Raw genomic sequence first — 57671 nt, 5'->3', positions numbered from 1 at the left:
TAAATTGATTTGTCATTCTTGGTTAGATTATTTTATTTCCCACTCAAATCCGTCTTTCGTATCTTTTATTACAATACCCAGGGCTTGTAACTCATTACGAATTTTATCGGCCGTTGCCCAGTCTTTATTTGCCTTAGCATCCACACGAAGATTAAGAAGCAGATCCACAGTTTCGTTCAACAGGGCATCATTGCCTCCACCTTGTGCCTGACTTTCTTTCAAGCCAAGAATATCGAATACCATGGCATTCATTAACTGTTTTAAAGCTGAAAGATCTTCTTCTTTTAATGATGCTTTACCATCCAACAAAGTGTTAATCCATTTCACACCTTCAAACAAATGTGCAATTAAAATAGGTGTATTCAAATCATCACTGATGGCAGTATAACACTTAACACTGAGCTCAGCCACATCAAAATCGGATTGACTGCCGGCCTTGATTTTATCCATTTTCGCACATCCATCCAGCAAACGATCCATTCCTTTTTCGGCTGCCTGAAGAGCTTCATTAGAGAAATCCAGTGTACTTCGATAATGCGCCTGCATTATAAAGAAACGTATAGTCATTGGGCTGTATGCCTGATCCAAAAGATCGTGCTCTCCGGTAAAGAATTGCTCTAATGTTATAAAATTTCCCAACGACTTACCCATCTTCTGTCCGTTGATGGTAATCATGTTATTATGCATCCAGTAACGCGCCGGTGTATGACCGTGAGCAATGGTGCTTTGCGCAATTTCACACTCGTGATGAGGGAACAACAAATCCATTCCTCCTCCATGAATATCAAACTCTTCGCCCAGGTATTTAGCACTCATGGCAGAACACTCTAAATGCCACCCCGGAAATCCATCACTATACTGCGATGGCCAACGCATGATATGTTCTGGTGCAGCCTTCTTCCATAAAGCAAAATCGTATGACTTCCGCTTTTCCGACTGCCCATCCAAATCGCGAGTGGTACTAAGCATATCTTCTATATTACGCCCCGACAAACGACCGTATTTATACTCTTTGTTGTATCTGTCCACATCAAAATATACAGACCCATTGCTTTCGTAGGCGTATCCTTTGTCAAGAATATCTTCCACCATCTTCAGCTGCTCAATAATATGACCGGAAGCACGTGGCTCAATACTTGGCTTGCGAACATTTAGTTCATCCATATACTGATGATAGCGATCGGTATAAAACTGCACTATCTCCATGGGTTCCAATTCCTCCAAACGAGCTTTCTTGGCAATTTTATCTTCTCCTACATCAGCATCATTTTCCAGATGCCCAACATCAGTTATATTACGCACATAGCGAACTTTATAGCCAATATGAGTAAGGTAACGAAATAAAATATCGTAGGTAATTGCCGGGCGAGAATGCCCTAAATGAGGATCGCCGTACACTGTAGGTCCACAAACATATAAACCAACATGCCTGGGATTAATAGGAATGAACTCTTCTTTATTACGTGTAAGCGAATTATAAATGAATAATTTGTTCTCCATGCTTGTATTCAGATCTCTTCTTAAAATATCAAGCTGCTAAAATACAAATTATTGCTTAGTTATCCGGGATTTTTTACGGCCTCTGTTCGTTTTAATTCACCATTTTGATAATATTCGATATACAGCAGCTCCCCAGTTTCATTGTATTCAAATAATTCTCCGTTAAAAAGCTTTCCTCTAACAAAAAATCCTTTTTTCTCGGGCCTTCCCTCCATATTATAAATGGTATGCATGCCCGTTCCAATGAATTCTTCATGATGCTTTTCCGGTTCTTCCTTCACCACCTCTGGCTGATGTTCAACATTTGAAGCAAACTTACCATCCTCATCGTAAATTCGTTCACTTATTAACTGGCCGCTTTCACTAAACATCTTTAAAGTACCTCGGGTCTTGCCTTCATCCCAGTCACCTTCGTACTTTAACTCACCGTTTTCGTGATAATATTTTTGAGTACCGGTACGTCTGCCCAATGTATCATAATTCCAATCATAAGCCAACTGACCTGATTTATGGTAGAATTTATATTCTCCTTCCCAATGATCAACATCCCAATATCCTTCTTCAGATAGTGTGCCATCGGAATAGAAGAAACGAGCCTTACCAATGGCTTTCCCATTTTTATAAGTAATCTCATTTTTCTTTTTCCCATCAGGGTAATAACTAATCCAAATACCTTGTTTATGATTATTGGTATACTCACCTTGCTCAATAACATCATCATAGGTATCGTCGAACTTTAACCAAAGGCCCTGTTTCCGATTATAATTATCCAACCTGTTGATTGTATCACCCTTATATATCTTATAATCTTGCCCAAACACAGACAAAGTCATAAAAGTCAGAATAAGAATCGATATATATTTCATGGTCTCTTTTTTCAAAAAATGTTAGCGCTTGTTTAAGAGTATAATAAGCGATTACAGCTAATTAATACGGAATACACCACGAAAGGTTATCGAAATATTACATGAAGAAAGATTAAAAAAACTTTAATGTTCAAATATTTTCATACCGAATGCCAGAATTCAGAACAACAAAGCTTAAATTGCCGTTAATTTTAAAAAACACCCTTACAAAATACTTATATGGGTCAGAAGAAAAAAAAGAAAAAACCATCACGCAAAACGGATTTACGTCAGTTAATTCAAGGCTTATTTTTTAATCAGCCTAAGCGCACATTCAATTATAAGCAGGTTGCTGCACTATTAGAAGTTAAAAAGAAAACAGACAAGCAAAGAGTTCAGATTATACTTAATGAACTATTCGAGTCGGGATACCTTACAGAAACAGTACCAGGAAAATATAAACTATTAAGTCGCGGATCAACAGTGACGGGCATTGTTGATATGACAGCTTCCGGAGCAGCCTTTATCGTTCCGGATGATGGAAGCGAGGAAGATGTATTTATTCCGCGCAATGCTATGAACAAGGCACTGAATGGCGATCGCGTTAAAATATTTAAAAGTGCACGCCGTAAGCACAAACAACCAGAAGGCGAAGTGATTGAGATATTGGAACGTAAGCGCGATCATTTCGTGGGTGTAATGCAGATTGCCCGTGGGCTAGCCTTTTTGGTGGTGGATGACCGGGTAATGCAAAACGATATTTTTATACCTACCAAAGGATTAAAAGGAGTAAAAGACGGTCAAAAAGCGGTTGCTCGTATCATTGAATGGCCTGAAAGAGCTAAAAATCCAATTGGTGAAATCATTGATGTACTGGGAGATGTTGGCGACAATAATGCGGAGATGCATGCTATTTTAGCTGAATTCAATCTTCCATACAAATATCCGGAGGAAGTAAATGCCGAAGCCGAAACCATTGATGCAGGCATCACTCCCGAAGAAATCAAGAACAGAAGAGATTTCAGAGATATTACCACCTTTACCATTGACCCGGCAGATGCCAAAGACTTTGATGATGCCCTTTCGGTGCAAAAACTCAAGAACGGCAATTGGGAAGTAGGAGTTCACATTGCTGATGTTACACACTATGTGCAAGAAAAATCATTACTTGAGAAAGAAGCTTTCGAAAGAGCAACTTCTGTTTATTTAGTTGACAGGGTTGTACCCATGCTACCCGAGCACCTGAGCAATGGCATTTGTTCTCTTCGTCCGAATGAAGAAAAATTATGCTTTTCGGTTGTTTTTGAAATGGATGATAATGCCAACATGGTCAATAGCTGGGTAGGACGAACCGTTATTTATTCCGACAGAAGGTTTACATACGAAGAGGCTCAGAATGTAATAGAAACAGGTGAAGGTGATTTAAAAGATGAGATCTTAACTCTTGACCGACTGGCTAAAAAAATCAGAGATAACAGGTTTAAGGCAGGGGCTATTAGTTTTGATCGTGTAGAGGTTAAATTTAATATTGATGAAAATGGCAACCCTGAAAGTGTATACTTTAAAGAAGCCAAAGACGCTAATAAATTAATTGAAGAGTTTATGTTGCTTGCCAACAAAAGAGTGGCACAGCTGATAGGCAAAAACGAATTAAACCCTAAACGTAAATCAAAACCAAAAACCTTTGTTTATAGGATTCATGACGTTCCTAACCCGGATAAGTTCGAGGCCTTTGCTTCTTTTGTTCGACGTTTTGGATACGAGGCATTGCCCAAAGGTGCTGAAAGCATTAATAAGTCGTTGAATCGCGTTCTGCAGGAAGCGCATGGCAAAAAAGAGCAAAACATTGTTGAAACACTTGCTGTCAGAACAATGGCCAAGGCCATTTACTCAACACATAACATTGGTCACTACGGCTTATCGTTCAAACACTATACTCACTTTACTTCACCTATCAGACGTTATCCCGACATGATGGTTCACCGTTTGCTGCAACGTTACCTCGATGGTGGCAATTCTGTAAATGAAGAGAAATATGAAGACATGTGTGAACACAGTTCCGATATGGAGCAACGAGCTGCCGATGCTGAACGTGCATCCATAAAATACAAACAGGTTGAGTTCTTAAAAGACAAAGTGGGAGAAGAATTTGATGGCGTAATATCAGGGGTTACAGAATGGGGATTATATGTCGAAATAATTGAAAACAAGTGTGAAGGAATGATTCCTATTCGTGATTTAAATGATGATTATTATCGATTTGATGAGGAGGAATATTGTTTGATTGGGCAAAAGAATAACCGTCGTTACCAGTTAGGAGATCCTCTTCGCATAACCGTGGCAAGTGCCAATTTAGAGAAGAAACAGTTGGATTTTGCCTTAGCTGACGACTAATACTATTTTCGAACAAAAAAGTCGACCCATTATATCTAATTGATATTGAGGTGTTTTTTATAGTAATATTATTGAACTAGCATGAGTAAATTTTTACATTGCCAAAAACTATTGTTACATTTGTAGTACAGCAATTTAAATATTTCTATGATGAGTAATTTAGGCAGTAGTCCGTCCGGTGCCCAAAATGACAACATGCGTTCAAGTATAATTGAAGCAGCTAAAGAACTTTTTGCCAAGTTTGGTTATAAAAAAACCACAATGGAAGATATCGCCATTGCGCTTCGCAAAGGAAAAAGTTCTTTGTATTACTATTTTAAGAATAAGGAAGAGATATTTCAGGCCGTAATCGAATCGGAAGAAAAACATTTATTCTCTAAGCTTAATGAAATTGTTAATACCAAAATGGAGCCTCGCGAGAAATTTACACAGTATGTAATAACTCGTATGGAGACAATCCTTGAATTAGACAATTACATTAAAGCATTGAAAGATGAGATGCTTACGAATTATGAATTTTTGAGCCGTTTAAAAACAAGTACCGAAAAACAAGAGGCAGCTTTACTAACAAAAATTTTGGAAGAAGGTACAAGCAGCAACACTTTTCAGGTGAAGAATATTCCTATGGCTGCAGTTGCTATTGCCACTGCCCTAAAAGGAATGGAAGGTCCTTTATTAAGTTCATATTATAGTTTTGAGGATTTTAAAGTACAGATAGAAAACACCTTAAATATTTTGTTTTTCGGACTTATAAGAAGATAAGCAATACAAGAACATTACCATATAACCAACACAAAACAACCACATGCCAATAAAAATACCTGACGCACTTCCGGCCAGGGAGGTGCTCGAGAATGAGAATGTTTTTGTCATTGGTGAAACAAAGGCTTTGCATCAGGATATCAGACCACTAAAAATACTGATACTTAATCTAATGCCTTTAAAAATTGCCACGGAAACACATTTACTCAGATCATTATCCAACAGCCCGCTTCAAATAGAAGTTGACTTTTTAATGACCTCGAGTCACGTTTCCAAAAATACACCACGCGAACACCTGTTTTCTTTCTATAAAGTTTTCAGCGAGGTACAATCCGATAAATATGATGGCATGATAATTACCGGGGCACCTGTTGAATTACTGGAGTTTGAAGAAGTTAATTACTGGGAAGAGCTCACCGAGATTATGGAATGGAGTAAACACAATGTGACGAGTACTTTTCATATTTGCTGGGGAGCACAGGCCGGTTTATATTACCACCACGGCATTAAAAAATATAAGCTCGACAAAAAAATGTTTGGTGTATTTAAACATACGGTAAACAACATACATGAACCACTAATGCGTGGATTTAATGATATTTTTCATGCCCCACACTCAAGATACACCGAAGTAAAATTAGCTGAAATAGAAGCTAATAAAAATCTTTCATTGCTTTCTGCTTCAGATGAGGCTGGCGTTTATATAGTAATGTCAAAAGATCGACGTCAGATTTTTGTGACCGGACACTCAGAATATGACGCTCAAACGCTTAATGAAGAATACAAGAGAGATAAGGCCAAAGGATTAGACATGGCCATACCCAAAAACTATTTCCCTGATAATGATCCATCAAGCGAACCAATGGTATTATGGAGAAGTCATGCCAGCCTGTTGTATTCCAACTGGCTGAACTATTACGTATATCAGGCAACACCCTTTCAATTGGATCAAATTCAATAGCATGATCAGATTACTGGCTACTGATTTAGACGGCACCATTCACACCCAAGACAATGGCTATAACATTGAAGACATTGAAGCTTTGGGAGAGTTGGGAGAACAAGAGGTTTGTCGTGTAATTGCAACAGGCAGAACTTTTCAGTCGGCTCTATCGGTTATTCCTGAAAACTTCCCTATAGACTACCTGGTTTTTTCCTCAGGTGCCGGCATTTACGATTGGAAAAAGAAAGAATTACTAAAGACAGTTAATCTGGGCTATACAGATGCACATGAGGTTATTGACAGGCTAAATCAGTTTAATGTCGAATACACTGTCCATCATCCCATCCCCGATAACCATATTTTTTTCCATAAAGTAAGTTCTGATCCTCACCCCGATTTTGAACGTTACATCGATTTTAATCAGGCACATGCCATTCCTGAAGAAAAAAAATTACCGGATGAAGATTATTCGCAGGTAATTGCTTTCATTTCCGATTTGGATCTATTTGATGAGATCAAGGCTGAATTTAGTGGTATTAAAATAATTCGGGCCACCTCTCCTATTGATGGTCAAAGTATATGGATGGAGTTTTTCCATACTGATGTATCAAAAGCTAAAGGCATTTCATTCATTACTCAAAAACTACAGATTGATGATTCTGAAGTGGTTGTAATTGGCAACGACTACAACGATCTGGATATGCTCAATCACTTTCAATCAGCCTATATTGTCAACAACGCTCCGGATGAGCTCAAGCAACAATTCATTCTTCTGAACGATGTTCAACTTTCACCTTTAGCTGATTGGTATAGAAGATTTCGCTGGCAGCCTATTTAATTTCTGCTGTTATAGGATTTCGTAGTCCATCTGCATCAACAAAAACAGCCTTAACAGAGCCTATTAATATTTTTGCTTCAACTATAATGGGTATACGGTTTAAGTCATCGGTGACCCAGACTGTCATATCCTCACCACTTTTAAAAATGGTTCCTTCTACCAACAATGGTGAAAATTTTAAACAATTAAACTTTCGTCCATTGCGGGTTTTTATCTGCTCTTTACCCAGGTACCGAATATAAATATCATGAACTTCTCCATCAACTACCATGCTAATTGGAATTTTTTCATTTGTCTGATATCGTGAATAATCGATATTTCTTGCTTTATAAACCATGGTCAGTAAGTCAAAAGAACACTCCTTCCATGGAATAATTTTTGATTCCAAAGGATTTTCTTCTTTCTGTATGTCTGCTGAAATAGTCCGATTTTGCCTATTGAAAAGATATTTATAATTAGCATGATAACTACCTTCGTTTGTTACCCTCTTGTATTCAAATGGCTCCAGGTAGGCAGTATCTGTATATACTTCAAAAGTATCGCGCACCTTAAACAGAAAATCGTAATTGTTGTAAGTGGCTCCATGCGCTTTTATGTGATAAGCAGGCTTATTATTGTACTTAGCATCATCAACCATAAAATCAACCTTACCTGCATTTAGCCAGATAAAGCCCCAATTGTAATAAGCATGATAATTAACCACTTCACCACCCTGAAAACTAAAATTATAGTCGTTGCATTGTGCTTTAAGCCCAATCGACACAATTATTGCCAACAACAATACCGAAAGTCTTCTAGACAGATAGTTATTCATCATTTATTAATTGAAAAATCGGAAGTGAACAAGCAAGAATCAAACCACTATTTTTTAACCTCACCAATATGAGTTTCAATAGAGTTGATTTTACCCTTCATTCGATTATCCTTTCCTTTTCGGGCATCAATATTTATGGAACAATACACTCTATCAGAGAACTCCTCCAGTATATCATAGCTTTGTTGTACAATTGCCAATGCCTCTTGCATAGTAGCTGTTTCGATGGTGGTTCCCATGGGATTAAGCTTATATTCTACTCCACTGGCATCAATATTTTTTATCACTTTGCTAACATACTTACTAACGCTATCTCCCTTATCTGTAGGAAACATAGCAAAATTGAGCATTACTGACATAGTATTAATCTCTTTTCTTAGGTTTACGAAATTGTTGAGAAAAATGATCGACTTTAAAATTCAGCGGATCCCACGATTCTATCTCTGAGTCCCAGTTGGCTCTGATATTTATTTCATTTGGTAAATAAATTAACGTCTCAGGTTGTCTTCCTTCGTAATAATTTCCATCATCCCATTTATCATTACAATTTTCGTCAACCACAATGCGGAACATATATTTACCTGGCGAGAGATAACGAAAACCTAATTTACCTGATGCTGGAATTTTTGATTGTTTAACAATGCTCTCTTTTTTATCTAAGACCTGAAGCAACCAATTATCTTCTGGCTCAACCACATTTATATATATCTTCCCGTAATCTTCTTCAGTTTTAATATTGAAATTGATTTTTTCCGGGCCATTATGTATTCCATAAATATCAACAATTGAAGCCGAATCAACAGTTAACTCGTACTTTCCACCTGGAATCCATTTCTTATCAATAGTATACCTTCGAATATTAAGAGTATCCTGCACCAATTCAAAATCAACTGGTTCCGGAATAGTATCTTCGTAATAATAAAGCTTCATAGCCTCTCTGTTAAATTCAACTGCCGGAGCAGGCAATGAAAAACTGAATGTTCCTAAAATATTAACTTTCGACTTAATACCTCCAAGCTTTAACAATTTTATCGGTTCTGGTTCTTCATCCTTCTTCTTTCTCTTCTTCTTCTCCTTTTCAACTTCAAAAAAGTACATGGCAATGGTATCGAGCTTGGTATATTCAATATCCATTGAATCGCGCATAGTATAACTCAATTTCACCGATAGTGAATCCTGCTTATAATAAGTACTATCCTTTAACCAAAAAGTAACTGTATCGTTATTAAAAGATTTCTCTTTAATAAAAAGGTCGGTTAAGTCATCTTTACCTGTTAAAGATATTTCAACCTCATCTTCCTGTTTACGGTTGAAATAGAAAGTCATTTTTGCCTTTTCGTTTCGTTCTTCACTTAATAAATACTGTCTTTTATAATCATGCTGAAACAAAAACATCTGAATGCTATCAGGCGTATAAACCAACTCTTCATGATAAATCAATGAATCGGTTTCAAGTGAATCGATATGCAATGTATCCACAAACTCGCGATACTCAAAAGAAGGTTCTACAATTATATCTGACCAGGCCATACGCTCTCCGGGCTGATCAAATTTAAAATCACGATTTGAATCTTCTAAGGCATACAATCGGTATTTTCCGGGACGCACATTTAATATAGTAAACCTACCTTGGGCATTGGTTTTTGCCATACGAATAGGTACTAATTTATGTATTGCAGAATCTGCCAGATTCTGATGCAGAAAAACCAATGTTCCCGATGCGGGAGCTAAATCATCGGAGTCATACACATTACCCGAAATCTGCAACGAATCGATATACTCACCTGTTGAAAAGCTAAAACTGAAATTTTCTAACACATTGCCTTCATTATTATCAACAACTGCATCAGCAAAATCAAGCGAATAGGTTGTGTTGGGTTGTAAATCTTCATTAAAAACCACATGTAACTTATTAGCTCGCGCTTCAATGGTTGGCTGCTCATTCATAGGTGGCGAAATCACAAACTTCTGGCGAACATCTTTTAGCTGAATCAACTCATCAAACTCTATTTCAACTAACTTTTTATTATAATTCAGCGCATGATCGTCGGGAGTTGAACTAACTACCTTAGGAGGATCTTCATCTTTTAACCCACCCGTTGGCATGCCAATATTGGCACATGCCCATACAACAAATACTAGTACTAAACTGAAACTAATTGATCTAAGTCTGCTTTTCAAAATATAGTGATTTTAATGCTCACAAATTTAAGAAGAAAATTCATCGAACAGTTTAAATAATCTTAATTCGAACAATGATTTTCAAACATACTAAAATAAACCTAAAAGCGGCTAACCATAGAACTTTACAATTGTGAGCAAACTAAAAAATGATAACTTTGCGTTCTTAGTAATATACTTACTAATTAATTATGGAAAATAAAGCACCACAAGCATCAAATAAGAAACTAATTTATATAATTTCTGCTGTAGCAGTTGTTTTAATTGCAGTAGTTTTTGTAATGTATTTACAAAATCGCCAGGAATATAAGGCTGTAGTTGAGGAAATGACTGAAGAAAAAGACTTGCTGACAGAGGAATTTCAAACTTTAGCATTAGATTACGACTCGCTTCAGAGCAACAACGACACACTTAACCTGATGTTGGAGCAAGAGCGTGAAAAAATATCTCATCTGATAGAAGAAATAAAAACAATCAAAGCCACCAATGCTTCTAAAATAAGAGAATACAAAAAGGAGCTCACATCGTTGCGGAGCGTGATGAGGAATTTTGTGGTGCAGATCGACTCCTTAAATCAGCGAAATCAGGAGTTATCAGAAGAAAATCAACAATATAGAAAACAGGTAAACAAAATTCAGGATTCGTACAACGAACTTGAAAAACAAAAAGAAACGCTGGCTAAAAAAGTCGACATTGCATCTAAATTGGAAACGTATAATTACGAAGTTGAAGGCCTCAACAGTAAAGACAGAGAAACAAAAAAAGCCCGTAACGTTTCAAAAATTAGGGTTTGCTTTACCATACAAAAAAATATTACAGCTCCTATCGGCGAAAAAACAGTTTATTTAAGAGTTTTACGACCAGATGAAGCTTTGCTGGTTCGCTCGTTAGATGATAAATTCGAATACGAAGAAGAAGAAATAAACTATTCTGCCCGACGAGTAATCGAATATGGAGGCGAAGAACTGGATGTTTGCGTTTTCTATAAAGCTGACGAAGGCGAACTATTACCTGGCACATACACTGTAGACATTTTTGCCGATGGTTTTAACATTGGCACAACCACTTTTGAATTGAAATAATCAATAGATTGACTACTCAAATAGATAAAGATTGAATCTAGAACCATTCTGGTCGATTATTTATTATTAAATTAACATTGCATATACATCAAGAGGTTATTTTCGCAATCGGGAAGAACTTAACTTAGACATTATGCAAGCAGGAACTATGCGTCAACGTTTTACGTTACTAACGACGCTTCTTATTATTACTTTTATTGGAATTGGGCTTTATACGTACCGCGCACTCAATCGCATCAACGACAACAATATTACCGAAAATCAGCTTTACCAGCTTGAATCTTTGATGCTGCAACTTCGTCGCAACGAAAAAGATTTTTTAGCGCGTGAAAAAACAAATCCTGACTTTCATGAAACAGGTCGGAGCAAGTACCTGACTAAGTTTAAGAACAACTATCAGAAGTCGAAGGATATTATTGATGCCTTGAATCAATCAAAATCCATCAAAAGAAATGGTATGACGAAAAAGATTGATTCAGTATCTATATTTCTAACCAGTTATTACAACACATTCATCAACATTAAAGATGAACTTTTAATTCAGGGATTTAAGGATTATGGTATGGTTGGCCAAATGCGACAAGCCATACACGAGATTGAGAATAATTTAAAAAGCCATAATGATAATAAACTAATGGTGTACATGTTGATGTGCCGACGACATGAGAAGGATTTTCTAATTCGCGAAGACCTTAACTATAGAGACAAATTTGTGGCGCACAATATTAAATTCCGTCAGGCAATTAACAATTCAGGATATAGCTCAAGTGAAAAAGAACAAATGTTGGGTTTATTGAATAACTATGAGCAGACCTTTTTAGCAATGGTCAATAAAAAAATGGAGATTGGTCTGGATGAAAAATCCGGTCTCATGGGAACATTGCGCAATGATGTTCACAAAGTTGAGCCTATGCTTGATGAGTCAAAAAAACTATTGATGCAAGCCCTTGCTTCCAGCACGCACAACACCAATGTTATGACTTTAGTATTCATTACCTTGGGAGCTGGAATAGTTGTATTTTTTAGTATTTTCATTTTTAAGGGTGTAAGAAAATTACTAGGTGCCGAACCATATGTAGTTGCACAAATTGCGAATCAGGTTGCATCAGGAAACCTTGTTTTAGATGATGAATTTAAACACGATGCTAAGGGTGTTTTACATGCTTTTGTAGTGATGACCAACCAGCTGGAAGAATTAATCCGACAAATTGCATTGGTATCAACTCAGCTCAGCAAAACCATTCAGCTATTAAACAATTCTTCTAAAAAAATTGCTCAAGGAGCACAGGAACAAGCCGGATCTTTTGAAGAAATAGCAACTACCATGGAAGAAATCAGTGCCAATATTCAACAAAACTCAACCAATGCACAGCGCACCAATACAGCATCAAAACAAACGCAAACCGAATTACACGAAGTAAATAAAAAGGCCGGTGATTCATTTACAACTTCAAAAAGCATTAATGACAAAGTAAAAATGATAACCGAGATAGCCAATCAAACCAATATATTGGCCTTAAATGCTGCAGTAGAAGCATCCCGAGCCGGGGAACACGGACGAGGTTTTGCGGTAGTAGCTCAGGAAGTTCGCAAACTTGCTGAACGAAGCAAACTGGCATCCGATGAAATAATTACTCTTACTCACAACAGTCTAAATATTTCGGAAGTAACCAGCGAAAGCTTACTAAAGTTGGTTCCGGTTTTAAATGAAAACACAGACTTAATTGAAGATATTGCCAGTGCCAGCATTGAACAATCACACGGTGTTAGTCAGGTAAGCTCAGCCCTGCAACAAATAAACATGATTACTCAAGAAAATGCTGCGGCTTCTGAACGGCTTACTAGCAGCATAGACGAGTTAAGCAGTCAGGCCAACAGCCTTCTTGAAATAGTTAACCAGTTTAAAGTTAAATCGGCTGTTTAATTATTTATCAATGGGTGCATCAATAATTTCGTAGTTCCACTTCGTTAAGGCATGCATCCAATTTTTATTTACCTTTTGCACGGTTTCTGGATGATAATTATATGCTTTCTTTTTATGCTTCTTTTTCTTGTTTAAATAGGCCTGAATATCGGACGAAGACTTATCAAAACCATTCAACCCAAGTGTTTGATAAATTTCATACGTTTTATTAAAGGCATCCGCTTCAAAATCCTCAAATCGCAATTCGTATAAATTACCTTCCGGAATGAGTTTTTTATCTCTTTCGTATGCATTGGTAAGCTGGTTATAAACATCCAAAATATTCTTCTCCAACTGTTCGTCGGTAAAATCCTGAAGCTTCAATGGCTTAATAACGTTCGAAAAATAATCGCGGGTTGATTCAAACACGGTATATGGATTGCGAACCAGATATATAAATTTGGCATTAGGAAAAATTTCTAATAAATCCTTCACCCTTCCAGTATGCGGAGGATTCTTTGATAAAAACACTTCACCACCCGTGTTATAAAGCGATGTTTTAACCAACCTTACAAATTCTTTGTTAAAAGTTTCTTTTTCCTGCTTTGTAATATCATCAAACAACAAATATTTCCGACAGTACTCCATGGTTCGTTTCGGCAAGAACCAAAAATTATAGAAACTTACCGGCATTATATTACTTAATGCAAATTCTTCTTCCTGTGGTTGATCAGGTAACAGCTCCAAGTTATCAGTAGGCCTTTTGTCGGGCATTACCGCCTTCATTATAGGCTTAAAAAAGGGCTGTCCAAACACCATGGCATTGGAAAATATGGTTTGATAAGTAGTGTTATATCCAAACTGCTTATCCTGAGCTAACACATTGTGAAGAAAAGTTGTTCCGCTTCGCCAGTGCCCCAGAATAAAAACAGGATCCTGCTTCAGCTCCATCGGCTCCACTTTCTTTTTATACATATAATTTTCGATGGGATGAGTAGCACTCATTAAACCCGATAGAATTTTACTTAATCGGTACTTAAGTTTGTATCCTTTATCAACATCCACCGCACTACAAACAGCCTTAAAATTACTATATCTACTACCAAATAATGGTGTAACCGGAAGCTTGCTAAATTCTAATTTAATCATATAAAAGGTTAATCAATGAAACTTGGATAAAGCAAATGCCATACCAAAAAAAGTAATCAATCTATAAGTCGGACTAATCATATTTTAATCGGATGTTGTCAATCCATAATTTACTCTCTGGTGATCCTAAAAATGAACCACCTTGGTAACTCGCAGAAAAAACAATAATCATATGGGTAACCTCTTCTTTATTGTCAGTCCACCCCGACTCAGCGTACTTTTTCACTTCACCCTTACTATTTAAAGCATAATACGGATCACTCTCAGAAATAAGATTCATGTATGATTGATAGTTGGGTGATTTTGTTGCATCACCATAAATAATGGGCATTTGATATGCATTTACCCAAGACGACTGCGATTGATCAAATCGCTGCCAGGCAGTACCTACTCGCTTAACAATCAAGTTGCCAGTAGCATCTTCTGTTCTGTTTTGCAATAAAGCATAAGCTTCAGCCATATCAGGTCCGTCAACATCCCTTACCTTAAAACCTCCGGTGGCTTTTAACCTTTTCTTCCCTATTAATGACTTATAATCGAAAACCAATGCTGATGGAGCTCGGGTAAATTCAATCCCCATAAAAGTATTTAATCTGGCATTGTCAGCCTGTGTTACAGGATCTTCCATCTGACCCAAAAATATACTTCCCGAAGCAATTGCCTTCACATTCACCACTCCCAGAACTACCACTTTTTTCAAACGAGTCTCCAGGCGAGCACAATATCCATCACCTCGTCTTTCGCGAAAAACAGACTGATTAGCGGCACTGACTCCTATTTCGGCATATACATTTGATGACGACCAGGGCGTTAAAGCTGGCAACTGCTTATCTATATTAGAATAATCACCGGGACCCGGTTCGTAATAAACTACTTCATTTCCACCTATCAACACCGACTCCTTTACTTTTCGGGAATACCAGGAGTCCATATCGCTATAAATGATTTGTCCATCCTGAATAAAAGAAGCCTCCTTCTGTTGAGCACTACTCGAAAAAACACAAGCAAGCAAAAATGTAATGACAGCAAGATATTTCATCAGATCTGTTTTATTGAAAAAAGTTACTGAATTGCAATTATCTTGCCAATTCAGGTAGAAGAAAATTACATAAAAAAAGCCGAAACTTATTTTAAAGTCTCGGCTCATTCATCAATATCGTATATTTCTTATTACCTATAGCTTAATGGTCTTAACGCGTCCAACCTGACCAGTTTTTAATTTACACTCAATTCCTTTCAAATGAAAATCTTCACTGCTTAAAACTTCTTTCACTACTCCATGTGTTAGATTTCCTGTACGAATATCCTGATGTGCAAGAATTGCTACTTTAGTTCCTACTTTAATGTTTCTACGTTCTCTTCCGTCCATTCTATGTCTAAATTATATTTTTATACTTCTAATACCATAGTTATTTCACCAACTATCGTGCAAAAAGTCCCCTTTTTAAAAACATTAACATTTATGATTAAAGCTTGGTATAAAAAAAGCGAATGCTCTTAATTTCTTAAAAGCATTCGCCAAACTGAGGTTCCTGGCGGATTCGAACCGCCGTACACGGTTTTGCAGACCGTTGCCTAGCCACTCGGCCAAGGAACCCTTACAAAACGAAAATCAGATTCAATTAGTGAACCATTATTTTCGGAGTGCAAATTAAAGGAATATTTTAATTCCCGACAAATTTTATTTCTTCTTTTTAGCATATAAACTCAAACAATCAGGACAAAGACAATTGTTGTAATTCTCTGCCAGCAACTTAAGATTTTCAGCACTCACAAAATAATTATCACACCAACATTTCTTATCAGAAGAACTATAACACAAAAACTCTGCGTTACATTTCGGACACTTCTTCTTAACCGCTCCATCTTCTCTCATTACTCCTCCAGTGTTAAGCTTACACATTTCATTTGCCCTCCCATTGGTGGATTCATCTTTGATACCTTCACTTTTAATTTAATTATTTGTGGAAAGCTTGATTTAATACTTTGAATAATCCGTTTGGTTAAATGTTCTAACAAATGCGAATTTTGCATAACCTGCTCCTTCGTCAACTCATATACCGTTACATAATTCAATGCATCATTAATACTGTCTGTTTCGGCTGCCACACTGCAATTTGTATGTATTGCAATGTTTACCAAAAAACGATTTCCAACCACCTGCTCTTGCTCGTAACAGCCATGATATGCATAAAATTCCATCTCCTCTAATTCAATCAAACCAATGGTGTTGCCAGTCTCCATAATAATTTTTTTCGCGAAATTAATCTTTTATAACCATAACAGCAGAAATTTAAGTGTAAAAACAATTACTTTTGCACTTACCGCCAGATTGGCGCTATCTTAGATTGAACATTCTTGAACACATTGCGATGGAGTCAAACGAAAAAATAAAAACAAATTTTATCCATCAGGAGATTGATAAGGACTTAAGCGAAAACAAAAACGACGGTGCCGTATTAACTCGCTTTCCTCCTGAGCCCAATGGTTACCTTCATATTGGGCATGCCAAATCAATTTGTCTGAACTTCGGACTGGGTAAATATTATAAAGGAGGTACCAACCTTCGTTTTGATGATACTAACCCGACTAAAGAAGAAACGGAATACGTTGAATCAATTAAGGAAGATGTTAATTGGCTTGGTTTCGAATGGAACAATGAGCCTAAGTTTACTTCCGATTATTTTGAGCAACTGTATGAATGGGCCGTTCTTCTTATTAAAAATGGCAAAGCATATGTGGATGACCAGAGCGCTGATGAAATTGCAGCTCAAAAAGGTACTCCAACTGTTCCTGGTACAGAAAGCCCGAACAGAAATCGCAGCGTTGAAGAAAACCTTGAGCTTTTTGAAAGAATGCGCAAAGGTGAATTCAAGAATGGAGAACGCGTTCTACGTGCTAAAATTGATATGGCTTCGCCCAACATGCATATGCGCGATCCTTTGATGTATCGTATTATCCATGCTAATCATCATCGTACAGGCGACAAATGGTGTATTTATCCAATGTATGATTTTGCACATGGGCAGGGTGATTTTATCGAAGGTATATCTCACAGTATTTGTACGCTCGAATTTGAGGTTCACCGACCATTATACGAGTGGTTCTTAAAATCTATTGTTGAAGCAATGCCTGAAAAACCGGCAGTTGTGCCACGCCAGATTGAATTTGCCCGTTTGAATCTCAATTACACAGTGATGAGTAAGCGCAAGCTACTTCAACTGGTAAATGAAAAATATGTTGCTGGATGGGATGATCCGCGCATGCCAACTATATCAGGCTTACGCCGAAGAGGTTATACACCAGAATCAATTCGCAGATTTGCCGATGAAATTGGCGTTGCCAAACGCGAGAATGTTATTGACGTTGCTCTTCTTGAACACTGTATTCGTGAGGATCTCAACAAACGTGCTCCTCGTGTGTATGCGGTTCTTGATCCGGTTAAAGTTGTCATCACCAACTATCCTGAAGGAGAAGTTGAATGGATGGAAGCAATTAACAATCCAGAAGACGAATCTACCGGATCGCGCAAACTACCATTTAGTCGTGAAATTTATATTGAACGTGGCGACTTTATGGAAAATGCGCCTCGTAAATTCTTCCGCATGGATGTAGGACGAGAAGTGCGTTTGAAAAATGCTTATATCGTCAAATGCGAAGGCATCACAAAAGATGAGAATGGCAATATAACAGAAATCCAGTGTACCTACGACCCTGACACAAAAAGTGGCATGGAAGGAAGTAAACGCAAGGTAAAAGGAACGTTGCACTGGGTAAGCATTAAGCATGCAAAAGAGGTAACTGTAAAACAATACGACCGTCTGTTTATGGATGAAGCTCCTGACGGTCATAAGGATAAGGATTTTCTTGAATTCTTAAACCCAAATTCATTGTCGGTTATCAACAACTGTTATATTGAACCTAATTACCAGGATGCCGAAGCTAAATTTGATGACGGCATTGAGCGTTACCAGTTCCAGCGTTTAGGATACTTCTGTATAGATAAAGATTCTTCAGACTCTGAGATTGTGTTTAATCGCACTGTTACATTGAAAGACTCATGGAGCAAAGGAAAAAAATAGTTTCTCAACTATATACACTTAGAAAATCCCGCCATTGAGCGGGATTTTTATTTTATAAGCACATATTTCTCAAATTCAGCATGAATTTATTTTGTGATAATTGATTCCTACCGACTTCAATTATACCTATAAAAAAAAGCTGCTTGCAGCACACCTAAAAATGCACCAACAAACAGCTTCCATATCGTAAAAATATCCTATGCTATATTTTCAACCGCGGCTTTTACACGCTGAATAGTTTCTTCCTGACCAAGCATTTCTGCAATAGTCATCAAATCAGGTCCGAATCCTCCACCTACTAATGCCAAGCGAAAAGCATTCATCACCAAACCAAAACCAAGTCCTTTTTCTTCAATTTTAGCCGAAATAACAGCTTTAATATCATCAGCCTGCCAATTGCTAACTTTTTCCAATTCCGGAGCCAATTCGGCCATAAAAGCTGGCACATCGCCTTTCCATCGTTTCTTCACAACTTTGGCTTCATACTCTGCTGGAGCTTCAAAAAAGAAGAACGACTGATCCCAAAGTTCACTCACAAAGTTTACACGCTCTCTTACCAAACCCGTAATTTTTTCAATGAAGCTAATATCGGCTGCAATTTCTCTTTCATTCAAATCATCACTAAAAAGCAAAGCCAACTCTTCAACAGGTTTGCGCATCAGATGCTGTTGATTAAACCACTTTGCCTTTTCTGGATCAAAGCGAGCACCCGACTTATTTACCCTTTCAATAGAAAATAATGATATTAACTCATCAATATCGAATAATTCTTGCTCCGTACCAGGATTCCAACCCAGCAAAGCCAAAAGGTTATTAACGGCCTCAGGAAAGTATCCACTCTCGCGATATCCCGGTGCAACTCCATCTTCCATCTCCCAGTCCAATGGAAATACAGGAAAACCACCTTTATCTCCATCACGTTTCGAGAGTTTGCCTTTTCCGGTTGGCTTCAAAATTAATGGAAGGTGAGCAAACAGCGGCATGGTTTCTTCCCACCCCAATGCTTTATAAAGCATAATGTGCAATGGAACTGATGGCAACCATTCTTCGCCACGAATAACATGACTGATTTCCATCAAATGATCATCAACAATGTTAGCTAAATGATAGGTTGGTAGTTTATCTGCACTTTTATAAAGCACCTTATCATCCAATGTATTAGTATTGAATTTCACTTCTCCCCTCACCATATCTTTCGTTTCAACAAGAGTATCCTCAGGCATTTTAAAACGAATTACCCAAGGCTCACCGGCATCTATTCTTTGCTTTACCTCATCATCAGAAAGTACTAACGAATTTTTCATTTGCATGCGAGAATGCATATCGTAAGCAAATGTTTTTTTCTCAGCTTCAGCCTCTGCTCTTAATTGGTCTAACTCTTCTGAAGTATCAAAAGCATAATACGCCCAACCTGTTTCAATCAATTGATCGGCATATTTCTTATAAATCTCACGACGCTCACTCTGACGATATGGGCCAAACTCTCCTCCTTGCTTCACTCCTTCATCAATGGTTAAACCCAACCATTCCATACTTTCATTAATATACTCCTCGGCTCCTTCAACAAAACGTGTTGAATCCGTATCTTCAATACGAAGAATAAAATCACCTCCATGCTTCTTTGCAAAAAGGTAATTAAAAAGGGCTGTTCTAACTCCACCAATATGTAACGGTCCGGTTGGACTGGGTGCAAATCGCACTCTTACTTTCTGAGCTGTCATATCTTGTCGATCTATATTTTTTTTTGCAAAGATAGCAATTGACTTTTTAGCACTTAAATAAAATCAATTGTAAAAATTTAATTGTTATAAAATAAAACAAAAAAAAGAGGTGCCGTAATGGCACCTCTTTATTATTGTAATTAAATATTTGGCAGATATTTATCCACATTTTGATGAGCCACAGCTCTTACAAATTAAGCAGCCTTCCTGATAAATCAAGTCATCTGCACCACAGCTCTCACAATGGCCTTTACGCGCTTTGGTTCCGTTTGGAATATATTTCTTAAGAGCACGCTCTACACCATTCTTCCAGGTATTAATTGTATCACTATCTAACTGAAGCCCAGCAACCAAATCAAGGATATCTTCAATTGGCATACTATGACGCAATACACCTGATATTAATTTGGCATAGTTCCAGTATTCCTTATCAAACTTATATGATAAACCTTCAATGGTTGTTTTATATCCACGCTTATTGGTAAACTGGAAATCGTAGCGTGATGCTCCATCTTCTTCGCGGTTCTTAATAATTTTACCTGTTTGTACTGATTTAGGCAATAAAATTCCGTCTTCATCATCAGCCAAACCAGTAAAAACTTCATATGGTTTACCATCAATCAATCCCACAAATGCAATCCACTTTTCCTTGTTATTCTGAAAACGAACAACATCTGCATCTAATTCCTGAGGGCGCTTCTTAGGAAATTTACCAACTACTTCTTCTTTCTTCTCTGTATTTGAAATCAAAACTCCAGCACGGCTACCATCGCGATAAACAGTTACGCCTTTACACCCGCTCTTCCAAGCTTCAACATAAAGATTTCCAACCAGTTCTTCAGAAGCATCAGCAGGTAAGTTAATCGTAACACTAATTGAGTGATCAACCCACTTTTGAACCTGCCCTTGCATACTCACTTTTTTCATCCAATCCACATCATTGGAAGTAGCTTTGTAATATGGTGACTGAGCAACCAATGCATCCAATTCTTCTTGAGAATAGTTTTTAGTCACATCATGCCCTTTGGCTTCCATCCAGGTAACAAATTTATGATGAAATACAGTGTATTCTTCCCAGCTATCACCTACCTCGTCAACAAAATCTACTCTGGTCTCTGTATCATTCGGATTTACTTTACGACGACGCTTATATACTGGCAAGAATACAGGCTCAATACCTGATGTTGTTTGAGTCATCAAACTGGTTGTTCCAGTTGGAGCAATCGTAAGTGCAGCAATATTTCTACGACCGTACTTTTTCATGTCTTCTTTTAAAGTACTGTCTTCTGCAAACAATCTATTAATAAACGGATTATTAATTTCTTTATCAGAATTATAAATAGGGAATGCACCTCTATCTTTCGCCATATCAACTGATGAACGATAGGCTGCCAAAGCCAATGTTTTATGAACCTCAACAGAGAAGTCTATCGCATCATCGCTTCCATACTGCAAACCTAAACCAGCTAACATATCTCCTTCGGCTGTAATACCCACACCTGTGCGACGACCTTCGTTGGCTTTCTTGCGGATATTCTCCCACAACTCACGTTCTACACGCTTTACGGTATCACTCTCAGGATCCGCTCCTATTTTTGCTAATATTCCATCAATCTTTTCTAATTCCAAATCAATTATATCATCCATCATGCGTTGTGCATACCCCACATGCTTTTTAAATAACTCAAAATTGAATTTTGCTTTATCTGTAAATGGATTCTCAACATATGAATACAAATTCAATGCAATCAAACGACATGAATCGTATGGACACAAAGGAATCTCTCCACATGGATTGGTAGATACAGTGCGATATCCTAAATCGGCATAACAATCCGGAACAGACTCTCGAATGATTGTATCCCAGAATAAGATTCCTGGCTCAGCCGATTTCCAGGCGTTATGCACAATCTTTTGCCATAAGTCGACTGCCTTAATATCTTTTTTGTAAGCTGGTTTATTGGATCCAACCGGATACTGTTGTGTGTATTCTTTTTCTTCTACAACAGACTGCATGAAATCATCGTCAATTTTTACCGAAACGTTAGCTCCGGTAACTTTGCCTTGCTCCATTTTTGCATCAATAAACGACTCTGAATCGGGATGCTGGATTGACACACTTAACATCAATGCTCCACGACGACCATCTTGAGCGACCTCACGAGTAGAGTTGCTAAAACGCTCCATAAAGGGCACAATTCCGGTTGATGTTAAGGCCGAGTTTTTAACAGGCGATCCTTTGGGGCGAATATGAGACAGGTCATGTCCTACTCCACCACGACGTTTCATTAATTGCACCTGCTCCTGATCAACCTTCATAATCCCTCCGTAAGAGTCAGAAGGTCCATCATCACCAATGACAAAACAATTAGATAAGGATGCTATTTGATGTGTATTTCCAATGCCTGACATTGGACCTCCCTGTGGAACAATGTATTGGAAGTTCTTCATTAATCCATATAATTCTTCAACCGACATGGGGTTAGGATACTTCTCCTCAATTCGGGCTATTTCTCTAGCTAAACGCCAATGCATTTCATCAGGGTTCAATTCATAAATATTACTATCTGAATCTTTCAGTGCATATTTATTTACCCACACACGAGCAGCCAGCTCATCGCCATTGAAATATTCAAGCGATGATTGAAAAGCTTCTTCATAGGTATAATTCTGTCTCACGGATTCGGTCTTAGGGTCGATTTCTTTAACTGCCATGTCGCCTCAAAAATTTTAATACGTTGATAAAATGGAATTTAATGTTTTTCCTTTGCGTTTTTTACGTGAATGCAAGTTATAAAAGGTGATCATTTAAGACAAACAATACTTTTCAACACCTAACAAAAGTTGTCCACTTTTTGTTCTTAAATTACTGTTCTATTGATATTTAAATTTTATCAAAACACCTAAAAGTTGTCCAAAACGAAAATCTTATCAACACATACATAAACTTAAAATGATTTTTACCATTAGTTTAAAGATGCTTATTAACCTTGCCTTTTAACATCTTTTCACACACTTTTACATCCCCACAACTAACAGTGCCTACATAATAGATTCCACAAATTGGAAATCAATATTCTAGCGATTTATTGAAATAAAAAAGCCGGACCTATTTCAAGTCCGGCTGTAACTATTTTTAATATTCATTAAAATACCTCATCCATAATTTTGCGTGTAGCCCCACACATTTTATTCACATATTGCCCTGCCTTCAACGAAGCATCCTTTAAATATTCTTCATCGGCCCATAATTGCCCCATTCCTATTTGAAATTCACTTCCATTTTGTATTGAAAATCCTCCTCCCACTTCAATTAAATCTCGCGCTTCTCTAAACTTTTTATAGTTCGGACCGAAAAATACAGGCATACTATAAGTAGCCGCCTCCAATGTATTATGTATTCCAACACCAAAACCACCTCCAATGTATGCCACCTGACCATATTTATATATACTCGACAGCATACCAATAGTATCTATAATCAATACCCTGCAATCAGTAATATTTTCAACCTGTTTCGTATATCTGAAATAAGGCACAGATAATTTACTTTCAATCTGCTTAATATGACTTTCATGAATCTCATGGGGTGCAATAACTAACTTAACATCCTGTCCTTCTTTCTCTAAATATTCTAAAAGAATATCTTCATCAGGTGCCCAGGTACTTCCTGCCACAATTACCTTATTGCAATCTCCAACAAATCGATCAACCAGATCTATCTCCGCAGATGCCTTAGCAATATCTCTTACCCTGTCGAAACGAGTATCTCCAGCCACTGAGTAATTTTCAACACCTATACCCGACAATAATTGACCAGATGTTTCATCCTGCACATAAAACTTAGCAAAACAATTCAGCATCTTTTTAAACCAACCTCCATACCATTGAAAGAATGATTGCTTTTCTCTAAATATCATTGACACTCCGTAAACAGGTATATTTTTTCTTTTCAATGCATTTAAATAATGATACCAGAATTCATACTTGATAAAGAAAACCTTTTCAGAATTGATAGCATCAATTAATTTCTTTGCGTTTCGTTTAGTATCAGCTGGAAGATAAAATACATAATCCGCCAAATCATAATTTTTGCGGACCTCATAGCCAGAAGGTGAAAAGAATGTAAGCACAACTTTATATTGTGGGTAATCTTTTTTTAATGCTTCAATAATGGGTCTTCCTTGCTCAAACTCTCCTAAACTGGCGGCATGAATCCAAACCACCGGACCTTGCAATGAAATTGATTTTAATAACTTAAGGCTTTCTTTTCTTCCATTTTTTAAAAGCTTTGCTTTTTGGTTGAAAGGAGAAACCAAACCTATTAAAAACGAATAAAGGGCAATTCCGATATTATAAATTAATGTCATTGTTCGCTGTTTTAGAAACGCAAAGATACGAGTAGGTTTTAAAAAAGTATCAAGTGCCAAGACATAAGTATCAAGATTTGTGATAGTAAAATTTAATGAGATCAACTTCTCCAACAAAATGCCATAAAAAAAGCCTGCTGCACAATGCAACAGGCTTTGATCCAACAAATGTTGGTTATTTTATTTATCCGCGGATTGCTTTTACTCCTGGTAATTCTTTTCCTTCCAAGAACTCAAGTGAAGCACCACCACCAGTTGAGATATGACTCATTTTATCAGCCAAACCACTTTGGTTAACAGCAGCAACAGAGTCTCCACCACCGATGATAGAAACAGCTGAAGAATCAGCTACAGCCTGGCATACTCCGAAAGTACCTTTTGAGAAGTTAGGCATCTCGAAACATCCCATAGGACCATTCCAAACAACTGTTTTAGCTGAAGCGATTTCAGCAGCATAAGCTTTAGTTGTTTCAGGACCAACATCTAGTGCCATACGTCCTTCAGGAATATCGTTTCCTACAGTTTGAATATCTGCGTCGTTATCAAATTTATCAGCAGCCAAGTTATCAACTGGCAACATAAAGTTAACACCATTAGTTTTAGCATCAGCCAAAATTTGCTTGGCAGTATCAACCAAATCTTCTTCAACTAATGAGTTACCTACGTTATGCCCTTGTGCTTTTAAGAAAGTATAAGCCATACCACCACCAATCAGAATAGTATCTACTTTAGTGATTAAGCTTTTTAGTACTTCTAATTTACCTGATACTTTAGCACCACCAACGATAGCTACAAATGGCTTTTCAGCGTTTTCAACAGTATCACCCAAGAACTTGATTTCTTTGTCTAACAAGTAACCAGCCATCTTCTCATCCATAAACTTAGCGATGATAGTTGTAGAAGCATGAGCACGGTGAGCTGTACCAAAAGCATCGTTCACATAAACATCAGCTAACTCAGACAATTGCTTAGCAAAACCTTCGTCACCTTTAGTTTCTTCGTTATGGAAACGTAAGTTTTCTAACAATAGTACCTCACCACCTTTAAGGTCTGAAGCCATAGCTTTTACTTCGTCACCGATACAATCAGAAGCCATTTTAACATCAACACCTAAAGTAGATGATAAATGAGCAACGATGTGTTTCAATGAGAATTCTGGTTTAGCCTCTCCTTTTGGACGACCCAAATGAGACATTAAAATAACAGCTCCTCCATCAGCCAATACCTTTTTGATTGTAGGTACAGCGGCACGAATACGAGTGTCATCAGTAATTTCAAATTTATCATTCAAAGGCACATTAAAATCCACACGGATAATCGCCTTCTTTCCTGCGAAATTAAAACTGTCTATTGCAGCCATTTGATAAGCGTTTTTATAATTCAACAATTGAGGTGCAAAGATACAAAATAAATGACGAAGCGAAAGTCATTTCAATCGCTTAAATATCATTTTAAAAGGAATATTAAAATAAAGTTTACATTTCCTAAGACAAAATGAAGCTAAAAACAAGAATTTCTATTGTCCTTTATTCTTTTTATCAAGCCAATAGTGTTTAGGATCAATACCTGAGCCCGCAACTAAAAACCAACCGTTTAATAAATCAGGTCGGTTATATTTCATTGGCTCTTTGGTTTTCCAATCCAGCAAATGACCACCTGCCGCTTCAACAATGGCATGCCCTGCACAAGTGTCCCATTCCATTGTTGGACCTAAACGAGGGTATAATTGAGCTTTACCTTCAGCTACCAAACACATTTTCAACGAACTTCCGATTGACAAACTATTTATTGATGAATGAACCGCATCCAGCTTATCCATATATTCTTTGGTTTCCGCACTGAAATGACTTAAACTTCGAACCACAGTAAAATCAATTGTTTTTTCATGTGGCAATTTCTCAGGGGATAAATCAGTGATTACTTCCATCGGAGTTTGTTTTTCCCACTTTTTGGGCAACTCAGAACGATATGCTCCATCCTTGTCGCCCCAATAAACAAGATTTAATGCTGGTGCAACAATAACACCTAATACTGGCTTATGATCTTCAACCAGTGCAACATTTACTGTAAATTCATCACTCCGCTTAACAAATTCCTTCGTTCCATCAATTGGATCTACTACCCACAGCTTCTTCCATTCTTTTCTGTCCTCATATGCAATACTCTTCCCTTCTTCACTCAATACGGGTATATGTGATGTCTTCAATAAATTGTCTATTGCAAAATGACTATTTATATCAGCCTCTGTTAAAGGAGAATGATCACTTTTAAGCTGCACATCAAAGTCCTCTTTATTATAAACCTTCATTGTAGCCTGACTACCTGCAACGGCAGCCCTTAAAGCCAACATTGTTAATTGATGCATAATAAAATATTTATTCAACCAAGACTTTAAGATCAGTATTGGATGTTATTGTGAATTCTTTTAAATCTATTCCTTTTAGGAGTAATAAACCAGGATTGGCACCTTCTTTTATTACTCCCCACTCATCATCTAATGAAAACTGCTGTGCTATTTTTTGAGTTTGATTCATTATAGCTGAAGCTAAATCAAGTCCCTCGATAACTTCTGATTTAATTAAAGTCCATGGGCTATCTGCCGAACCAGTATTAAAACCACTTTTTACAATAGATCTAACTCTATTTGGAAATGACATTTCTTTATCAATAATAAATCGCCTTGCGCCTTCAATAATTGCCCGATTTATATTCGCTTTATCAAAATCATCAGTGTGTATTCTCATCAGAAAAGTGGGTACAAGAACTCCTGGAAAATATTCCAAATTAGGTTCTTCAACAAAATCATCTCCCATTTCTCTAACTTCAATAATTACACCTGCATCATTGAGTTTTATTATTGGCCTCTTCGCCCAGCTACCATCTGGTTTTAGACAATAATGTGAAGTTAATTTTCTCATCTTTCGAGTAATTCAGCTGCCCCGAGCTTTGGCAACAACACCATCTTCACATCTTCTATTTCAACATTTGAAACTTTAGCAGTATCATGTTCAAAAAGTAATCCTTCAATTGAAACAAGCGTTTTACCATCCGGAATAATTTGCGATACATTTCCAATTTGCTTCTTGAAGGTTTTATTTATTAAATACCTCACCGTGTCTGCAGTACTATCGGCATAGCATAACCACATTTTAAGCATTGCGCTATCCAACTCATTTCCTTTAATAAAAGTAAAACCAGCATTAAGACGAACAATCCCGGATTTAATAGAATCTGCTTTTATTTTAAATGGTAAGAGAACATCTGTTGAGTCCTGTTCTTCTAATGGTAATTTATAATTGCTTTCTCCAACCCAGATACTTTTTTTATCAGGTATTTGTTCAATTACATCTTTTCTCTCCTTGCTTTGTTCCGCCAGCTCTTTTTTAACTACAGCATCTCTTTTACTCAGAATAGAAATGACATCATCATAAACATCTGAAAACAAGTCTGGATGTGACGAATACCAACTTATTGCAGAATCAAATTCCACTTTCGTCAGATGATACTCATCCAATATACTTTTGTAATACCCAGCGTTTTTCTCATCATCCTTAACAATGCGCCGGCCACTTTGAGACATCACAGATTCAACCTGATAGATATCAGCCAATAATAATGACATCTGCTCCTGATCAGGAACAAAATTAGGTCTTTTAGGCTTTGGAGTACATGCACAAACCCCAATTAGAACAAAAATATAGAATATTACTTTCTTCATTAAACTAACCTGATTAGTAGTGTCTTTTTAATTACATTTTGCTTATGCAAAGTAAAAGTTCAACCAACTACAGACAAAGTAATGAATTTAGAAGTGAAATATGAGTTAAAAAAGGTAATTATTTTCCATCAGCCCTAAACATGGTTCGAATCGTTTTTAGGATAATAACAAAATCGAGTTTTAACGACCAGTTATCTATATACTCTAAATCCATTCTCATCCAATCTTCGAATGAGATATCATTTCTTGATGATGAAACCTGCCATATACAAGTAATTCCGGGTTTCATCGACAATCGCCTTAATTGCCAGCGTTCGTATTCTTTTACTTCGTCAGGCACAGGTGGTCTTGGTCCAACAATCGACATATCTCCTAACAAAACATTAAAAAACTGTGGCAATTCATCCAGACTTGTTTTTCTTAAAAAATGTCCAATCCCTGTAATCCTTGGATCTCTAGTCATTTTAAATGTAGGCCCATCCATCTCGTTTTGCTCCATAAGGTCTTTCTTTAATGCTTCAGCATTAGTAACCATGGTACGAAATTTATAAACCCAAAATTTCCTCCCCCTAATCCCAACTCTTTTTTGCTTAAAGAAAATAGGGCCTTTTGATGTCAATTTTATCCCTATAGCAATGGCTATATAAACCGGTGAAAAAATGGTAACAACAGAGAAAGACACTAAGAAATCATAAATCGCTTTAAATTTAAGCGAAAGATAATCCATTGGTGTATTTGAGATAGTTAAAACAGGTGTTGTATCGAAGTAATGTAGATGAGTTTTATTCGATAGCATATTAAAAAAAGGTGACGACATTCTAAATACCACACCAACCTCATGACAGCTCGTCATTAATGACATAATCTCATCCATTCGAGCTTTCTCCTGGCAATAGATTACTTCATCAATTGTTTTACTTTCTAATATTTCATCAACACTTGTATCTAATGGGAGATATGGTGCTGCATCCTCTTGCTTTTTACGAAGCTCTTCAGTTCCAATAATGCCAATAATACGATATCCCCATTCTGGATTTTCCTTAATTTGATTAATAAAATTACTGGCTGATGAATCTCCAACGATTAATATATTTCTGTAGTTCAGCCCTCTTCGGCGGGCACTTTTCATATAATGATAGATAAGTACCTTTTCTACAAACATTAAAACAGCCACGGTACCACCAAAATATAAAATTGGAATAAGACCAATGTAAAATAAATTAAATACAAAGACTGATAATGCCAGTATTCCCGCTCCCAAAGCAGACATTACTATAACATTAAAAAGCAAAATAGAATAAGGTCTTGATCGATACAGTTCATTTAACCGAAGTGCTTTTGAAAGCACTAGCCATATTCCTAATATTAATAGGTGTAGAATTATCGAATCTTTATTTCGAATAAACGTTAATTGCTCGAAATGAATCAATAAAGAAATCTCAAACGATATCCAAGCAATTAAAACATCAAATGCGGCTAAAGCATTATAAACTACCTTTTCTTTCTCTCTTAGCATCTAGCTGATTTTAGGATGGACAAATTTAGGAATTCGTTTATTGATCACAAAACATTAAATTTTACAATTTGAATGAGTTTACACCTTCAATCTATTTTAATCTATTAATAAAAAGGACAATAGACAACACCTACCCTACCACCAATAGAATGATATAGCTGACCAAAATCATATGCAAATGTTCCATTTAGTTGTAATCCTTTTACATAAGGCATTCTCCAGGATGCCTCGATCATAGTATACATTTGCTTTTTCCCTCCTTCGTAAAAATAGTTTTCAGTTCTATTCCAACTATATCTTGCTTCAAATTCTTCAGAATAACTACCATAGTTCTTTGTAAAGGTTGATTTAACCCTAAAATCAAGGGTATTTGTAATTCTACCATCAAGCCCCAGATGAAAACCTGTCACTCTATTATTGATGAAACGAAGATGATGATTAAAGACTCCTCCATTATATTTTTGAGCCATTTCAATAGTATGAAATAAAGGTGTTCCCATTGATGCTCCATGGTATGTCCAACCATTATAATAGGTGCCATTGTTCATATAATCATCTCTGCCACCATATTCATACCCGTGGTTGTATTCTTTAACGAGAAATGCTTGTACATCATGTTCGGTCCATCCTGAAACATCACCGGTATAATGCGGAAAATTAGCTCGCATAAATTCTTCAGTCGATGCATATTCATCTATATGCTCCATCCATACAATACCACTCTTTTCGGACTCCGGAGGATAGAGTGGATCTGGTATTCCATAATCAGACTGCACATCAGTCTTAATAAACTCCAAAGAAACTCCCTTTAACCAGCCTATATTTTTTGGATACACCAATAATCCAATGACGTAGTCTTTATTCCTCCTATTCCAAATTTTCATACCTGAGCCATCGGCAAAGGGTTTTTGATAGTAGAATTGCAAGTCATATTTCTCGGTTCCGAAATAGAGACCAAAATCCCACAAACCCATGTGTGCACCAGCGGCATTAGTTTCTTCTCCACCTCCTAATTTAGCAGATCCTTTTGCAAAAAAAGTTGGCCAAAAATCTATATCTAACTTTGTTCCATCGGGACGGGTACCACCAAACAAAGCAGAATGAACAAAACCAACATACGGTTGAATTTTAGTATTCCCAAGTCTTCCATAAACCCATTTTTCATGTAATAACAGGTTATCAGCACTTCTGCTATGATCACCCCGATCATCATTTAAAACACCTTGTGTTATACCACCTTTTATTTCCAACCAATTGTTCAAAAAGCCAACCTTTCGATAATCTTCAAAACCTAATGTAACTTTGGGTATTGGTCTGGCATTCTGACTCATTAAAAAATGCCCAGATGATAACCTGTCGTTATACGCCACCCATGAATTAGCCTCTTTCCCAATTGTATAATCAACTATCCAAAAATGACCATTTACATATGCTTCGTATAAAAAAGAAGTATTAAAATCAGTGTTCAAAACAAATCCCGTTCCCACACTTAGCGAGAATAGATCTTTATTTAGCAAATCATATTCACCGTTCGCATAAAGCATTCCATTTATGCCTCCTTCATTGGTATACTTTCCCCATTCATTGGCACTCAGCCACATTGGCGAGATATCATCAGATGCCAATGACACAGTGCTCTCCAAATTAAGTTTTAACTGCTCTTGAGCAATTATTTTGACACTGCCTAATAAAAAAAGTACGGCTATTATTATACTATTACGCTGAATCATATGTTTGCATTATTATGCGGCAAAATAACAACAATTGTACCGAAACATCAAAAAGATGAAAATTCTTAATTTTTATTATTTTCGCCAAAAATACGACTTACCATTGAAAATACTTCTGCTCTTAAATATAGCCCTAATCGCATCTTGTTTTTGCTGTTATGCGCAAACTCCTAATCCTGATAATACAACCAGTAAAGTTGATCACACCTATATCACAGCAAGATATATGGGAGGACTTGTAATACCTCATCATAAAACCATGTTGTATTTCATTGATGATTTTGCGAGTGGTTTTGAAATTAATTATGGTCTCAGAAAGTTTGATAGAAATAGCTGGCAGGCATTTTTCAATTATCCTGAAATAGGAATTGGATTTTATCATGGCACTTTTGGCAATAAGGAGATATATGGTACGGGTTATGCCATTTTCCCGTACATTCAATACAATGTATTCAGGACTCAGAGGCTATCAATCAACAATAAAGTTTCAATGGGATTAGGCTATGCATCCAAACCATTTGATCTTCAAGACAATTCATATAATATGATATTCAGCACCCACCTAAACATTTATATTGGATTAGGTTTGAGTGTCGACTATAGAATTTCGGACAGAATATCGGCAAGCATGTCTGGTGATTTAACTCATATGTCAAACGGAGCAGCTAAAAAACCTAATCATGGTGTAAATGTGGTATCTGTAGGTTTAGGAACCAAATATCATTTTAATAAAAACTTAACACCTACTATTAATAAAACACAGCCTAATAAGCTAAAAGAAAGAGAGCTTTTAATTGTTGGTAGCATAGGACGAAGCCAATCCTCTATATATAATCCAAATAAATTTTGGAATTCATCAATTAATGTCAACTATATATGGCATTTAAATGAAAAAAGGGGTATTGGAATTGGATTAGACCAAATCTATTCCGAGGCAATTCCTTACGCTTGGGAAGAAGTGGAAAACATAAATGAGTTACAAAGCTTTTCAACAAAAGATTGTTTTGTCACCGGTGTTTTTGCATCTTATAATGTGTATTTAGGAAAGATGAATTTATTTACCAATCTTGGATTGTATATCAAACACAATGTATCGCCACCTCAACCCATTTACCCAAGATTAGGAGTTCGATACCCTATTTTACCTAATTTAATTGGCAACTTTAGCGTTAAGGCAAGTTTTTTCCGATCTGAGTTCATCGAATTTGGCTTAGGATACCGTTTAAAATATTCAAAACAGAAAAAATCATGAGAATAATATATTGCTTCATCATACTTTTAATATTCAATTCTTGTGAATATATCAACAACCTGACTACCTCAAGTGATGTTATTTCAAAAACGATTGAAACGGATGTAATTAATGCATTAACTATTGAGACTCCATGTAATGTTCATTTAATAAATAATGATTCAAATGAAATTCTTATTAGTGGCCAGGAGCACCTTTTATATGGATTGATTCTTGAAAACACGAACAATCAGCTATTAATTAATCACGAGAAAAGTGATTATTTACAAAAAAGCAAATTGATTGATATTCAAATACCTGCTAATAAACTAGAAAATATTACGGTTAATTCGGTAATGACACTCATATCAGAAGAGGCTTTAAAAAGCTCTGGATTAAAAATAGTTGTTAATGGAACAGCTAAATTCACCGAAATGAATCTACACTTAGAAAATAAATCAACTTCGTTATTTGTATACGGTTTTAATAATAGTGGAAATTACACTATTTATGGAACAACAGAAAACTTCAACTCTAATATTGAAGGAACTGTTAATGTTTATGCAGATGACTTTCAATCAAAAAAAATTAATTTAAGACATAAATCCATTGGCAGGTGTAATGTATTCGCATTAGATTACCTTTCTGTGGAAACTTATTCAAGTGGAAATACATATTATCGAGGTGAACCAAATGAAATTTCTCACGAACATATTCAGGTATCCAATATCAAACCAACTGGTCAACTAATAAAATTTTAATGAAACCATTTCCACAAACAAGCTTATTTTTAACAACCTATAACTGGCCAGAAGCTCTTGAGTTATGCCTTCAAAGCATATCGAAACAAACTGTTTTACCAAATGAAGTTATAATTGCTGATGATGGATCTGGCGAACCTACAAAAAAAGTAATTGAAAATCTAAAGCATAACTTTCCTATTCCAATCAAGCATATTTGGCAGGAAGATAACGGCTATCGTATTAATGCTATTAGAAATAAAGCAATAAGTAATGCTTCCTTTCCATATATTATACAAATTGATGGAGATATAATATTAGAAAAACATTTTATAGAAGATCACCTTTGTTTTTCAAGAAAAGGAAGATTACTGGCCGGCAGAAGGATAAGGATTGATCAAATCAATACAGATGATTTTTGCAAGAATGGGCACTATTCGGAACTAAAACACACCAGAAATAAACTTATGGCAATACTGCATCATCGCTTACTCTATAGCTCAAAGTCCGTTCGTGGGATACGTGGATGCAATATGTCGTATTGGAAAGAGGATGCCTATCTGATCAACGGATATGATGAAGACATGAACAGCAAAGGTCCAAATGATAAAGAATTCAGTGCCCGCCTGGTAAATATAGGAGTAAAGGTTTATAACCTAAAATTCTTTGCAAATCAATTTCATCTTGAACATGGAGAAGAAGGTCGACGGACAAATTATGAATTTGTGAAAGGTTTATTACAAGAGGCTATTAAATCTGGGAAGACAGAATGTAAAAATGGATTATCCCAAAAATAAAAGCATAAAAAAATCCCGCCATTAGCGGGATTTACAAATTGGGGTACATTGTTTTACTTATGATCTATTACAACAGACCTAAACTCTTTAATTCGCTGTTCGTCTTCTTTTTTACAAACCATAAACACACCATTAGCCTCGGTTACAATACAATCATCCAAGCCTTGCAACACAACTGGTCTGTTATTGGGCACTGTAACAATAGTATCTTTGCATTCAAACAGATGAACCTGATCACCAACAACTGAATTGCCATTTTCGTCTTTTGATCGCTTTTCCCACAGGCTTCCCCAGGTACCTAAATCAGACCAACCAAAATCTGCTGGCATCACATAAATATTATCGGCTCTTTCCATAATTCCATAGTCTACCGAAATATTTTCACAGCTTGGAAAATTCTCATCAATAAAAACCTGTTCATTTTCGGTATCATATTTTTCCTCTCCTTTAGCAAATAAAGCGGCTACTTTAGGTAAATGAGACACAAATGAAGTAATAATACTTTTAGCAGACCATAGGAATATTCCGGCATTCCAAAAGAAATTACCTTCTGCCAAATACCCATTAGCTGTTTCTAAATCAGGTTTTTCCTTGAAAGCTGCTACTTTGTTTATACCTGATACAGCCTCTGAATCTGCTTGGATATAACCATAGCCAGTTTCTGGTCGATGAGGATGAATTCCTAATGTCAACAAAACATCATCTTTTGATGTAAACTCAAGACCTTTTGAAACAACATCTCTAAAGCCGCTTTCATCAGTTATTAAATGATCCGAAGGTGCCACCACAATATTTGCCTCGGGGTTCCGCTTATATATTTTATAAGCAGCATAAGCAATACAAGGGGCTGTATTTCTCATACAAGGCTCTAATAGAACCTGTGAATCTGAGATATCAGGTAACTGATCCTGAATAATAGCTTGATAATTTTTACTGGTTACAATAAAAATATTCTCAATTGGAACCAAATCACCAAACCTGCTAACAGTTTGTTGAATCATTGTCTTTCCGGTTCCAAGAATATCTAAAAATTGTTTTGGTGTTTCAGCTGTACTCATTGGCCAAAATCGGGAGCCGATTCCACCAGCCATGATTATAAGGTAGTTATTGGGATTCATAAGAAATTCAGTTATTTATATTATTAAAATCAATTAACTATCTATTTGACAAAGCCTTTCCCCATTGAGAGATCTTAATTCCCCTAAAAGCACTTAATACTCCAATTGCTCCATAATGATGAACCCAATATGCGTAATTTATGGTAGATAGTATTGGCAAACTCACTTTAAAAACCCTTGTAACCAATACACTAATAAATATAATTAACCACATCAAGAGTAAATAATAAGTCATCATAGAAATACTTTGTGATATAAAATCAAGTATTAGGCTACAAAGAGTTGCAAATAAAAAAATGGGGATCGCTAACCATCTTATTATTTTATGGAACAATAGCTGTACTTTAGTTACAAAAGAAAAATTCTTCCATGCTAGTAAAATAGCATTCATCTGACGATTGGCCATCCTATTTTTTCGTTTTAACTCTTCTTTTTCATCTTGTATAGCTTTCTCAATTCCAACAGAATTCGAAGCAAATAATGTTTTATTATTACTAACTAATGAAATTGGTATATAGAAATCATTTGGGACATAGCAAGGTAGTTTTTTAAAATATTTCGCCACCATTGCCATATTGCCACCATTCATAGCAATGGTTCTACCAAAACGAGATTCATTTCGTCTAATCCATTCTTCATATTTCCAGTATAATCCCTCTGATTTAGCTGAATTAGTATATTGATCGATATATTTCATACTACCACCAACAACCACAGCCCCCTCTTTTATTCTTTCGAATAATTTCATGAAGCTATCTTCTTCGTAGAAGGTATTTGCATCTGTAAAAAAGAGTATATCCTCATCAAATGGTTTTATTTCTTCGTAAAAATAATTAATTGAATCATTCTTGCCACTTCTATATCCTTTATCTAGTATTATTAAATTAGGATATTCATTTGTCAATTGATGAGCAATCTCACTTGTTCTATCTTCAGATTTATCTATAATCACATATACATAGCATTCTCTCGGAAAATCAATTTTAAAAGAGTTTCGGATTTTATCTTCAATAACTGCTTCTTCATTATAGCAGGTAATTATCAGATGCACTTTTATATCATCCTGAATAATACATTTAAGACCTCTCTTTTTTTTCTTAATTAAACTTATTGCAAATGGATATCCTATATAACTTATTAATAAACTAGTTATTAATATCCAGAATGTGACGTTCACAATTAATTCCACCATATTCAAATATTCCCCTTTAAATGAGTTCCCCCTTTAAATGTTGTTGATTAGTTTTCAATTATTAATATATCATATCCTTCTCACAAATGATTTTATCAACACCTTCTACCATTTTATCAATTGTAAATAAATCACCCATTCTTTTATTAGCATTATATCCAAACTCTTGAATTTTACTTTTATTACTGAAAAAATACATTAAAGCAGTTGATACATCATTTTCATTTGAATTAACTAATAATCCTGTTTCACCATCTGATATTACTTCACGGGGTCCAGCATTATTACCACCTATAGACGGCTTATAATAGTAACCCGCCTCAGCAAATACTAACCCAAAACCCTCAAAATCTAGATCATCGTCCATAGTATTAACCATTACAAATACGTCTGTGGCTGAGTAATAATAATCTAATAATTTGCTACTCACAAACCCTTTAAACTCCACATAATCCTTAAGGTTCATGTCTATTACTAATTGCTCAAGATAATTTTTATTTGGTCCGTTACCAATAATCACATATAAAAATTCAGTGTCCTCTTTGATAATTTTAGGTATTGAACGGATTACTAATTCATGCCCTTTTCTTGAATCAATACGGGAGATTGTGGTAATAATAAACTTCTCTTGTGGTAGCAATAACTCATTTCGTGCTTCTTTTAAGGAATAACGTTTTAAACTACCAATATCGATCCCATTGTAAACCACTTTAACCTTTTCATTAATTTCATCTGAATATTCATGTACTATAGATTTAGTAAACTCACTAACTGTGATAATTTTATCAGAGATAGAAAAAGTTTTTTTCATTAACCACATTAACATTCTGGATTTCTTATGTCTTGTAATCTCTGCTCCATGACAAGTGATAAAAAGTCTATATCCAAACAACCTTTTAATCAATACTGCGGGCAAGGCTACCTTCCAAGTTGTTGCATATACTATATCTATTTTTTTTCCTAACAATCTACATAACAAATAAAAGAATAAGCCAATTCCTTTTAATAGTTCAGATACCTGGCGTCCAAATTTAATTCTCTTAACCGTAACATGATCTATAAAGGTATTTTCATTATTTTTCCCCTCAAAGGTAATAACTTGTACCTTATGTCTTTTTCCTAATCCCTCAGCTAAATAATAGGAATAATTCTCTACACCTCCAATAGTTGGTGGATAATCCTTTGCTAACACTATTATATTCATACTTTCTCCAGCCTACTTATACTCCCTAAGTTTCTTATTCATCAATAAAATCTAATATTTTTTTCAACCTAGATTCCCAAGTATTATGACTCGCAATTCGAATTCTTACTTCTTTCATATGTTCAGTATCTGAAATCGGAACGTTATGAAGCATATCTTTAAGATGAGAAATACTTTGAAAAAAATTGACATACTCTTTATATTCTTGAATGCTTCTCAAATTTGTAGAAATTACAGGTTTCCCCGAAGCTAAATACTCAAAAATCTTAAGTGGAAATACCCTGTCGGTATGAGAACTTTTTAAATATGGTAACCAAAGTAAATCTGCATGATAAAGGTAAATTGGAACTAATTCATAATTACGGTAACCTAGCAATGAAACATTTTCCATATTCCTAAGCCTTCGTTCCAATTCTTTATCCCTAATTCTATTTGGACCTACAAGTATATAAATATGTGATTCTTTAGTTAACTCTGCTATTTGTATAATTAGCTCAATATCTGTCTTGTAATTATCAAGAACTCCTGTATATAACACTTTTAATCTATTATCCTTGATCCATTCCTCATTAATACTAATATTTAGATTTGGATTTGAAAAATGTTTAAAATCTCCAACATTATGAATATATTTAATACCACTATTTATCTTCTTTTTATCTTCATATAAAGCATAAGAAGTTGTTGTAACGTAGTCTACTAATTTTGTTAATTTAGGTTCAATTACTCTTAATTCCCTTCTACGCTTTGGATGATTTTTATATGTTGGCTGTGTTATAAATTCATCAACACAATCATAGAGAGTTTTTCCATATAGAAAATTTGAGTACTTTAAAAAATAATAGCCCTGTGGTTGATAAATCCAGATTATTACTTGTTTCTTATTAAATCTTAAGGATATCGCTTTACTTAGGATATACCATGAAATTCTCTTAATCAAACTATTACCCAATAAAAGAAGGAAATAAGGAGAAATTACACATATATTGTTTCCTGACTTTTTGAAAGGCCACAAAAAGTAGAGGTAATCTTTTTCTAGAATCTTCTTCTTAATATATTTTAACGAAAATCCTTGATCAATATAAATAATTCTATATCTATTTAACTTATCCAAACACCTTGTTATATGCTGTTTATTCGTTTGTATTTCTGCATCATATGTAGATGTAGATAGAATTATGATTATTTTCTTTTTCATTTCGAATAATAAATACTAATCATAGCCTTATTTTTACCTTATAAATACCAGCAAACATGAAGCCAAAAAATAAATTTAATATCCCATTCTCAAGAGCAGTACCTATTAATCCAATACCTAAAAAACAAATTAAAAGTATCGCTACTAAAAGGGCCTCCTTATTTTCTGATAATTGAAGAAAGAAAATCTTTAATGCTATGTATATAAAAATTACAAACGAGAACATGCCTGATAATCCAAAAAGATATACAAATACGTTGTCCCCTGGATGATACAATAGTGGCTCATAAATAATTTGCGATGCCCCCATACCACTAATACCTCTTCCAAATAAAAGGCTACCATGATTCCTTACCAATTCTAATCCCCGTGGCCACATATCTTCTATTCTTATCTTAAATGAAGCAAAAAGAATCTTTGTAATTAAAGACTTATTCTCAAAATTAATCGCACTACCCCAACTTAATATTGGAAATAAAACCGTAATTACTAGAATAAGAAATATTGATGACTTTAAAATAATATTTGGAAGAAACTTAGTACCCCAAAAAAAAAGAGTTATTAATAAGAAGCTTCCTATTGCACCTTTATTCGTTGTAATAAGAATTCCACTAGAAAATATAATAATTAGTAATACATCAGAGATTTTCCATTTTTCAATATACGCATAATTTAATCCAGTCGCCATTAAAGCAAAATAAGCTGGATTAGACCAGTTCCGGCCAAACCCCGCTACACGTTTAAATCCTCCAACAGCATATCCAGCTCTAGCAGTATCCAATTCAACCCCATCAATTATCATAGATGCGCCTTCCCATGGAAAAGTAATGAACAAGTTAATAAATATACCTAAACAACTAAGAAAAGCTAACCAATTTATTGTCTTTCTAATTTTTAGATTAAACTCAGGCAAAAACCTAAAAACTTGCATTCCTACAAACAATATCAGATATATTTTATAGGAAAAAAGTACCTGTTTCAGAGAAATACCATTTAAAGTAGCAACAAGACCAAAAAAAATTAATATTGCGAAAAATACAATAGCTAACTTACTTATAATTATTTGATTTTCTTTATACTCAAACAGAAATAATAGAGAAAGAAATAATAGAACTAAATCTTTAGTATATATAAATACCCCTAACCCGACTCTACCTGAGTAAAACCTTACTGGTGCTTCAAAAGCATATAAAAACAACACATACACAATACTCCAAAATGCAATATTAATTAGTTTTATTCTATTGTCAATATTGAATATAATATGCATATGATCTATAGTTCTGTATTCTTAAGTTAATTAATTTCCTATTAATTGTATTTCAAAGTAAAATGCCTTTTTGCCAATTAAAACCTAGCCTATTTGAACTTTACAGAATTTACTGACAGAACCCATTTAAAGTTTTCTTTACTAACACACTACTGAAACCATAATCCTCAGTTCCGACAATCTCATTATAGTATTTCGTATTGTCAAACACATTTGGTTTATTATTTTTATATTGAAACAGAAGGCTTTTTAACTCTTCGTTATTTGATACACTAACTGCAATATTGTTCTTCAAAAAACCATAATAATCGTACTTCCCTTTTACTATTGGTTTAAAATACAATGGTAAGACATTTAACAAGGCTGCTTCAAGAATAATTGAAGAATTCCCAACGATTATACAATCTACCTGTTGTAAAAACTCAAATGAATTGACTCTTTTTGAGTCACATACATCAATTTTATACTTTATATTAACACTACGTGAATCTGCAGGATGAGGTCTTAATTTTATTTTAATACCCTCATTTAGTGACTGTAACATGTCTATTAATTTTGAAACCTCTTCAATACTATCCCCAATATTATAGCAAATACCAATCGATTCGATTTTATTATTTCTGTTAATTACTCCTGAATACTTATCGAATTTTGGCATACCAACTAATTGTATTTTAGATTCTATTTTCCCAACTGCCTTATATTTTTCATATGCATCTTTACCCTCTAATAGTGCGACATCAAATTTTAAAGGCGGGAAATATTGTGAGACTGAAGCGTGTTGAATATATGCAGTTTTAATTCCAAGTGATTTCGCAGCCATTAACAAACTTCTTGAAGCCATGCTGTGATCGTTTGAAAAAACAAGCAAGCCTGGAGAAGCCTTTTTTAGACTTATTCTAAAAATTTGAAACAAACCAATAACCTGAAAATAAACATCAAAACAATCCCAATAAGCTTTCCGTTTATCATTAAAAATCAGCATTATTATCAAATAAAGTGGAAACAACATATCAAAAACTAATTTCCACCTAGGTAGGAAATAAGCAACATTCTGATCTTTAATACTATCCTTAATATCATACTTAATCTTTACAAAGGAATAATTTTCATTCTCTTTCAAAAATTTCAAAGCAGAATAATTATTTAATGTTTCAAGTATTAACCAATTATTTGAGTATAAATGTGATTTTCTTTTATAAAAAATCATTCTAAAATCTTTTACCAATAGTTTTCCTACTCTAAAAAAACGGTTTAATACTTTTATCCTAGATATGTGATCTCTTTGCGAAAAAGATAGACTTTCGAGGTAACCCGAAAACCACAAATACATTATATCATCATGCAGATCTATTAATTTTTGAAGTTGGTTCATACAGTCAATAGAAACAAATTATTTGTCTAAATATTCTTTTTAGTTAAAATACTCTTACCAAATAACCCTAATACCATAATTAGAAAACAAACAAATCTATATCCGAATACTTCAACCAACTGAAAACTAACCAAGGATACAGCAATAACAACATATAATGATGAGACACCAAAGACTCTCAGAGGAATTACTCCCTTTAACCTAACTCCATATATTACATTACTATAATGTATCAAAACTAATAATAAATAAGATAATACAGTCGTCCATGCAGCTGCTATATACCCCCATTTAGGTATTAAAAGATAATTCATTACGATATTAAATATTCCAACTAATATTGTAAATATAGCTAAGAAAATATTTTTTTTATGATACAATAGATATCCTGAATAAACACTATATATAAAAAATAAAAAATAACCCATCACAACATACGGTATAACCTTGTATGCCTCATAATATACTTTTGTAGAAAATATAAGTAGTAATTCTTTCGAGAAGAAAATTAAAAATATCGCTGAAAGGGAAATTATCTTTGCATATTTTTTAATGAGGCTATGAATGTCCGAGAAAGATTTTTCATTCATTTTTTGATAAAATAGAGGAGACCATGCCCCCATAAATGCCCCAACAAAAATATTCTGAATCATTCCAACCTTATAGCCAACAGAGTATAATCCTGTGGATTCAGGTCCAACTAGACTATTTATAATTAATTGATCGAATGATGTTAAAACATTCTGAGATAATAAATGAAATACAATAGGTATAGAAAATTTTACAACATACGCTAGGTGTCTCCTATCTGCTTGCCAAACAGCTATCTTATTAAATTGAATCAAACAATAAACAAGTACCAAACTTCCCATTAATACCTTTGCTATAGCATAACTTAGATAGTTTTGCAATGGTAGAATGAGTATAAATATAATAGCAAGACTAATAAACCCGACAGTATTAACGACATTTATCTTAGCATATTTTTTACTCCTTTTGGAAGCTTGTAAAAATGCTTTATAAATATCAAATATACTAATGAATGCGCCCCCTAACAATCCCATATACACAATTGATGTCGGTATATTTAAATATGTTTCTAAATCCTTCTCAAATAAAAAACTTAGTGAAAATAAAGAAGTAAAAATGAAAAGTAAGAAAATTAAAGTTGTACCTAGAAATGAACTAAAATCCCTATTTTTTTCATGGTAATATCTTACTATCGCCCCCCGAGTACCAAACCCAAAAAAGATTGCAACTAACGAAACAAATGAATTATAAACAGATAATACACCATAATCATTTGGCGTCATAATTCTCGTAAAAAGAGGTAATGTTATAAAAACAAGCCCTTTAGATAGAAAATCCCCTGATAAATAATTAAATGAATGTTTTAACAACTCAGATAAGTCCTTCCCTCCAAACCACTTAATTAAAATATTTTTCAACTATTTACGAGATTTTTTTAATAAACTTACCAACATTAACAATGTTATTATTGCTGTAAGTTCTTCTTTTCTTTATATAAACTATACAGAGAATTTTCATTCATCCCAGATTTATTTAAAATCCATTCCACAAATTCTCTAAACGCACCTTCTCCCCCAGCCTTTTCAGTTACATAGTCAACTTTTTTTTTGACGAGTGGGATAGCATTCGAAGGTGCTCCCGAATAACCAACCTTATTTAATAATGCTATGTCATTTATATCATCTCCAATATATGCAACTTCCTCAAACTGAATCTCTAGATCTCTAAGTAATTCTTTTACAACTTTCACTTTATCTGATACCCCTTGCAAAAGATAATCAATATCAAGCTTCTCTGCTCTTCTTTTAACTATTTGTGTCTTCTCTCCTGTCACAATTCCAACTGGAATATTAAGTAAATGAGCATACAAAACCCCTGCGCTATCTCCTGTATGAAATTTTTTCAATTCATTGCCATCCTGGGCATAATACATACCTCCATCTGTCCACACCCCATCTATATCCGTTAAAATTAGTTTCGGGAAAATCATTTACTTTAAATTACTTAAATAGATAATTTCATCTTTTCTTATTCCTTTCTTAAGTCGCTTACCTATCAGTAAAGAGCGATCAACCCATTTTATGCCATCTCCTGGGCTTAATAAATGAAGATCTTCCTCCTTTATAATATCTCCTTCATTCATGTCTCTTATTGTTGCTAACGACCGTTCTAATTTCTTCTTGGCTGAATTAACTGAATCTGGAACGATAATATCTTCAACACCAATCGACATTTCTAAATTCCTTATATCCCTTACCATCCTGTTAATTCCATCAACAGCTAACGAACCAGCTTGATCAGTTCCTTTCATTTGTCTATCTAAGGTGATATGTTTTTCGATAAGTTTGGCTCCTTTTGCTACTGCTGCAATTGGAGTCGCAATACCAATTGTATGATCGGAATACCCAATAGCAAATTCTTTATAATTCCTTTTTAAAAAGTCAATTGTTTTGAGATTAACATTCGAATATTTTGTTGGATATTCAGATACACAATGTAAAATACTCAAATTATTGTGATATTTTGTAACAACTTCGATTGCATCATCCAACTCCCTCTTACCAGCCATTCCGGTTGAAATAATTATTGGTATTTTTGTCTCAGCTAATGCTTCAAGTAACGGCAAATTGGTAACATCTCTTGAAGCAACTTTTAATCTATCAGGAGTAAATAACTTTAAAATGCTTAGACAACCAATTGCACAAAGTGTTTCGACAAAATCAAGCCCATTATTTTTTGCATAATTATAGCACTCAAAATGTTCTTCATCACTTAGCTCAAGGAATCTTCTATGTTCTCCATAGGTTTTACCAAATGAGTGCTTATTATCATAAAGCTTAGACATTTGAGTCACAGACAACTCATGATCAAGATCTCTCTTTGTCATTTTCACTGCATTCATCCCTTTTAGATTATTATCAAAAAGTTCATCAACAACAGGACGAGAGACAACGTCTATTAATAATTTAGCAATATCAACGGATCCATTATGATTTTGCCCTATTTCACCAATGATATATACATTTTCCATTTTCACTTTTGATTTAAATTTATTAACTCCTTCATTTTTATCAAATAATCCTCATTTTTATTAATATAACTTAATAAATCCCCAATTGTAGGTTGCTTAAGGGTTATAAAATATTTATAAATACTCTTAGCCATCTGAAAATCTGCTAAGGTATCAACTGTAAGTCTAATAGTACTATCTTCAATAAACTTTGGTACTGTCATCCAAAACAAATCAAACTCACTTTCATTCATATAAATAAAATTAGTGACATGTTCATGATAATATTTATCATCAGTTAATCTTTGCACTTTTTTTAGAGCTGCTAATGATATTCCTTCAGCCCAAAATCCATAGTGACTTAAAATAACAGGTTTGGAATTACTTAGGCGGTATGATGCATAATCAACTTTCCTAATTTTGAGTTCATTTATTAGCACTTTAAGGCTACTAATATCTATAAAAGGATTATCCGCACATATTCTAATTAATTTTGTAAATGAATATCTTTCAGCGCAGAGAATAAACCTCCTTAAAACATCATCTTCACTACCTCGATAACATTCAATATTCATCCTTTCTGCTAACAAAGTTATTTCGTCATCTTCTTTTTTGTGAGTTGTGGCAATTACGATTGGTATTTCTGATAAATCATTTTTTAATCTATCAACTAAACATTCTAGTATACCTTTTCCATTATAAAATGACTTCATCATTTTATTGGGTAGTCTATGAGATCCCATACGAGCTTGAATAATTATACCTATCATAAAATCCTCTTCAAATATCTATATTCCGTAAACTAAACTACATAAACTAATTTACCCCAAAATAAATTATTAGATAATACTTTATTATTTCTTAAGTGACATAGGTAACTATACAAAGTACATAGACTTCAATTCCCTAAACAGTATAATTCGATCATTCCTGTCGCAAACCTCTTCTGACGTTCATTACAAAAATTTTTACAAAAATTAATGTGACACCAAGAAAAAAACCAAGAAATATACTAACAACTAGTATTATCTTTCTTTTAGGGCCGCTTCTTTCAACAGGAACTTTTGCTGGCTCTAAAATTGAAAAAGCAGGAGTTTGTTCTTTTACTGCAATCTTTGCTTTTTCCAACTGCATTGCCAATTCATTATAAATTGAAGAAACTAAATCATATTCATCACTTAACCTTTGGAATTCTATATTTATCCTTTCAGACACCAAGTTCCTATGTCTGTCTCGATAATTAAAAATTTCCTTTTGTAATAACTCATATTGTTCTTTTTTCTCTTCATAACCACTTTCAACAAAACTCAAACTTTCACGTGCTTGTTTAGTCTTGTATTCAATTATATAATCTTGCAGAAGCTCACCCCCTTTCTGCACTAATTGGGCTGTAACAACCGGATCTTCATATTCAACAGATAATAAAACTAACCCAGTATTTTTATCTACTTCTATATCTATTAACCCTCTTACTTTCTCATAAAGTTCTTTCTCTTTTTTGGAAATAAGAAGAACTCCAATATTCCTATTATTTTTCACACCTTCCTCTTTTGAAGAAATAGCATCTTTAATTGTCCAAGGAAGTCGAAGCGTATATTTTAAAATAAGATCTGAAGTAGATTCTATTGTATCACTTAGAAGATAATCATAAATCGATATTGGTTCATCAAACTGCTCGAAACTGAACTTTTTATTAATGAGCTCATTTAAAAAGGGATATGACCTAACAACTTGAGGATATATTTCTGCAGGGATACCATTTGATTCCCCCATCATGGAACCTAAATTTACACCTGCCATACCTGCTAAGGCACTTAATCCTCCTATACCATTAGACCTTCTTTCGGCAGAAGGGAGTAGAGTCGCCGACGCAGAATACATAACTGGACTTAAGAACGCAATCATAATACCAATAAAAAGTATAGTCGCAACAGAATAATAAATTGTTTTTCGACCTTGCCAGATTATTTTTAATAAGACTGATAAATCAACCTCATCCTTATTTATTATTTGATATTTATCCTTATTATTATCGTTAACCATTTTTAGTAAGAATTTGTAAGCATATTAAATAAATTACCGGTCTAAACTTACAGCTTATCCATAATAGTAACTACAGTCAATGACAATGAGGCCAAAGCACTTGCCATTGCAATCCAAGCTGTTGCAGGCATTGGCTCTCTTTCTGGTCGCTGCGGAACAACAACTTCCGTTCCGGGCATTACTCTTGGATAATTCCTAAAAAACAAAAAGTTCTTAGTCGATGCTGCTGCTCCATTAGGATAGATAACATATACCTTACCTTTCATTGCTCTTGGGGCAAATCCACCACCAGCACTAATATATTTCCGTAAACCCAATCCTTTACCATATGATGTTGACACTGGGTTTAGCACCCCTCCAGTAATTTTAACTGTTTGAATTTCCCTAGGTATTATTAGTTCATCTCCAGCTTCCAGATATATATCTTTTTTTGACCCAGGATTTTTTAAAATATCACCTAAATCAATACTTACTACATCAAAACCATAATTGTCAAAAACGAGTGTTGTATCATTTTCTGCCATCTCCTCACGCAAACGTTTAATTTGCTGGCTTACCTTTACTTTTCTAGTCAACATTGCGCCCTGAGGGTATGCATCTGTTGTCAGTCCTCCAGCTCTTTCTATGATACTTGATAAACGTTCTTTTTTAGAGGCTAAACTAAATTGGCCTGCATAATTAACTTCACCCAAAACACTAACAATTGATTCATCTTCAAAGCCTGGTGATCGCCGGATAAAAACCTGATCGAATGGATTTAAAACAAATTTCGCATCTTCACCATGCATTCTTAAATCACGTGATATATGAAATTGATAAACGGTAGCAATCTTCTCACCTGACGTTTTTGCTTCATCATATGTTAATCTTCGAGAAATTTCAATATATGAGTCTGAAGCAGATTCTTTAAAACCGCCTGCTCTAAAAACCAAATCCGAAAGAGTCATATCATCCTGATAATCAAACTCACCAGGCAGTTGAATCTCACCATGAATCTTTACGGTTCTAATCTCTCTCAAATCATTAATTGATGACAAGGTTACAATATCCTCTCTTTTCAAATCGAAGTTAACCTCACCTCTTAATATTTCACTAACATTAAATGAAATATTCTTCATCGTAAGATCTTCATTTAAGCGTGTTATAAGTCCACGATTTAGGAAAACATCCTCTCTAACACCATCTGCCTTCTCTATTAATTCTTTTAATGTTAATCCCTCTGTTAACTCATAATTACCTGGCCTATATACTGCTCCTTCAATGGTTACTTTGTTCTCGTACCTTTCTAAAATTGGCCCAGCATAGAGACTATCTCCATTCTGAATTAAAACTTGTGCATAATCTATATAGGAAACGTCTTTAAATGCTCTTTGCTTGGAAGTAATTCTGTATAATTCTATACGTTTAGAGTACGCTTGTTCATTAAACCCTCCGGCATATGCAATTAAATCTTCTACCGTTTCATCATCTTTTCCTTCAAAAATTCCATCTCGTTTAAACTCTCCACCTACTTTCACCCTGTTAATAAAAGTTGGTACCAATACAACATCGCCATCCCTTAATGGAATGTTCACATTCGTCTTTCCCTTAATAAGAAACTCATACACATCCAGATGTGCCATAACCTGACCATCCCGTATTACTTGAATATCACGAAATGATCCATTTATATTTGGACCACCACTTAAGTATAACGCATTAAAGGCTGATGCAGTCCCTGGTAAAGTATATGTTCCCGGAGTAAACACTTCTCCTATAACATTAACTTTTATCGCTTTGATATTTCCTAATGTAATGTTTGCAAAGGTTTTAGGATTATCTGAAATAAGATCTCTATAAATCAATGTCAACTTATCGAAAACTCGTTTAGCAGATTCTTTTTGGGTTAATCCTCCAACATTCACAGGCCCAACATTAGGAATAACAATCTGTCCATTTCTATTGACTTCTAATTGATAGTTTTCTTGTGACATTCCCCAAACATCAATTAGGATCTCATCTCCACTTCCGATAACATAAGAAGGCGATACAGCTATGTTAACATTAGGTTCGAAACTTAAGTTTTCGTTATTAAAAAATGAAAACCCAAATATCCTTTGATCTATTTGGGTAGAGTCCACAGGAACCTTTTCCGATAATGCATTCGGGTCATATTCTTCCAAATCCTGGCTGCCGAACTGATCCATTTCAGAGTCACCAATCTGACTAGAATATTTCAACTCATTCATCCTTTTCTTGAGAATTGAAATCTGACTTTGACTCATCCCTCTTGCCTGAGCCAAAGCGATGGCCTGACTTTCAGTCAAACCACGTTTCTCAATTTCTCTGATCATTTTTATGATTTGATCATCAGTCAACTCATTAACATCAACGTTTCTTGGATCAACATTCTGAGCCCATGCAGCACTCTTAAAACCAGCAAGAAACAAAATCAAAAAGACGAAAAAAGTTAATTCTTTCATAAAACCTAATACTATTTTAATTGTACGCTACCGCTTTCTCAACCACACTTCATGTTTGAATGAAATGAATCAAGACAATTATTCTGGCATAACAATGGTTTATGCACTTAACTGCTAACGTATAAATACCGTTATTATTGGCTTAAACAGTAATTTTTAGCGGCACAAAGTTAGAAATAATAAGAAGAATAAAACTTTGAAATGTAACATTTTTTAACAGAACGACCGCACGCTCTTCTCACCCCACTCAAATACAGATCATTACAAATCAAATGTCGAGTTATTGATAATTTTTGGTATGATAAAGCACTTCTTATTTTTCTTCCTTAAAGAAACGCTTCTGAAATATAAGGATTAAGAAAATACCTATAGTTATGGACGAATCTGCAATATTAAAAACGGGTCTGAAGAAAATAAAAGTGTTACCACCCACCATCGGAAACCAATCGGGATAACGACCTTCTAGCAAAGGAAAATATAGCATATCAACTACCTTCCCATGCAGAAAACTTGAATATCCTCCTTCTGCTGGAAACAAGGTAGCAATCTGTCCATAACTATGATCAAAAATAACTCCATAGAATGCACTATCTATAATATTGCCAAATGCACCGGCAAGCACTAAAGCTACACTATAAACTAATCCTTTAGGAGCCCCCTTTTTTGTAAGATTAACTAAATACCAACCTATACCTACTACAGCTATAATACGAAAAACGCTTAGAAATACCTTTCCGAATTTACCAGCCAACTGCATGCCGAAGGCCATTCCGTTGTTTTCAACAAAATGAATAATAAACCAATCACCTAAGACAGGAATTTCATCGCCTAGCATCATGTTTGTTTTGATCCAGATTTTAACAATTTGATCAATCAAAAGCACAGCAAAGATTATTAAGAAAGACTTCTTTAAAACAGTCATAACTTGCGTTGTTATTTAGGTTACAAACCTACTTTTATAAATTAAGAAGTGACTAACTGCATAGAGTCAATTAGTCACTTAGTTATTTTATTTAGGCAACAAGCCTGCTTTCATCACCAAATTACTTTTGGTTTTGTTTAGCTTCAACACTTAGTGTAGCGTGAGGAACAGCTCTGAGACGCTCTGCCGGAATCAGTTTACCTGTAACCCTACAAACACCGTAAGTTTTGTTCTCGATGCGAACCAAGGCAGCCTGCAAATGTTGGATAAATTTTTGCTGGCGCTGAGCCAATTTACCTGCTTCTTCTTTGGAAAGCACTGCGGCTCCTTCTTCCAATACTTTAAATGTTGGAGAAGTATCCTGAGTGTCATTACCATCTTCATGGGTAATTGTATGCCTCAGCAATTCATAATCTTTCTTGGCCTTATCAAGCTTCTTCAGGATAATTTCTTTAAATTCCTGAAGTTCTTCATCAGAGTAACGGGTTCTATCAGCCATACGGACTTATTTAAGTATAACACAAATTTTAAGCTATGCCTTAACAATTTGCATTAAGGTGCTTATTTCATCATCGATATCTACGGTAACCGCAGTACTATCGTTACATTTATCTACTAATTTTACTTCTATTGCCAAAGTTTGAGCCCCAATATAATCAGCATGTTTTTCAACGGCCTTATTCAGAGAGTCATTCTTTTGTATTGACAATTTGATTTTATCAGTTACATCAAGTCCTGAATCTTTACGCAAATTCTGAATTCGATTAACAAATTCACGTGCAATTCCTTCTTCTCGCAACTCTTCTGTAACTTCAATATCCAAAGCCACGGTTAATTTACCTTCATTGGCAACTAACCAACCCGGAATATCTTCCGACATTATTTCAACGTCTTCTAATGAAAGTACAACTTTTTGTCCTTCCAATTCAAGAGAATATTGTTCCTCTTTCTCGAAGATAGCAATTTCTTCCTGACCTAAGGCATTAATTGCTCCTGAAATTGCTTTCATCATCTTACCATACTTAGGACCAAGCGTTTTAAAATTCGGTTTGATCTTTTTAACCAGTACTCCAGAAGCATCTTTCAGAAATTCCATTTCTTTAACATTGACCTCTGTCAATACCAATGATTTGATCGCTTCCAACTGATGTTCAAATGTATCATCCAAAATTGGAATCATGATCTTATTTAATGGTTGACGCACTTTTAGGTTCACTTTGCGGCGCAATCCTAATACCAACGAAGATATATCCTGAGCATACTGTTGTCTTTCTTCCAAACTTGAATCTATCAATGATTCATCGTAGGATGGAAATTGAGCCAAATGAACAGACACATCCTCATATCGACCGGACATCTTATTTAAATCATTAAATAATCGATCAGTAAAGAAAGGTGCAATCGGAGCTGAAAGCAAGGATACGGTTTCCAAACAAGTATACAATGTTTGATAAGCTGCTAATTTGTCTTCATCAAATTCACCACCCCAGAAACGCTTACGATTTAAACGCACATACCAGTTACTCAAATTCTCCATTACAAAGTTTTGAATTGCACGACCTGCTCGTGTTGGTTCGTAGCTTTCGTAGCTTTCTGTAACTTCTTTCACCAAGGAGTTCAACAAAGAAATGATCCATCGATCAATTTCTGATCTTTTCTCGATTGGTACTTGAGCCTCCTGACCTGTAAAGCCGTCAATATTGGCATATAAGGCAAAGAATGAATAAGTATTATATAGTGTTCCGAAGAATTTTCGTTTCACTTCGTCAACACCCGAAATATCAAATTTAAGATTATCCCATGGCTGAGCATTGGTAATCATATACCAGCGTAATGGATCTGATCCGTATTTCTCAATCACTTCGAATGGATCAACACCGTTACCCAAGCGTTTTGACATCTTATTACCTTTCTTATCCAATACCAATCCGTTTGAAATGATATTCTTAAAGGCAACAGAATCGAACATCATGGTAGCTATTGCATGCAATGTAAAGAACCATCCTCGAGTTTGGTCAACACCTTCAGCAATAAAATCGGCTGGATAAATTTGGTCAAAACCTTCTTTATTTTCGAATGGATAATGCATTTGTGCATATGGCATTGCTCCTGAATCGAACCAAACATCAATCAAATCAGCTTCGCGATACATGGGTTGACCACTCTCAGACACAAATACCATATCATCCACGTATGGACGATGAAGATCAATCTTATCGTAATTTGCTTTATCGTTGTTTCCAACCTCAAAATCCTTAAATGGATTTTCTTTCATTAAGCCTGCCTCAACAGCCTTGTTGATTTCCGACATCAACTCCTCTACCGAACCAATACATTTTTCTTCTGTACCATCTTCTGTTCTCCAAATAGGAAGTGGAGTTCCCCAATAACGTGATCGACTTAAATTCCAATCAACCAAATTCTCTAACCACTTACCAAAACGACCAGTTCCGGTAGAGCCAGGTTTCCAGTTGATTGTATTATTTAATTCCATCATACGCTCGCGCACAGCAGTAGTTTTAACAAACCAGCTATCCAAAGGATAATATAATACTGGCTTATCTGTACGCCAACAGTGAGGGTAATTATGAGTATGTTTCTCTACTTTAAAAGCTTTATTCTCTTTTTTCAACATCACAGAGATATCTACATCTAAAGTTGGATCTTTCTCTGTTAATGAAGAATCATAGGCATTCTTTACAAAACGACCAGCAAACTCCTTATATAATTCTGTATCAACAAAACCTTCTACAAATTGGTCATCCAAATCCTCAATAGTAAAGAATTTTCCAGTCTTATCAACCATTGGTTGTTGCTTTCCGTCCTTACTTATTAGGATTAAAGGGGCAATACCTGCCACTTTTGCTACACGGTCATCATCTGCTCCAAAGGTAGGTGCAATATGAACAATACCAGTACCATCTTCGGTAGTTACATAATCACCTAAAATAACACGAAAAGCATCTCCATCAGGCTTGATCCAAGGAATTAACTGCTCGTATCGCATTCCTTCCAAATCTGTACCGACATAATCTGCAACTATTTTGAAAGGTATCTTTTTATCTCCTTCCTGATAAGCATCAAAATCAAGTTCAGCATTTTTGGGATTGAAATAACTAGCTGATAAATCTTTTGCTACAATAACTGAAACAGGCTTACCAGTATATGGATTGTAAGTTTTAACTTTTACGTAATTAATTTTCGGACCAACTGCCAACGCAGTGTTAGATGGCAAAGTCCAGGGAGTAGTTGTCCAGGCAAGGAAATAAAGATCTTCATCACCATCGTATAACTTCTCTGATTCAGCATTACGCACTACTGAAAATTGAGCCGTACAAGTTGTATCTTTTACATCACGATAACAGCCAGGTTGATTTAGCTCATGTGTACTTAAACCCGTTCCGGCAGCAGGAGAATAGGGTTGAATGGTATATCCTTTATACAACAATCCTTTTTTGTACATCTCTTTTAACAACCACCATAAGGTTTCAATGTAACGGTTATCGTAAGTAATGTAAGGATCATTCATATCCACCCAATATCCCATCTTCTGAGTTAAATCTTCCCACAGATCGGTATATTTCATTACATCTTTGCGACATGCATCGTTATATTCTGCAACAGAAATACTCTTACCAATATCTTCTTTGGTAATACCTAATGATTTCTCAACACCTAATTCAACTGGTAAACCATGTGTATCCCATCCTGCTTTTCTTTTAACTAAAAAACCTTGCTGAGTTTTAAAGCGACAAAAGATATCCTTAATTGCACGAGCCATAACGTGATGAATACCAGGCATTCCATTTGCAGAAGGTGGCCCCTCATAAAATACAAATGTTGGTTTTCCTTCTCTGGTTGTGATACTCTTTTCGAAAGCTCCATTCTCCTCCCAGGTTTTAAGGACATCCTTATTCACCTGTGAAAGATCTAATCCCTTATATTCGGTAAATTTTGCGCTCATTTATACCTTATAGTTTACCCTAATTTTAAAAAGTTTACAAATATAGAATTTGGACTAAACAAAAGCAAACAGAACAATTTAATTAATTTTGTAGACAGTTTGATTAAAACTTATTGATAAAGTTTACTTTTGACGTCGAACAAATCCATTATATAAATTAGTAGATAGCAGATGAAATCTTATTATAATTTTTATAACATTCTTAAATTATATAAATCCATCAAAAGCACAAGAGTAAAGGCTATAGGATTAATCGCATCTTCAATATTAGGTTTCCGCCATTTATCTTTACGCATTGATCCAGCGCTTTCATGTAATCTATTTTGTCAAATGTGCTATTTCAGTGATTCAGAAAAAAGAAAATCTTTGAAGGGCCAACTGAATACAGAACAGTTGAATCAGATTGCTAAAATATTTTACCCTAAAGCTTTTCAATTGGTACTAGGGTGCGGTGCTGAACCAACAATTAATAGAGATTTCATGCAGGCAATAAGACTTGCCAAACAATATAAAATTCCTAACATTTCAATTGTTACGAATGGACTTCTTCTTAGAGATAGTCATATTAAAGAAATGATTGAACTTGAAATGGATGAAATTATTTTGTCAGCTCATGGACTTGCAAAACCTAATTATGAAAAATTTATGGTTAATGGTCATTTTGAAAAGTTCGTTGAATTATTGGCCAAGTTTTCGAAGTACAAAAATGAATTAGGAGCTTCAAAACCACAAATAAGAATTAATTATACAGTAAACGAAGATAATATTGAAGATCTATATAGTTTTAAAGAATTTGCCACTCTATATCAATTTGACACCATACAGGTAAGACCAATTATGGATATTGGTGGAAAATATAAAAAACTATTGCCATTAAATCTTAAGGATAAATACAACAATATTCTGGATGAAATAAAAAACACTTGTCATCAAAAAAACATAAAATTACTTGCTAATCGTATTGACTTTTCCTACATGGAAAAGAACAAAGATGCCTATTTAATTGATAGTGTTTACACTTACTTATCTCCCAATACAGAATCAGAATTAGGTATTGACTTCAATAAATCATCTATTACTCAATATAAAAAAAGTATAAAATGGTATAAATCGATACTTCTAGGAATAATCAAAAAACGCGATGGGTCAAAAAATGCAGATAGATTCTTAAAGTATGATATTGAATAAATTAAAATGTATATAAAAGGGAAAACATATATTATTTATTAACCTAGAATTGTCATTCATGAAATTTAAATCATTATTTGTTTCAGTACTATTATTAAGTTCTGTGCTGAGTTTTGGTCAAAATGTTCAAATGCATTACGATTTTGGAAAGGATCGTAAATTAGTTACTACAACAGTTGAAATGTTCAAACCTGATAAATACGGTAGCACTTTCTTCTTTATTGATATGGATTACAGCTCTGATACCAGAGGAGTAGACAATGGTGTTTCATTAGCTTATTGGGAGATAGCAAGAAGCTTAAAGTGGAGTGAGACTCAAAAGCTTGAGCCGCGTATTGAATTTAATTCAGGAAATCTATTTGTTGCTGAAAACTTTGGTTTTCCTATTAATAATGCGTGGTTAGTAGGTGCTCAATACACCTTTAACAATGCTGATTTCTCTAAAATACTAACTATTCAAGCAAACTACAAAAACATCAAAGATGCTAAAGCAACCAACACTGATGTTGAAAACCAAAATTCATTTCAAATAACAGCTGTTTGGAACTTGCACTTCTTCGAGAGAAAACTCTCTCTTCTAGGATTTGCAGATTTCTGGAGACAGGATTCTTTCGGTGGAGAATACGTCTTCCTAACGGAACCACAATTCTGGTATAACGCTTGTCCGAATTTTTCTGTCGGTAGTGAAATTGAAATTAGTAACAACTTTACCGATGAAGGTTTTGTTGTAAACCCAACACTGGCTGTTAAATACACATTTTAATAATCTAAGGTATAAATCATGTTAGAAAAACTATTTAACCTGAAAGAAAACAAAACAAATGTACGCACTGAAGTCATAGCAGGTATTACAACCTTTATGACTATGGCATATATTTTGGCCGTAAATCCTGACATATTAGCTGCTACAGGAATGGATCAGGGTGCAGTATTTACAGCCACTGCTTTATCTGCGGCTGTTGCCACTTTAGTTATGGCATTTGTAGCCCGGTTACCTTTTGCCTTAGCTCCAGGTATGGGTTTGAATGCATTCTTTGCATTCACTGTTGTATTAGGAATGGGGCACACTTGGCAGTTTGCATTAACAGCAGTCTTTTTAGAAGGAATCATATTTATTCTATTAACGGCTTTTAATATTCGTGAACTAATAATAAAGGCTATCCCAATTAATATTAAACACGGTATTTCAGTCGGAATCGGTTTATTTATTGCTTTAATTGGTTTTAAAAATGCCGGTATTGTAGTTGGTAATGATGCTACTTTAGTTGGGTTAGCAGATATTGTTGATATAAAAAGTAACCCTTCGGCATTAGTCGCAATAATTACCTTAATTGTAACCGGAACCTTATTGGCACGCAAAGTTAAAGGTGCATTGCTAATTGGTATTTTTGTTGGCACAGTAGTAGGCATTCCTTTAGATGTAACCCATTTACCAAGCTCTTTTGAAATAGCGCCACCTTCATTATCACCAATATTTGGTAAATTTGAGTGGGGACAAATCTTCACTACAGATATGGCATTAGTGCTGCTAACTTTTCTGTTTGTTGATTTATTCGATACTGTAGGTACCCTTATTGGAGTTACTTCAAAGGCTAATATGCTTGATAAAGACGGTAAAATTCCGCGTGTTAAACAGGCTTTATTTGCCGACTCAATCGGTACAACTTTAGGTGCGATTCTTGGTACTTCAACCGTTACCACCTATGTTGAGAGTGCAGCCGGTGTCAGCGAAGGAGGTAGAACAGGATTAACGGCAGCAACAACTGGTGTATTATTTTTATTGGCACTGTTTTTTTCTCCTTTATTTTTAATGATACCGTCTGCAGCTACAGCAGCCATTTTAATACTTGTTGGTGTGATGATGTTTACTCCAATAACCAAAATAGATCTAACAGATTATACTGAAGCTATTCCAGCATTTTTGGCAATTGTTATGATGCCATTTACTTATTCAATAGCTGAAGGTATTGTATTTGGAATGCTTGCATACGTGATCCTAAAAGTATTAACCGGGAAATTCAAGGATATTTCAATCGTGTCCATTTTGCTTGCGATACTTTTTGTATTCAAATTCTTCATTGATTAGATATTCCATATTTTTAAAAATTATAATACCCTTGTCGATATTTGACAGGGGTATTTTTATATCTACTATCGAAATCAGTGCGATATAACTGTTGAAGTTATAAACAACCGATTGATAGCTCGTGCAGATAATGGTAATAACCGACCTAACCTTAAAGATAATAAGCTTGTTCATAGCGTTCATTTAGAAACTATTGTTGATAGTAATCAATTTGGAGGAGTTAGCATCCAACATACCGGATCTATTCATGCAGCTGCTACTTTAATTAAAAATATAAAGATAGAATGGAAATA

The 57671-nt window shown here is 35.0% G+C and carries 49 protein-coding genes and 1 tRNA gene (1 of these 50 running past the window's edge); 14 read left to right on the top strand and 36 right to left on the bottom strand.

The window, feature by feature from the left end; all coding sequences use genetic code 11:
- The 3 genes in view from KEM10_RS21170 to KEM10_RS21160 are tightly spaced (at most 59 nt apart) and all read right to left on the bottom strand, a layout consistent with a single transcriptional unit that may run on beyond the window.
- On the bottom strand, nt 1-16 hold the 5' end (the start) of the coding sequence (locus KEM10_RS21170) for a M28 family peptidase (protein WP_212219397.1). The gene continues 995 nt to the left of window position 1, outside the view; 16 of the gene's 1011 nt are visible here — the first part of the coding sequence; its start codon is at nt 14-16; its stop codon lies off the left edge, out of view.
- Between the two features lie 11 nt (nt 17-27).
- The gene (cysS, locus tag KEM10_RS21165; RefSeq protein WP_212219394.1) at nt 28-1500 is read right to left on the bottom strand and encodes a cysteine--tRNA ligase; all 1473 of its coding nucleotides are present in this window, start codon (nt 1498-1500) and stop codon (nt 28-30) included.
- A gap of 59 nt (nt 1501-1559) precedes the next feature.
- Nucleotides 1560-2366 carry a toxin-antitoxin system YwqK family antitoxin gene (locus tag KEM10_RS21160; protein WP_212219392.1) on the bottom strand — a complete coding sequence of 269 codons (807 nt, stop codon included), beginning with the start codon at nt 2364-2366 and terminating at the stop codon, nt 1560-1562.
- A 219-nt stretch (nt 2367-2585) separates the two neighbouring features.
- Here KEM10_RS21160 and rnr point away from each other — a divergent pair, with 219 nt between their 5' ends.
- The 4 genes from rnr to KEM10_RS21140 all read left to right on the top strand — a co-directional run bounded on the left by rnr (nt 2586) and on the right by KEM10_RS21140 (nt 7282).
- Complete coding sequence (gene rnr / locus KEM10_RS21155; protein ID WP_212219390.1) at nt 2586-4739, top strand: ribonuclease R; 2154 nt, start codon at nt 2586-2588, stop codon at nt 4737-4739.
- A gap of 150 nt (nt 4740-4889) precedes the next feature.
- The gene (locus tag KEM10_RS21150; RefSeq protein WP_244826079.1) at nt 4890-5501 is read left to right on the top strand and encodes a TetR/AcrR family transcriptional regulator; all 612 of its coding nucleotides are present in this window, start codon (nt 4890-4892) and stop codon (nt 5499-5501) included.
- Nucleotides 5502-5544: 43 nt separating this feature from the next.
- Nucleotides 5545-6462, top strand: a complete 918-nt coding sequence (gene metA / locus KEM10_RS21145) for a homoserine O-acetyltransferase MetA (RefSeq protein WP_212219387.1) — start codon at nt 5545-5547, stop codon at nt 6460-6462.
- Between the two features lies 1 nt (nt 6463).
- On the top strand, nt 6464-7282 hold the full coding sequence (locus KEM10_RS21140) for an HAD family hydrolase (RefSeq protein WP_212219384.1): 819 nt from the start codon (nt 6464-6466) through the stop codon (nt 7280-7282).
- Here the strand turns inward: KEM10_RS21140 and KEM10_RS21135 are convergent.
- The 3 genes from KEM10_RS21135 to KEM10_RS21125 are packed head-to-tail and all read right to left on the bottom strand — an operon-like array spanning nt 7275 to nt 10277.
- On the bottom strand, nt 7275-8096 hold the full coding sequence (locus KEM10_RS21135) for a DUF3108 domain-containing protein (protein ID WP_244826077.1): 822 nt from the start codon (nt 8094-8096) through the stop codon (nt 7275-7277). The genes KEM10_RS21140 and KEM10_RS21135 overlap by 8 nt on opposite strands.
- Nucleotides 8097-8143: 47 nt before the next feature.
- Nucleotides 8144-8455 carry an MTH1187 family thiamine-binding protein gene (locus KEM10_RS21130; RefSeq protein ID WP_212219378.1) on the bottom strand — a complete coding sequence of 104 codons (312 nt, stop codon included), beginning with the start codon at nt 8453-8455 and terminating at the stop codon, nt 8144-8146.
- A 4-nt stretch (nt 8456-8459) separates the two neighbouring features.
- The gene (locus KEM10_RS21125) at nt 8460-10277 is read right to left on the bottom strand and encodes an Ig-like domain-containing domain (protein WP_212219375.1); all 1818 of its coding nucleotides are present in this window, start codon (nt 10275-10277) and stop codon (nt 8460-8462) included.
- A 191-nt stretch (nt 10278-10468) separates the two neighbouring features.
- Here KEM10_RS21125 and KEM10_RS21120 point away from each other — a divergent pair, with 191 nt between their 5' ends.
- Nucleotides 10469-11359, top strand: a complete 891-nt coding sequence (locus KEM10_RS21120; protein ID WP_212219371.1) for a coiled-coil domain-containing protein — start codon at nt 10469-10471, stop codon at nt 11357-11359.
- 133 nt (nt 11360-11492) lie between these two features.
- Nucleotides 11493-13283, top strand: a complete 1791-nt coding sequence (locus KEM10_RS21115) for a methyl-accepting chemotaxis protein (protein WP_212219367.1) — start codon at nt 11493-11495, stop codon at nt 13281-13283.
- Here the strand turns inward: KEM10_RS21115 and KEM10_RS21110 are convergent, their stop codons facing one another.
- The 6 genes from KEM10_RS21110 to folB form a co-directional block, all read right to left on the bottom strand.
- Entirely contained in the window at nt 13284-14411 is a 1128-nt protein-coding gene (locus KEM10_RS21110) for a sulfotransferase family protein (protein WP_212219364.1), read from the bottom strand. It lies immediately after the preceding gene.
- A 73-nt stretch (nt 14412-14484) separates the two neighbouring features.
- Nucleotides 14485-15450 (bottom strand): PCMD domain-containing protein, encoded by a 966-nt coding sequence (locus tag KEM10_RS21105; protein WP_212219361.1) that lies wholly within the window; start codon nt 15448-15450, stop codon nt 14485-14487.
- 135 nt (nt 15451-15585) lie between these two features.
- Entirely contained in the window at nt 15586-15780 is a 195-nt protein-coding gene (locus KEM10_RS21100; protein WP_212219358.1) for a YwbE family protein, read from the bottom strand.
- Between the two features lie 157 nt (nt 15781-15937).
- Nucleotides 15938-16008: transfer RNA gene (locus KEM10_RS21095), tRNA-Cys, on the bottom strand.
- Between the two features lie 84 nt (nt 16009-16092).
- A complete protein-coding gene (locus KEM10_RS25010; RefSeq protein WP_212219355.1) occupies nt 16093-16287 on the bottom strand; it encodes a cysteine-rich CWC family protein in 195 nt (64 codons plus the stop codon).
- A complete protein-coding gene (folB, locus tag KEM10_RS21085; protein WP_212219352.1) occupies nt 16287-16655 on the bottom strand; it encodes a dihydroneopterin aldolase in 369 nt (122 codons plus the stop codon). Before folB ends, KEM10_RS25010 begins: the two co-directional genes overlap by 1 nt.
- Nucleotides 16656-16783: 128 nt before the next feature.
- On the opposite strand from folB, the gene KEM10_RS21080 reads away from it, so the two are divergent.
- Nucleotides 16784-18493 (top strand): glutamine--tRNA ligase/YqeY domain fusion protein, encoded by a 1710-nt coding sequence (locus KEM10_RS21080; protein ID WP_212219349.1) that lies wholly within the window; start codon nt 16784-16786, stop codon nt 18491-18493.
- Between the two features lie 197 nt (nt 18494-18690).
- Here the strand turns inward: KEM10_RS21080 and gltX are convergent, their stop codons facing one another.
- From gltX to KEM10_RS21035, 9 genes are all read right to left on the bottom strand, one after another.
- Complete coding sequence (gltX, locus tag KEM10_RS21075; RefSeq protein WP_212219346.1) at nt 18691-20214, bottom strand: glutamate--tRNA ligase; 1524 nt, start codon at nt 20212-20214, stop codon at nt 18691-18693.
- A gap of 159 nt (nt 20215-20373) precedes the next feature.
- Nucleotides 20374-22929 (bottom strand): adenosylcobalamin-dependent ribonucleoside-diphosphate reductase, encoded by a 2556-nt coding sequence (locus KEM10_RS21070; RefSeq protein ID WP_212219343.1) that lies wholly within the window; start codon nt 22927-22929, stop codon nt 20374-20376.
- Nucleotides 22930-23360: 431 nt separating this feature from the next.
- A complete protein-coding gene (locus tag KEM10_RS21065) occupies nt 23361-24584 on the bottom strand; it encodes a 3-deoxy-D-manno-octulosonic acid transferase (protein WP_212219340.1) in 1224 nt (407 codons plus the stop codon).
- Between the two features lie 184 nt (nt 24585-24768).
- Nucleotides 24769-25944: a phosphoglycerate kinase gene (locus KEM10_RS21060; RefSeq protein WP_212219337.1), complete on the bottom strand. Its 1176-nt coding sequence runs from the start codon at nt 25942-25944 to the stop codon at nt 24769-24771.
- 156 nt (nt 25945-26100) lie between these two features.
- Entirely contained in the window at nt 26101-26949 is an 849-nt protein-coding gene (cysQ, locus tag KEM10_RS21055; protein ID WP_212219334.1) for a 3'(2'),5'-bisphosphate nucleotidase CysQ, read from the bottom strand.
- A gap of 10 nt (nt 26950-26959) precedes the next feature.
- Nucleotides 26960-27502 carry a hypothetical protein gene (locus KEM10_RS21050; protein WP_212219331.1) on the bottom strand — a complete coding sequence of 181 codons (543 nt, stop codon included), beginning with the start codon at nt 27500-27502 and terminating at the stop codon, nt 26960-26962.
- Nucleotides 27499-28302 carry a DUF4296 domain-containing protein gene (locus KEM10_RS21045; protein ID WP_212219329.1) on the bottom strand — a complete coding sequence of 268 codons (804 nt, stop codon included), beginning with the start codon at nt 28300-28302 and terminating at the stop codon, nt 27499-27501. Before KEM10_RS21045 ends, KEM10_RS21050 begins: the two co-directional genes overlap by 4 nt.
- A gap of 118 nt (nt 28303-28420) precedes the next feature.
- On the bottom strand, nt 28421-29818 hold the full coding sequence (locus KEM10_RS21040; protein WP_212219326.1) for a sugar transferase: 1398 nt from the start codon (nt 29816-29818) through the stop codon (nt 28421-28423).
- Nucleotides 29819-29922: 104 nt separating this feature from the next.
- The gene (locus tag KEM10_RS21035; protein WP_212219323.1) at nt 29923-31548 is read right to left on the bottom strand and encodes a capsule assembly Wzi family protein; all 1626 of its coding nucleotides are present in this window, start codon (nt 31546-31548) and stop codon (nt 29923-29925) included.
- A 55-nt stretch (nt 31549-31603) separates the two neighbouring features.
- Here KEM10_RS21035 and KEM10_RS21030 point away from each other — a divergent pair, with 55 nt between their 5' ends.
- From KEM10_RS21030 to KEM10_RS21020, 3 genes are read left to right on the top strand one after another with little or no spacing between them, the layout of a single operon-like run.
- A complete protein-coding gene (locus KEM10_RS21030; RefSeq protein ID WP_212219320.1) occupies nt 31604-32800 on the top strand; it encodes an acyloxyacyl hydrolase in 1197 nt (398 codons plus the stop codon).
- Nucleotides 32797-33540: a GIN domain-containing protein gene (locus KEM10_RS21025; protein ID WP_212219317.1), complete on the top strand. Its 744-nt coding sequence runs from the start codon at nt 32797-32799 to the stop codon at nt 33538-33540. Before KEM10_RS21030 ends, KEM10_RS21025 begins: the two co-directional genes overlap by 4 nt.
- Nucleotides 33540-34316 (top strand): glycosyltransferase family 2 protein, encoded by a 777-nt coding sequence (locus KEM10_RS21020; RefSeq protein ID WP_212219314.1) that lies wholly within the window; start codon nt 33540-33542, stop codon nt 34314-34316. The genes KEM10_RS21025 and KEM10_RS21020 overlap by 1 nt, the downstream gene beginning before the upstream one ends.
- 53 nt (nt 34317-34369) lie before the next feature.
- Here the strand turns inward: KEM10_RS21020 and KEM10_RS21015 are convergent, their stop codons facing one another.
- From KEM10_RS21015 to ileS, 15 genes are all read right to left on the bottom strand, one after another.
- Entirely contained in the window at nt 34370-35434 is a 1065-nt protein-coding gene (locus KEM10_RS21015; protein WP_212219309.1) for a mannose-1-phosphate guanylyltransferase, read from the bottom strand.
- Nucleotides 35435-35471: 37 nt separating this feature from the next.
- Nucleotides 35472-36626 carry a glycosyltransferase gene (locus KEM10_RS21010; RefSeq protein ID WP_212219306.1) on the bottom strand — a complete coding sequence of 385 codons (1155 nt, stop codon included), beginning with the start codon at nt 36624-36626 and terminating at the stop codon, nt 35472-35474.
- A 61-nt stretch (nt 36627-36687) separates the two neighbouring features.
- Entirely contained in the window at nt 36688-37830 is a 1143-nt protein-coding gene (locus tag KEM10_RS21005) for a glycosyltransferase family 4 protein (RefSeq protein ID WP_212219303.1), read from the bottom strand.
- Nucleotides 37831-37864: 34 nt separating this feature from the next.
- Entirely contained in the window at nt 37865-39028 is a 1164-nt protein-coding gene (locus KEM10_RS21000; RefSeq protein ID WP_212219300.1) for a glycosyltransferase, read from the bottom strand.
- Nucleotides 39029-39047: 19 nt separating this feature from the next.
- Nucleotides 39048-40298: a hypothetical protein gene (locus KEM10_RS20995; RefSeq protein WP_212219297.1), complete on the bottom strand. Its 1251-nt coding sequence runs from the start codon at nt 40296-40298 to the stop codon at nt 39048-39050.
- A 109-nt stretch (nt 40299-40407) separates the two neighbouring features.
- Complete coding sequence (locus KEM10_RS20990) at nt 40408-41673, bottom strand: glycosyltransferase family protein (RefSeq protein ID WP_212219294.1); 1266 nt, start codon at nt 41671-41673, stop codon at nt 40408-40410.
- A gap of 26 nt (nt 41674-41699) precedes the next feature.
- Nucleotides 41700-43121: a lipopolysaccharide biosynthesis protein gene (locus KEM10_RS20985; protein WP_212219290.1), complete on the bottom strand. Its 1422-nt coding sequence runs from the start codon at nt 43119-43121 to the stop codon at nt 41700-41702.
- Nucleotides 43122-43168: 47 nt separating this feature from the next.
- Nucleotides 43169-43693, bottom strand: a complete 525-nt coding sequence (locus KEM10_RS20980; RefSeq protein WP_212219287.1) for a KdsC family phosphatase — start codon at nt 43691-43693, stop codon at nt 43169-43171.
- Nucleotides 43694-44734 carry an N-acetylneuraminate synthase family protein gene (locus tag KEM10_RS20975; RefSeq protein WP_212219284.1) on the bottom strand — a complete coding sequence of 347 codons (1041 nt, stop codon included), beginning with the start codon at nt 44732-44734 and terminating at the stop codon, nt 43694-43696.
- 2 nt (nt 44735-44736) lie between these two features.
- Entirely contained in the window at nt 44737-45483 is a 747-nt protein-coding gene (locus KEM10_RS20970) for a cytidylyltransferase domain-containing protein (protein ID WP_212219281.1), read from the bottom strand.
- 154 nt (nt 45484-45637) lie between these two features.
- Nucleotides 45638-46756: a GNVR domain-containing protein gene (locus tag KEM10_RS20965; RefSeq protein ID WP_212219279.1), complete on the bottom strand. Its 1119-nt coding sequence runs from the start codon at nt 46754-46756 to the stop codon at nt 45638-45640.
- Nucleotides 46757-46803: 47 nt separating this feature from the next.
- The gene (locus KEM10_RS20960; protein WP_212219276.1) at nt 46804-49218 is read right to left on the bottom strand and encodes an SLBB domain-containing protein; all 2415 of its coding nucleotides are present in this window, start codon (nt 49216-49218) and stop codon (nt 46804-46806) included.
- A 313-nt stretch (nt 49219-49531) separates the two neighbouring features.
- On the bottom strand, nt 49532-50140 hold the full coding sequence (locus KEM10_RS20955; RefSeq protein ID WP_212219272.1) for a lipoprotein signal peptidase: 609 nt from the start codon (nt 50138-50140) through the stop codon (nt 49532-49534).
- A gap of 121 nt (nt 50141-50261) precedes the next feature.
- Complete coding sequence (locus KEM10_RS20950) at nt 50262-50639, bottom strand: TraR/DksA family transcriptional regulator (RefSeq protein ID WP_212219269.1); 378 nt, start codon at nt 50637-50639, stop codon at nt 50262-50264.
- A gap of 33 nt (nt 50640-50672) precedes the next feature.
- Nucleotides 50673-54104: an isoleucine--tRNA ligase gene (gene ileS / locus KEM10_RS20945; RefSeq protein ID WP_212219266.1), complete on the bottom strand. Its 3432-nt coding sequence runs from the start codon at nt 54102-54104 to the stop codon at nt 50673-50675.
- Nucleotides 54105-54275: 171 nt separating this feature from the next.
- On the opposite strand from ileS, the gene KEM10_RS20940 reads away from it, so the two are divergent.
- The 4 genes from KEM10_RS20940 to KEM10_RS20925 all read left to right on the top strand — a co-directional run.
- Nucleotides 54276-55292, top strand: coding sequence for a radical SAM protein (locus KEM10_RS20940; RefSeq protein ID WP_212219263.1), 1017 nt, complete (start codon nt 54276-54278; stop codon nt 55290-55292).
- 58 nt (nt 55293-55350) lie between these two features.
- Nucleotides 55351-56055, top strand: coding sequence for a DUF5020 family protein (locus KEM10_RS20935; protein ID WP_212219260.1), 705 nt, complete (start codon nt 55351-55353; stop codon nt 56053-56055).
- Nucleotides 56056-56073: 18 nt separating this feature from the next.
- On the top strand, nt 56074-57378 hold the full coding sequence (locus KEM10_RS20930) for an NCS2 family permease (protein WP_212219257.1): 1305 nt from the start codon (nt 56074-56076) through the stop codon (nt 57376-57378).
- 111 nt (nt 57379-57489) lie between these two features.
- On the top strand, nt 57490-57671 hold a 182-nt coding region (locus KEM10_RS20925), incomplete at its 3' end, for a hypothetical protein (RefSeq protein ID WP_212219254.1).

Source organism: Carboxylicivirga linearis (assembly GCF_018271995.1).
GTDB lineage: Bacteria > Bacteroidota > Bacteroidia > Bacteroidales > Marinilabiliaceae > Carboxylicivirga > Carboxylicivirga linearis.
The sequence above is the reverse complement of the archived record's forward strand: the minus strand, read 5'-3'. Positions and strand labels throughout refer to the sequence as shown.

Coding starts and splice junctions, on each gene's coding strand:
- KEM10_RS21080 (WP_212219349.1), top strand. CDS start 16,784: ATGGAGTCAAACGAAAAAATAAAAACAAATTTTATCCATCAGGAGATT.
- KEM10_RS21040 (WP_212219326.1), bottom strand. CDS start 29,818: ATGCTAAGAGAGAAAGAAAAGGTAGTTTATAATGCTTTAGCCGCATTT.
- KEM10_RS21025 (WP_212219317.1), top strand. CDS start 32,797: ATGAGAATAATATATTGCTTCATCATACTTTTAATATTCAATTCTTGT.
- ileS (WP_212219266.1), bottom strand. CDS start 54,104: ATGAGCGCAAAATTTACCGAATATAAGGGATTAGATCTTTCACAGGTG.
- KEM10_RS21035 (WP_212219323.1), bottom strand. CDS start 31,548: ATGATTCAGCGTAATAGTATAATAATAGCCGTACTTTTTTTATTAGGC.
- KEM10_RS21060 (WP_212219337.1), bottom strand. CDS start 25,944: ATGGCTGCAATAGACAGTTTTAATTTCGCAGGAAAGAAGGCGATTATC.
- KEM10_RS21120 (WP_212219371.1), top strand. CDS start 10,469: ATGGAAAATAAAGCACCACAAGCATCAAATAAGAAACTAATTTATATA.
- KEM10_RS21045 (WP_212219329.1), bottom strand. CDS start 28,302: ATGAAGAAAGTAATATTCTATATTTTTGTTCTAATTGGGGTTTGTGCA.
- KEM10_RS21150 (WP_244826079.1), top strand. CDS start 4,890: ATGAGTAATTTAGGCAGTAGTCCGTCCGGTGCCCAAAATGACAACATG.
- rnr (WP_212219390.1), top strand. CDS start 2,586: ATGGGTCAGAAGAAAAAAAAGAAAAAACCATCACGCAAAACGGATTTA.
- KEM10_RS21005 (WP_212219303.1), bottom strand. CDS start 37,830: ATGAATATAATAGTGTTAGCAAAGGATTATCCACCAACTATTGGAGGT.
- cysS (WP_212219394.1), bottom strand. CDS start 1,500: ATGGAGAACAAATTATTCATTTATAATTCGCTTACACGTAATAAAGAA.
- KEM10_RS20950 (WP_212219269.1), bottom strand. CDS start 50,639: ATGGCTGATAGAACCCGTTACTCTGATGAAGAACTTCAGGAATTTAAA.
- folB (WP_212219352.1), bottom strand. CDS start 16,655: ATGGAGACTGGCAACACCATTGGTTTGATTGAATTAGAGGAGATGGAA.
- KEM10_RS21070 (WP_212219343.1), bottom strand. CDS start 22,929: ATGGCAGTTAAAGAAATCGACCCTAAGACCGAATCCGTGAGACAGAAT.
- KEM10_RS20990 (WP_212219294.1), bottom strand. CDS start 41,673: ATGAACCAACTTCAAAAATTAATAGATCTGCATGATGATATAATGTAT.
- KEM10_RS20965 (WP_212219279.1), bottom strand. CDS start 46,756: ATGGTTAACGATAATAATAAGGATAAATATCAAATAATAAATAAGGAT.
- KEM10_RS21000 (WP_212219300.1), bottom strand. CDS start 39,028: ATGAAAAAGAAAATAATCATAATTCTATCTACATCTACATATGATGCA.
- KEM10_RS25010 (WP_212219355.1), bottom strand. CDS start 16,287: ATGAGAGAAGATGGAGCGGTTAAGAAGAAGTGTCCGAAATGTAACGCA.
- metA (WP_212219387.1), top strand. CDS start 5,545: ATGCCAATAAAAATACCTGACGCACTTCCGGCCAGGGAGGTGCTCGAG.
- KEM10_RS21100 (WP_212219358.1), bottom strand. CDS start 15,780: ATGGACGGAAGAGAACGTAGAAACATTAAAGTAGGAACTAAAGTAGCA.
- KEM10_RS21105 (WP_212219361.1), bottom strand. CDS start 15,450: ATGAAATATCTTGCTGTCATTACATTTTTGCTTGCTTGTGTTTTTTCG.
- KEM10_RS20980 (WP_212219287.1), bottom strand. CDS start 43,693: ATGATTTTCCCGAAACTAATTTTAACGGATATAGATGGGGTGTGGACA.
- KEM10_RS20935 (WP_212219260.1), top strand. CDS start 55,351: ATGAAATTTAAATCATTATTTGTTTCAGTACTATTATTAAGTTCTGTG.
- KEM10_RS20995 (WP_212219297.1), bottom strand. CDS start 40,298: ATGCATATTATATTCAATATTGACAATAGAATAAAACTAATTAATATT.
- KEM10_RS21010 (WP_212219306.1), bottom strand. CDS start 36,626: ATGGTGGAATTAATTGTGAACGTCACATTCTGGATATTAATAACTAGT.
- KEM10_RS21065 (WP_212219340.1), bottom strand. CDS start 24,584: ATGACATTAATTTATAATATCGGAATTGCCCTTTATTCGTTTTTAATA.
- KEM10_RS20930 (WP_212219257.1), top strand. CDS start 56,074: ATGTTAGAAAAACTATTTAACCTGAAAGAAAACAAAACAAATGTACGC.
- KEM10_RS20975 (WP_212219284.1), bottom strand. CDS start 44,734: ATGGAAAATGTATATATCATTGGTGAAATAGGGCAAAATCATAATGGA.
- KEM10_RS20940 (WP_212219263.1), top strand. CDS start 54,276: ATGAAATCTTATTATAATTTTTATAACATTCTTAAATTATATAAATCC.
- KEM10_RS21050 (WP_212219331.1), bottom strand. CDS start 27,502: ATGAGAAAATTAACTTCACATTATTGTCTAAAACCAGATGGTAGCTGG.
- KEM10_RS21135 (WP_244826077.1), bottom strand. CDS start 8,096: ATGAATAACTATCTGTCTAGAAGACTTTCGGTATTGTTGTTGGCAATA.
- KEM10_RS20960 (WP_212219276.1), bottom strand. CDS start 49,218: ATGAAAGAATTAACTTTTTTCGTCTTTTTGATTTTGTTTCTTGCTGGT.
- KEM10_RS21130 (WP_212219378.1), bottom strand. CDS start 8,455: ATGTCAGTAATGCTCAATTTTGCTATGTTTCCTACAGATAAGGGAGAT.
- KEM10_RS20955 (WP_212219272.1), bottom strand. CDS start 50,140: ATGACTGTTTTAAAGAAGTCTTTCTTAATAATCTTTGCTGTGCTTTTG.
- KEM10_RS21030 (WP_212219320.1), top strand. CDS start 31,604: ATGAAAATTCTTAATTTTTATTATTTTCGCCAAAAATACGACTTACCA.
- KEM10_RS21015 (WP_212219309.1), bottom strand. CDS start 35,434: ATGAATCCCAATAACTACCTTATAATCATGGCTGGTGGAATCGGCTCC.
- gltX (WP_212219346.1), bottom strand. CDS start 20,214: ATGACAGCTCAGAAAGTAAGAGTGCGATTTGCACCCAGTCCAACCGGA.
- KEM10_RS21115 (WP_212219367.1), top strand. CDS start 11,493: ATGCAAGCAGGAACTATGCGTCAACGTTTTACGTTACTAACGACGCTT.
- cysQ (WP_212219334.1), bottom strand. CDS start 26,949: ATGCATCAATTAACAATGTTGGCTTTAAGGGCTGCCGTTGCAGGTAGT.
- KEM10_RS21140 (WP_212219384.1), top strand. CDS start 6,464: ATGATCAGATTACTGGCTACTGATTTAGACGGCACCATTCACACCCAA.
- KEM10_RS21020 (WP_212219314.1), top strand. CDS start 33,540: ATGAAACCATTTCCACAAACAAGCTTATTTTTAACAACCTATAACTGG.
- KEM10_RS21160 (WP_212219392.1), bottom strand. CDS start 2,366: ATGAAATATATATCGATTCTTATTCTGACTTTTATGACTTTGTCTGTG.
- KEM10_RS20970 (WP_212219281.1), bottom strand. CDS start 45,483: ATGATAGGTATAATTATTCAAGCTCGTATGGGATCTCATAGACTACCC.
- KEM10_RS21110 (WP_212219364.1), bottom strand. CDS start 14,411: ATGATTAAATTAGAATTTAGCAAGCTTCCGGTTACACCATTATTTGGT.